Source organism: Bradyrhizobium sp. YCK136 (assembly GCF_044570075.1).
Lineage (GTDB): Bacteria > Pseudomonadota > Alphaproteobacteria > Rhizobiales > Xanthobacteraceae > Bradyrhizobium > Bradyrhizobium diazoefficiens.
The window spans coordinates 2,696,551-2,750,154 of sequence record NZ_CP172424.1 but is presented as its reverse complement, the minus strand read 5'-3'; the positions used below and the strand labels follow the sequence as shown (position 1 = coordinate 2,750,154).

Sequence of the window (53,604 nt, the reverse complement as noted above, 5' to 3'; positions counted from 1 at the left end):
AAGTCCTGGGCTCACGGAGAGCAATCCGCCCTGCCCTTGACCTCTCGCGCCCGACGCTGCCGCGTCCACCGCAAGCCCGGCTCGCGAAACGTGACGACACAAGATCGCCCCTCAAGGATGAGCCGGGATGGGCGACACATACGGCATTTCCGAATTTCGGTAAAGTGGAATATTTTTGCGCAAGTGGATTGACAGCTTCGCAGGTGTTTTGCCCGTCGGGCAAGATCTCGTAGCCCGGATGAGCGAAGCGACATCCGGGGTCTTGCCACGCGCTACAGCGGTCCCGGGTATCGCTGCGCTCACCCGGGCTGCGACGAAACAGCTATGGCGAAAACAGCCGACTAATACGGCTGATATCAGTAGCCCGGGTCGTAATAATAGGGACTGCCGCCGTAATAGCCCGGACCGCCATAGTAAGGACGCCGTCCATAGTAATAGTGGTCCTCATAATAGTCGCGGCGTCGCTGCTCGGCGATCACCCCGCCGATGATGCCCGCCGCGGCGCCCATGAAGGCGAGGCCCGCCGCGTTCGGCCCGCGTCGATAGTAGCGGTGGCGGCGTGCTGCGCTGAAATCAGTGACGTCGGAGGAGGCCTGACCTGCCTTCGCGGACGCCGCCTGTGCCGGCCCCTGGGATGCCGCAGCCGAGGGCGATACCGAGGTTGCGAGCAGCGCCAGGCCTGCGCACGCGGCCAGGACGGTGTTGCGGCCGGCTGCGGAAATCATGAGTCTGCTCATTTTGACCTTCCTCTGCTTTCACTCAAACACATCGATGCAAACCGTCGGTAACGCGCAAAGCACTGAAATGGTTTCGTGATCGCGGCAATCTGCCACGCCTTGAACGATTATAAACCGAACCACCTGATCCAGCTTGCGCCACGCAAGCTGAGCGGATAATGAACAGCCGCGCCGTTTTTCGGTCGCCGTAAGCGTTCACGTGAACCAACGCATCAACCGACGCCGTCGGGATCGATGCCATTTGCAGGGTTCAACGTGACTGACGCGTCTTTTTCCGTAAGAGAAATCAGATGATTGCGGTTCGCAAACTGCCGGCGCGCTATGCGCCGATCGTGATGCCCTTTGTGCTGTCCATCCTCATGACAGCCGTGGTGTCAGTCATTTCGACGCTTCGAAGCCTCGGCGCAACGCCGGCCTTCCTCGCGACCTGGCCCGGCGCCTGGGCGCTGTCATGGCTTGTCGCCTTTCCAACGCTGCTGATGGTGCTGCCACTGGTCCGCCGGATCGTGGCCTGCGTGGTCGCGTCTCCATCGCAATGATCCGGAACAGCGCCTAGCGGTCTTCCGAAAGATCACGCGCAAACACCAACGTGAAGCGCGATGACGATTCATCGCAATCTCATCGCGCTTTACGACAGCGCCCCGAGCACGCCGCGCGTGGCCTTGTCGATCTCCTCGACATAGCGGCGACGGGCGAAATTCTCGGTGAGGAAGCCGACCACCTTGCGGCTGTCGGTGGAATCGACCACCGCCAGCATCTCGGCTTCCGCCTCGTCGAACACCGCCATCGCCGACTTCACGTTCATTTCCGGGATCAGCACGATGTCGATCAGGCGGGCGAGCTCGATCACCTGGATGTCGTCGGCGATGGTGTCGAGGTCGCTGGAGAACAGATCGGGCAGCAGGACGAGGCCGATATATTCGTCCGCATTGTTGACGATGACGACTCCCGGCCGCGAGCCAAGCACGAATTCGCGGCGTACGGCGGCGATCGTCGTGGTCGACGGCACCTTGCCGACGTCGGAGCGCATCAGCCGCTCGACGGTCAGGTTGCGCAGCCAGCCGACGTCGTTGGCGCTGCGGATGGTCTCGCCGCGCAGATGCAGGCGCCAGGTCGAGAAGGAGTGGCCGAACATGAAGCGGACGCAGATCGAGGTCACGATGCAGCCGGCCAGCACCACGGCGGTGACGTCGACATTGCGGGTCATCTCGAGCACGAGGAACGACATCGTCAGGGGACCGCCGACGATTGCGACGCCGAGCGTCGCCATGCCCGTCAGCATCGCCACCAGCGGATCGATCACGAAGTTCGGGCTGATCAGCAACACCGCGGAGAAGAACTTTCCGATCAGGCTGCCGACGAACAGCGAAGCGAAGAACAGGCCGCCGCGGAAGCCCGAGGCGAGCGAGATCAAGCAGGCCGTCACCTTCAGGGCGATGATCAGCGCGATCAGGCCGATCGTCATGTCGTGAAAGAGATCGAGCACCATGGCGCCGTGACCGGCCGCCAGCACCTGCGGCGTGACGATGGCAAAGCCGCCGACGACGAGGCCGCCCATCACCGGACGCAGCCAGACCGGCAGCCAGGCGAACAGGCGCTCGAACATCGGCGAGGAGCGCATCACGGCGATGCCGACGCCGCTGGTGATGAGGGCGAGACCGATCAGTGCCAGGTACTGCTCGACGCCGACGGCGCTGACCTTCGGTATCTCCAGCGAATACGGCGCGCCGCCGAGCCATTGCGCGGTCAGCGCACCTGCGAGCGAGGCCGCCAGGATCGGGGCGGCGCTGCCGACCGAATAGACGCCGACGATCAGCTCGCAGGCGTAGAAGGCGCCGGTGATCGGCGCGCCGAACGCCGCGGCGATCGCGGCGGCCGCACCGCAGCCGACCATCAGGCGCAGATCGTTGCGGCGCAGATTGAAGAACTTGCCGAGCAGCGAGGCGATGCCGGAGCCGATCTGCGTATAGCCGGCCTCGAGGCCGACCGAGGCGCCGCAGCCGTTGGAGATCAGCGTCTGGCTCGACACCACCAGGCTGTCGCGCATCGACAGATTGCCGCCGCGCAGCGCATTGGCCTCGATCGGGTCGACCGCGCTGGAGATCTTCATCCGCCGCCGCGACCATTCCATGATGCCGAGCGCCAATCCGCCGAGCGCAGGCGCGATCAGCGCCGCCCAGGGGCTGACCCTGGCGTTGGCCGACAGGCGGACGTCGACGGGAATGCCGTAGATGACCATATGGGCAATCTGCGCGATCTCGGCCATCAGCGTCACGATGGCGCCGGCCAGCGTGCCGATCACCAGTGCGAGCGGGATCAGGTAGAACTCGTTGCTGCGCAAGAGCGCGCGCAGGCGAACCATGAGGCGGTTCGATCCCTTGCGATCGGCGAGATGTCTGATCCGCACGAACACCTTCTGCCCGCCCTACCCTTCCGACATGCCGTAGCCGGACATGCGCTGGCGCACGCGTTCGATCTCGGCGCTAGAGAGCAGCGGCGGTTTCCCGATCTGGAGGCAGCCGTGATATTGCCGCGCCAGGGTCTCGACCTCGACAGCGAGCCACATCGCCTTGTCCAGCGTCTTGCCGATCGCGATCATGCCGTGATGGTCGAGCAGGCAGGCAAGCCGCCCCTCCAGCGCCCGCACCGCATGTTCGGACAGTTCCTCCGTTCCGAACGTGGCATAGGGCGCGCAGCGGATGCTGTCGCCGCCTGCGGCCGCAATCATGTAGTGCACCGGCGGGATCTCCATGCCCATGATCGCCAGGATGGTGCAATAGGTCGGATGGGCGTGGACCACGGCGTTGACGTCGGGCCGGGCCCTCAGGATGTCGCGGTGGAAGCGCCACTCGCTGGACGGCTTCTGATCGGGCGCGTGCGAGCCGTCCATCGCCATGAACACGATCTGGTCCGGCGTCATGGCCTCATAGGGCACGCTGGTCGGCGTGACCAGCAGCCCGTCCACATGCCGGACGCTGATATTGCCTGATGTGCCCTGGTTGATGCCGAGCGCATTCATGCGGCGGCAGGCGTCGATGATGGCCTGTCTCTTGGCGAGCTCGTCCACGGTCATCGACATCCCGATTTCATCTCGACTTCTTGGCTGGGCGTTTGTCAGACCGGAAGTACGTCAAAGCAATATGGCAGCGCAAGCGAAAGCGACCGGACCGCCTGTCGTCTCGCCGGCCGGTCCGGCGCGGCACGAAATAGACCGTAAAATCAACGGATTAACGGATCGTCGCAATCCTACGGCAGGCTCGCCCGGACGGCCGCGATGCCGTTGATCACGAACTGCACGGAATAGGCGGCGAGCAGCATGCCGAGCACGCGCGAAAGCACGGCATTTCCGGTGCGCCCGAGGGTGCGGGCGATCAGGCTCGCGGACAGAAAGCACAGCATGCAGAGCAGGCACACCGAGAGGACGACCGCGATGATGATCGCGAGCCGCGCCCCGTAGCCGGCATCGCCCGTCAACAGCAATGTGGTCGCAATCGCGCCGGGACCGGCCATCATGGGGATCGCCAGCGGAAACACCGCGACATCGGACGCGTGCTCCGAGGTCGCCTTGTCGGCCTCGCGGGCCTCGCGATGCGGGCGGTCGCCGAAGATCATCTGGTAGGAGACGCCGAACAGCAGCAGCCCGCCGGCGATCTGGAACGCGGGGATGCCGATCCCGAGCTGGCGCAAAAGCCAGTTTCCGACCAGCGCGATCACCACCAGGATCGAGGCTGCGATCAGCGGCGCGCGCAGCGCGATCGTGCGCTTGACCGTGTCGGGCATGCCCCCGGTCGCGGCCAGGAAGGCCGGCGCAAGGCCGACGGGATCGACCACCAGCAGCAGCGTCACGAAGGCGGACAGGGCGAAGTCGAGCATGCGGCTGGGTCTCGCGCGAGGTGGGGCGCAATCCATAACGGCTCGACGCGACCTTCGCGAGGAACATTTGCCCTCGCAGAGTCTTGGTCGCGCGAGGATTGAGGAGGGCCTCGCCTTCCCGTGTCGCCTCAAGAGGAGGATTTATGGCCAAACGAGCAAAGAAACGTGCGAACGCGAAAAAGTCCGCGGCGCGCCGGCCGCGTCAGGCGCCGAAGATGTTGAGCGACCTGTTTCTGGAGACGCTGAAGGACATCTATTACGCCGAGAACAAGATCATCAAGACGCTGCCGAAGATGGCGAAGGCGGCTCACTCCAAGCAGCTCTCCGCGGCCTTCAACAAGCATCTGCGCGAGACGCAGGGCCAGGTCAAACGCCTTGACCAGATCTTCAAGATGCTGGGCAAGCCCGCGCGCGGCAAGCCCTGCGAGGCGATCAACGGCATCACCGACGAGGGCGCCGGGATCATGAAGGATTTCAAGAACGCCCCCGCCCTCGACGCCGGCCTGCTCGCCGCGGCGCAAGCCGTCGAGCACTACGAGATCTCCCGCTACGGCACGCTGCGCACCTGGGCCGAGGAGCTCGGCATGCCGGACGCCGCCAGGCTGCTCCAGGCGACGCTCGATGAGGAAGAGGCGACCGATCACACCCTGACCGAGCTCGCCACCTCCGTGATCAACCTCGAAGCGGAAGAAGAATACCGCGCCGCCGCCTGATCGGCGCGCCCCCGCCCAACTGTTGCCTACGACGCCGCGGAACATCTCCGCGGCGTCGCAGCGACTGATTGCAAGGGCCTCCTCGGGTTCGAGGGGACAGGCATGCTCCAAATGCGCGATGCTGGAATTTTGGGGAACCGTCCCCATATCCTCGTTTTCCAACCGCAGCGCCTTCCCCGAGTTTTGCCATGCAACCCAAAAATCCCCTCGACTGGATGCTGTCCGAAGCCCTGGACTCGCTGACCCGCGCCGAACGGCTGCGGCAGCAGTTCGGCCGCCAGGAAGCCTGCTGGGAGCCGCCGATCGACGTGCTCGAAACCGAGCATGAGCTCCTGATCCTGGTCGCGCTTCCCGGCGTCAATCCCGACAATGTCGAGACGGTGATCCATGACGGCGCGCTCGTCATCTCCGGCCAGCGCACCCTTCCGCCGGAGCTTCGCAACGCCCGCATCCACCGGCTCGAGCTGCCGCAGGGGCGTTTTGAGCGCCGCATTGCATTGCCCCTTGGCCGCTACGCCATCAGCCGCTTCGTGATGGACGGCTGCGTCGCGCTGCGCCTCGCCAAATCCTGAGGTCGATCATGGCCACCGAACAGATGAATACCACCCAGACCAATTCCACCGAGTCCGACGTGAAGATCCCCGACGACGCACTGATCATCATCCCCGTGCGCGAGATGGTGCTGTTTCCCGGCGCCATCGCGCCGATCGCAATCGCGCGGCCGAAGTCCATCGCCGCCGCGCAGCAGGCGCTGCGCGAGCAGCGGCCGGTCGGCATCGTCCTGCAACGCAGCCCGGAGACCGAAGAGCCGGGGCCGGACGATCTCTATCGGGTCGCGACCATCGCCAACATCGTGCGCTACATCACCGCGCCCGACGGCACCCACCACATCGTCTGCCAGGGCGTGCAGCGCGCGCGCATCCTCGACTTCCTGCCGGGGACGCCGTTCCCGGCCGCGCGGATCCAGCAGATTCCGGAGCCGACCACGACCTCGCCGGAGATCGAGGCGCGCGCGCTGAATTTGCAGCGCCAGGCGATCGAGGCGATCGAGCTGCTGCCGCAGGCGCCGCCCGAGCTGGTCGCGATGTTCCACAGCACCACCGCGCCCGGCGCGCTGGCGGACCTGGCGACGTCGTTCATGGACATCAAGCCGCAGGACAAGCAGGAGGTGCTGGAGACCATCGACCTCTCCTTGCGGGTCGAGAAGGTGTCGAGGCACCTGGCCGAGCGGCTGGAGGTGCTGCGCATCTCCAACGAGATCGGCCAGAAGACCCGCGCCAGCTTCGACGAGCGGCAGCGCGAGGCGATCCTGCGCGAGCAGATGGCGACCATCCAGCGCCAGCTCGGCGAAGGCGACGGCAAGGCGGCCGAGGTCGCCGAGCTGAACGCTGCCATCGCCCAGGCCAAGATGCCGCCGGAGGCCGAGGCGCACGCCAAAAAGGAGCTGCGCCGCTACGAGCGCATGCCCGAGGCCGCCGGCGAAGCCGGCATGGTCCGCACCTACCTCGACTGGCTGATCGAGCTGCCCTGGGCGCTGCCCGCGGAGAAGCCGATCGACATCAAGGAGGCGCGCCGCATCCTGGATGCCGATCATTTCGGCCTGGAGAAGATCAAGAGCCGGATCATCGAATATCTGGCGGTGCGCAAGCTCGCCCCGCAGGGCAAGGCGCCGATCCTGTGCTTCGTCGGCCCGCCCGGCGTCGGCAAGACCTCGCTCGGCCAGTCCATCGCACGCGCGATGGATCGCCCTTTCGTGCGCGTCAGCCTCGGCGGCGTGCATGACGAGGCCGAGATCCGCGGTCACCGGCGCACCTATATCGGCGCGCTGCCCGGCAACATCATCCAGGGCATCAAGAAGGCCGGTAGCCGGAATTGCGTCATGATGCTGGACGAGATCGACAAGATGGGCCGTGGCGTGCAGGGTGATCCTTCCGCCGCCATGCTGGAGGTGCTCGACCCCGAGCAGAACGGGACGTTCCGGGACAATTACCTGGGCGTGCCCTTCGACCTGTCGCGCGTTGTCTTCATCGCGACCGCCAACATGCTGGACCAGATTCCGGGTCCGCTGCTGGACCGCATGGAGCTGATCAGCCTCGCCGGTTACACCGAGGACGAGAAGCTGGAGATCGCGAAGCGCTATCTGGTGCGGCGGCAGCTCGAGGCCAACGGCCTGACGGCCGAGCAGGCCGAGATCGAGCCGGACGCGCTGAAGCTGATCGTCAAGGGCTACACCCGAGAGGCCGGCGTGCGTAACCTCGAGCGCGAGATCGGCAAGGTGTTCCGCCATGCTGCGGTGCAAGTCGCCGAAGGCTCGGCTGCGAAGGTCGTGGTGACGGTGAAGGACATCGCCACGGTGCTCGGCCAACCGCGCTTCGAAGGCGAGATCGCGCAGCGCACCAGCATCCCGGGCGTGGCCACCGGCCTTGCCTGGACGCCGGTCGGCGGCGACATCCTGTTCATCGAGGCCTCGCGCGTGCCGGGCCGCGGCGGGATGATCCTGACCGGCCAGCTCGGCGACGTCATGCGCGAGAGCGTGCAGGCGGCGATGACGCTGGTGAAGAGCAGAGCCAGCCAGCTCGGCATCGATCCGCAGCTGTTCGAGAAAAGCGACATCCACGTTCACGTCCCGGCGGGCGCAACCCCGAAGGACGGACCGAGCGCGGGGGTCGCGATGTACACGGCGCTGACGTCACTGCTCACCAATCGCACGGTGCGCAGCGACACCGCGATGACCGGCGAGATCTCGCTGCGCGGCCTGGTGCTGCCGGTCGGCGGCATCAAGGAGAAGGTGGTGGCCGCGGCCGCCGCCGGCTTGAAGCGGGTGATGCTGCCGGCACGCAACAAGCGGGACTACGACGACATCCCGAAGAGCGCGCGGGACAACCTCGAATTCATCTGGCTGGAGCGCGTCGACGAGGCCATCGCCGCAGCGCTCGAGCCGACCGAGGCCAAGGTCGAAGCGGCGGAGTGAATGCGATGAAGAAACTGCTGGAAAGAGCGAAGAAATCGCGCAAGACGCAGCGGCTGCGCCAGTTGCTTGATCGCGCCATCGACGGGGTTCGCGATGCGCTGGCGGGACCCGAGCCGCGGCTTCAGCCGGTCCCGGTCCGGGTCAAGCGCCGCAAAGGCTGAACCCCTCCGTTTCAGCCCTCGCGGTCGTCGAACACAAAAGGCCCCCTCTTTTCGAGGGGGCCTTTGCTTTATCAGGCCACGGCGTCCTTGGCAGCCTTGACCGGGCGGGCGCGGACGATCTTCCGGGCCGGCTTGGCCTTGAACATCATCTCTTCACCCGTGAACGGGTTGGTGCCCTTGCGCGCCTTGGTCGCGGGCTTCTTGATGACCACGAACTTGGCGAAGCCCGGCACCAGGAACAGGCCGTTCTTCTTGAGCTCCTTGTGACCGACGTCGGTCAGCGTCTCCATGACGCTCTTGACGTCGCGCTTGGAAAGCTCGGTGGCGGTCGCAATCTTTTCGATCAACTGCGATTTGGACATTTGGGCTGGCATCGTGTCTCCTCTGATTCGTTGCCGGTTGCATATTAGACCAACCGGCGAAGGCCTAGAGCCTTCTGCACAGTTATGTCGCGATTTTACGGGCTTTTTTGGCCCCCTGTGGCAAAAAACCCTGCTTTTTAGCTACTTCCGGAGCCGGAGGAGCCTCGGGCAGCGGATTTTACCTTGTTTCAAAGGCCCGCACGCAGCCTTGCTAAAGCTGATTCGCTGCTTTCGACAAGCGACGACCGGCCTCTTTGTGCGAGGAGGGGTGCGTTTCACCCTGGAAAATAAGGGTCGGATTGCACCGCAGCCGCTCCCTCTCCCCGTTTTTGCGGGGAGAGATGAGGAGGCGTCGGCTAGACGCGCTCGATAATGATGGCGGGCGCCATGCCGCCGGCGGCACACATGGTGACGAGACCGCGCTTCAGGTCGCGCCGCTCGAGCTCGTCGAGCACGGTGCCGATCAGGATCGAGCCGGTCGCGCCGATGGGATGGCCGAGCGCGATCGAGCCGCCATTGACGTTGACCTTGGCGCGGTCGAGCTTGAGGTCGCGGATGTATTTTTCCGCGACCACCGCGAAGGCCTCGTTGATCTCGAACAGGTCGATGTCGTCGATGGTGAGCCCCGCCTTCGCCAGCACCTTGCGCGTCGCCGGCACCGGCGCGTTCAGCATCAAGGTCGGCGAGTCCCCCATGTTCGCCATCGCCACGACGCGGGCGCGGGCTTTAAGGCCATGCGCCTTGGCGTAGGCGGGCGAGGCCAGGAGGATCGCGGCGGCGCCGTCGACCACGCCGGAGGAGTTGCCGGCATGGTGCACGAAGTCGATGTTCAGATCAGGATATTTTTGCAGGATCAGGCCGCGATAGGTCGTGCCCTTGTCGTCGAGCGCATAGTCGGCAATGGCGGGGAAAGCCGGCTTCAGGCTGCTGAGGCCTTCCATCGTGGTCTGTGGCCGCGGATACTCTTCGTGGTCGAGCGCGAGGCTGCCGTCCTCGCGATGAACGGGCACGAGGCTCTTCTTGAAGTGCCCGTTCGCGATCGCATGCGCGGCGCGCTTCTGGCTCTCCAGCCCGAGCGCATCGACGTCCCGTCGCGTGATGCCTTCCATGGTCGCGATCGCATCGGCGCAGACGCCCTGATGCGACTGCGGATGCCGCGCACGCAGGCGCAGATTGCCGCCATCCATCATCATCGGACCGCCGCCGCGGCGTCCTTCCATCGACATCATCTCGCAGCCGCCGGCGATGACGAGGTCTTCGGCGCCCGCCATGATCGAGGATGCGGCCATGTTGACGCTGGTGATGCCGCTTCCGCAGAAGCGGTCGAGCGTCACCGCGCTGGCGCGCACGTCGTAGCCGGCATCGAGCGCCGACATCCGGCCGAGATCGCCGCTTTGCGTTGCGACCTGCGCGCTGCAGCCCCAGACGATGTCGTCGACGTCGGCAGTATTGATGTCGGTGCGATCGGCGAGCGCGCGCAGCACGGTTGCGCCGAGTTGCTGCGGATGAATGCCCGAGAGCGCTCCCTTGCCGGCCTTGCCGACGCCCCGCGGGGTGCGGCAGGTATCGATGATCAGCGCGTCAGCCATTGGCGTTGTCCTCTTGTTATGAGTGTTGAGAGGCGTTGTGAATCAGGGGGAGAGTTGAGTCAATGCGCGGTGCCTCCCCTTCGCCTCTCCCCGCTTGCGGGGAGAGGCCGGATTTTACGCGCAGCGGAAAATCCGGGTGAGGGGGAGCTTCGGCAAGGACGGTGACAGATGGACTCGCGGAGAGTCCCCCTCACCCGGAATTTGCTGCCGCAAATTCCGGCCTCTCCCCGCACGCGGGGAGAGGCGAAGGCACCGAGACCGCAGCTAAACCCCCGCCGCGTTCCTCGCGATCACGTTGCGGTAGTAGCTCGCGCTGAGCTTTGGCGTGCGGACCTGGGTGTCGAAATTGACGTGATAGAGCCCGAAGCGCTTGCTGAGCCCGAACACCCATTCAAAGTTGTCCATCAGGCTCCAGAGGAAATAGCCGCGCACCGGCACGCCTTCGGCGGTGGCGCGCTGGAGCTGGGCGAGATAGTTGCGCAGGTACATGATGCGGTCGGTGTCGTAGATCTTGCCGTCTGGCGTCACCAAATCGTCACCGGAGGTGCCGTTCTCGCTGATGTAGATCGCATCCGTCTTCCAGATCTTGGCCGCCAGCTTCGGCACCCAGTATATCGTCTCCGGCGCGACGCGGAGCCAGTCCGAGTTCATGTGCGGAAAGGATTTCGGGATCGGCAGCGGCATGAAGCCGGCGCCCTGGTCGGACGGCACCACGTAGTTCTGCGGCGCGTAGATGTTGAGGCCGAGGAAGTCGACCGGCGAGGAGATGATCTTCAGCTCCGCGTCGGTGTATTTCGGCGCATTGGCGCCGGCGTATTTCAGGAAGGCCTCGGTGTAGCTGCCGGTCATGATGACGTTGAGATAGCCCGCGTTCATCTCGCGTAGCGCGATCTCGGCGGCGCGGACATGCTCGGGCGTGTCGATCGCGGGAACGCAGACGTCGATGTTCTCGGCCGGCCCGATCCTGGTGCCGCGGCGGCCATGGGCGCGCACCGCCTGCACCGCGAGCCCATGCGCGAGCGCGCTGTTGTGCCTGACCTGGTTGACCTCTCCTTGCGGCAGCGTCACGCCGGGCGCATCGATGCCGAGCCCATAGCCGAACTGCACGAAGCGGCCGCTCTCGTTCAGCGTGAACACGTTCTTGACGCGGTCGGTCAGACGCTCGGCGACATAGGCGGCATAGTCGCCGAAGATCTTGCAGGTCTCCGTCGAGCGCCAGCCGCCGAAGCGGTCCTGGAGCGATTGCGGCAAGTCCCAATGATAGAGTGTCATCCACGGCTCGATGCCGTTCTTGAGCAGCTCGTCGACCAGGCGATTGTAGAAGTCGAGGCCCCCCGGGGTTCGGCTTGCCGTCGCCGTCGGGAAACACCCGCGGCCATGCGATCGAGAAGCGGTAGGCCTTGCAGCCAAGCTCCTTGATGAGCGCGATATCCTCCTTGTAGCGGTGATAGTGCTCGTTGGCGCGATCCCCGGTCGAGCCGTCCTCGATCTTGCCGGGGATGCGGACGAACCTGTCCCAGATCGAGGCCCCTCGCCCGCCCTCGTTGACGGCGCCCTCGACCTGGTAGGACGAGGTCGCCGTGCCCCAGAGAAAGCCTTCCGGAAAGCCGCTGTCGCGCGAGGCCGCGGCCGCCGGCTTGGCGTCAGCGCCGTCCAGAGGGTTTGCGATTGCCGCCGCGGACAATCCCGCCAGCGCGGCAAACTGGCGACGCGAGACCTTGTCCGACATGTGATGCTGCCCCCGGGATGATGCTGGTGCAGCGGCACAATGACCGGTCGCGGGCGGTTTGAGAAGCGAGCTTTGAGGAAGGTCGGATGCAGAATTGCGCCGCCCGGGCCGCGACATAAGGATGCGGGCGACCCAGCCGGCCGGCGAAGCGCTCCCGCGATCAGCGCGAGCGCTTGGGCAGCTTTGGAAGCTTGCGGGGATTGAACGCAGGGAGCTGTCCGGCTTGTTCAGGTGCCGCCGGCTTCTGTTCCGTCAGAATGAGCGTTCCATGGAGGATCATTCCCGGCACTTGTTGCGCCGTCGCCGTGTAGGTCGCGATCTTGCCGGGGCAGTGTCCCTCGATGTCCAGCGTGAGTTCATCATCGACGCCGAAGACCGTCGCACGTCCATCGGTATGACGTTTCGTCAACACGGTTGCGGTGAAGCGATCGCCGTCGACCTTGCAGGAGCCGTGATACGTCATCAGGCTGTCGCGGCCCCAAATCTGGCCGTCTGCGACATGGACGATACCCGTCCCCTGATCGAGGGGCGTCTTGTACCACGCCGTGTAGGTGCCATCCTTCAGCATGGGAGCCGTCTCCCCTGGTAGTCCCCCGCAAACAATCCGCATGATTAGCGCTAAGAAAGCGTTAATCGCGCGGCCCGTGCCAATCCGGTCGGTCCCTGCGCAGCTCGGCTTCAAGATCCTCGATGATGCTATGAAGCAGACACGCGGCAAGCGGGTCGGTCACTTCCCGTTCCAGATGCCGATAACGCGCGATCCGGGATTCCTGCTCTCTCAACTGGTGCTCTGTCATCAGACGGGCCCTCCGGCAAACCGACGCGCAGACAGCCAAACAGTTTCGTTAAAATTTTCGGATCATTTGCCATGGTTTCCGGTCCGTTAAGAGGGCGTCAGGCTTTACCCGCGCGCGGCATGCGGCAGTCAGAGCCAAAGACGCACGCCGGTCATGTCCCCGCTCCCTCACCTGCCCGGCCGGCCAACGCGCGGCTGACCAAACGGTCGGACGCCCCCATCAGGGCGGCCGCATAGGACGGCTCGCTGGCTGACGGGCTCGGCAGGATGGCCTCCGCCCTGTTGTTGAACATCGCGCCGCTGCGGCCATTGAGGTCGCGCGACACCAATAGCGGGACCAGCCGCGCGGCGTATGTATCCGGCTCGATCATCATGAAGCTGGTCAGCCATTCCACGACGGCGACAAGCGCGCGCGACCCGAGCAGATTGGCGCGGATGTTGGTCCTGACGAAGCCGGGGTTGAGGCCGAAGACATCGACGTCGGGAAAACGCCTGGCGGCCTGAAGGACAAGCACCTCGTTTCCGGACACGGTGTTCGAGTGTGCGGAGAAGCGCCTGTAACCTTGTTCCGAGTTGAGGTCGTCGACATCGGCCTTCTGCTCCGTGCCCGGAAATCCCATGACGAAGATGCGGGGCCTCAGGTCGGTCCTCGTCCGGTCCTTGCCGAGACGCGGTGCGATCTCGTTCAGGATGACGAGGCGGCTCAAATAGCTGACGGCAAGATCGCGTTCGATGCCTTCGGGTGTCACCTCGCGTTTGGGGCCGGCCATGATGCCGGTCGTGAAGACGACGATGTCGATGTTTCCGGCGGGCAGCTCGGCGCCGATCCGCCTCGCATCCCGCATCGAGCTCAAATCGGCCCTCAAGAACGTGATGCGCGGCACCTCCTGATCGCGGAAAGTCTGACCGACGACCAGGACATTCGCGCCCTTCGCCGCAAATTGATGGCTGAGCGCGCGACCGATGCCGCCGGTGCCACCGATCACCGCGACATTCAGTCCGTTGAGCCGGAGGCTTTCGAGCGGCGGCGGAGTGACATTCTGGCTCTTGTCCAATTCCACGCGTTTCATTGCAGGTCTGCCTTCCGCAAGCATTGATGAAGAACAGCGGCCGCACCACGAATGCGGTACAGGACCGATGACTCAGACGGCCGCAATCGCGTCCAATGCGGGATAGTCGGTGTACCCGCGGGCGGTGCCGCCGAAGAACGTCGTGCGATCGGCCTCGTTCAGGAGCGCGCCGGATTTCAGGCGCGCGATGAAATCGGGATTTGCCAGGATCATCTGGCCGTATGCTTCCAGATCGGCCAGTCCCGCAGCGACGTCGGAGCCGATGCGATCGCGCGGACGCCCCGGCCTGTTCACGATCAGCTTGCCGCGCCACAGCCTGCGCAGATCGGCCAGAAGGCGCTCGTCGCCCTGATGCATGATGTGAAGGTAGGCGAGCGAGAGCTTGTCGAGCTCGCCGACCAGATGGCGATACAGATCCGGTCCTTCGGCGCCTTCGTCGATGCCCCACATCGTGATGCCAGGCGACAGGCGGATCGCCGTCCTGTCCGCGCCGATCTCCCCGGCGATGGCGGTGGCCACCTCGATGGCGAAACGTGCGCGATTTTCGATGGAGCCGCCATATGCGTCGGTTCTTGTGTTCGCGCTCGGCGCAATGAACTGCTGCGCCAGATATCCATTGGCGCCATGGATCTCGACGCCGTCAGCCCCCGCCGCGATGGCGTGGCGCGCGACGTCGCGGAAGTCGGCGACGGTCCGGCGCACGTCATCGGTCGCGAGCGACCGCGGCTGCGGGATATCCTGCATGCCCTTCGGCGTGAAGATCGGCGTATCAGGCGCGATCGCGGACGGGGCCACACCCTGCCGGTGATGCGGCATGTTATCTGGATGCGACATGCGTCCGGCATGCATGAGCTGGATGAAGATATGGCCGCCCTTGCCGTGGACGGCGTCCGTAACCTTGCGCCAGCCGGCGACATGTGCGGGCGTGTAGATGCCCGGCGTTGTCATGTAGCCCTGCCCGTCATCGGATGGCTGCGTACCCTCGGTGACGATCAGTCCAACCCCGGCGCGCTGCGCGTAATATTCGGCGGCGAGGCCGCCGGGAACGCCATCGGCATCGGCGCGCGACCGCGTCATAGGCGCCATGACCAAGCGGTTCGAAAGCTCAAGTCCACCGATGCGGACGGGACTGAATAGCGAGTTCATGGCGGGTTCCTTCTCGAAGACGACTGAGAAGGGAGATGGACCCTCCACCGAATGGAATAAATACCGTATAATGGATCAGATTGATCCATATATGGGATAATTACATGGAGCTGTTGAACGACATGGCGCTCTTCGTGGAGGTCGTGAAGGCCAGGAGTTTCCGAGGCGCAGCCGCGACGCTCGACATGCCCAACTCGACCCTGTCGCGACGGATCAGCCTGCTCGAGAAGGAAATCGGGTTGCGCCTGCTGAACCGGACGACGCGCAGGGTCGAATTGACCGAAGCCGGCCAGCTCTATTTCGAGCGCTGCAAGCGCATCGTCGACGAGGCGCGCCTGGCGCACGAGCAACTCGGCGAGATGCTGGCGCGGCCGAGCGGACTGCTGCGCGTCTCACTGCCGGTGGACTTCGCCAACACCTATCTGGCCCCGCTGATCACCGAATTCGCGCAGCACTATCCCGGTATCGATTTCGAATTCGACCTGACGCCGCGGCGCGTCGATCTGGTTTCCGAGCCGTACGATCTGGCGATCCGCATCGGAGAATCCGCGGCGTCCCACATGATCGCACGGCCGCTCGCCCGCCTGCACGGCAATCTCTACGCCTCGCCGCGCTATCTCGAACTCAACGGCGAGCCGCGCGAACCGGCCGATCTTGCACGCCATCAATGTCTCTGTCAGACGAGGGTGAGCACATGGACGCTGCACAACGGAACGCAAACGGTCGAAGCCGAAATTGCCGGCCGTTTCCACCTCAACAGCATTGGCATGCTCCGCCGCCTCGCGACGCTCGACATGGGCATTGCTTTCACGCCGCAGGAAATCGTCGCCGACGAAGTCGCATCCGGCCGGCTGCGCCGCATTCTACCGCAATGGCGGGGCTTGCCCATGACCATCTACGCCGTGACCGAGACCAGACTGCTCCCCGCCAAGACGCAGCGCTTCATCGAGTTTCTGCGCGAACGGCTGAGCCGGGGGTAGATCGTGCCGCTCCAACCTCCCGTCTGCAGATCGCGCGTCGAGTTCACGCTTGCGAAAGATTGAGGCCCAAGCGAATCCACGATGTCACGGTACGTCGCCGGCCTTGCGACTCCCGCCGATGCTGTGCGGCTTGTTGAGGAAGAAATCCCGATTGCCGAGAGCCGCCTCCGCGTATTGATCGATCGCGACCTGGATGGCCTCGATGTGCATCCGGCACCAGCCTTCGTAGCAAGACAGGCGCCGCGCATGATCGAGCGCCTTCAGGAATTCCGGCGGCTCCTGCATGTCGGAGAAGTAGGTCGGCCTCTCCCCCTTCATGCCCGTGCCACCTCTCGCGGCGGGACAAGACGGCGCTTCTCGGCATGGACGCGCGGCGGCGGCGGCCGCCGGCGGGGAATGAAGAGGCTGGCGACGACAATCGGGTCGGTGTCACCAAGGGCGGCTCGCTCCTGGACGAGCCCGCTCATCACCGTGCGCATCTTCATGACCTCGTGGGCCACGAAAGTGCAGTCCTCGTCCCGGTTGATCTGTTCATGCATGATCGCTTCAGCCTCACGCATGCTGACACGTAACGCTCTGATGACTCTACGGATTTCACTGATGCGGTTGTCCATGGCTCGCTCCCTGGCTGGACGGCCAGTATAAGAACAAACAATGAACATTGTGTCAATCGGCCTAAGGTAGAACGGGTCGGTGCCGACACCCCATGACGAGCCTGGCGAAAGGTCGATCCGCCGAACTCAGAATGTCACCCGCATCCCCGCATAGAACGCGCGCGGCCTTGCCGGGCTCAGCGAGCGCGGGTCGGTGAATTCTGCGCCACCATTGGTGAAGTTGGGCAAGGCTTCGCGGTCGAAGAACTGTCCGTAGGTCGCGTAACGCTTGTCGAAGATGTTGTCGACCTTGCCATAGAGCTGGATGTTCTTCGCGACCTGGTACGAGGTGTGGAGATTGAACACCGTGTAGGACGGCAGCTTCGAATACTGGTTGGACTCGTCGCCGACGAAATACTGGCTCGAGACGAACAGCGCATTGCCCCCGACTTTCCAGACGTCGGTGACGTTGTAGTCGATGCCGACCTTGACCCGGTGGCGCGGGATCGCGGGAATCTGGTCGCCGGGCAGGACCTGGATGGTCTCGGTCACGGGATCCCTGAACGGACTTTCGGAGCCGAGCTCGAAAGCGTCGAGATAGCGTGCGTCGACGAACGCATAGCTCGCCTGGAACTGGAGCGTGGGCGATTTGATGTTGACCTCGGCCTCGAGCCCCTGACGCCGCGTCCTGCCGACATTGGTGAAATAGCCGAAGCCGGTGCGCCCCACTGCGGGAACGGCGACGATGTCGTCGTAGTTGGTGGCGCGGAACGCACCGACTTTCCATCCGAGCGTACCGATGTTCAGCTCCTTGGTACCGCGGAAGCCGGCCTCCATGGTCTTGGACACGACCTGATTCAGCGGCGGGTCCGAAACCAGAAACGCCGCGAGCAGGCAGGGCCGGACCGGGTCGGCGCAGCCGAGCTCGAGCGGCGTCGGCACGCGATTGGCCTCGGAATAGCCGGCATAGGCGGTCAGCTCGGGCGTGATCTTGTAGGTGCCGCCGATCACCGGATTGAAGCGGGTGAAGGTGTGATCGCCGTTGAGACTGGTGCCGAGCTGATCCTCCAGCGTGATGCGCGCCACGTTGAAGCGGCCGCCGCCGGTGATGGCGAGCGCATCCGTAACGTTGAACGTGTCCATCGCGTAGAGGCCGTTATACTGATTAACGGTCCGCAGCGAGACCGGACCTGCGACGGTGTCAGGGACGCCTGTCGGTCCCAGGAAGAGGCCGCTGCCGCTGACGACGTAGTTTTCTCCCATCGTGCCGATCTCGGCGGTCGCATTGTAGCGCGTGACACTGGCGTCGTAGCTTGTGCCGATCACGAAGCGGTTGTCGCGCCCGAACAGTTGATCGGTGTTGGTGGCCTGCCCCGACACGCCGAAGCTGGTCGACCGTATCGAGCTGCGGTCGATCTCGCCGAGGATCGTTCCCGGCGCAAAAGGATTGCCGAGCTGCACGCCGTTGGTGCCGTTCGCGGGCGTGGTGTCGTTGCCGAAGCAAAGCAGCGTTGGATCCGCACCGCATTCCTGCACATCGGTCGGGTTGCCGTCGACCAGCTTCTGCTCGTATCTGCGCAGATGCGCGGTGCCTTCCAGCGTCCAGGTCGGCGTCGCATCGACCTTTCCGGTGAAATTGAGATAGCCGACGCGGTTGCTTGTGGTCTGCGGCGTCGTGTAGGTCGCGCCCCAATACTTGTCGAGCAGTTCGGCCGGAACGGTGGCGCTGGCCCCGAAATCGTTCTTGGCGATGCCCATGTTGGCGTGGAATTCGCTGTCGCCGGCCTTGTAGCCGACGTCGCCGTAGAAGCGCCGCACGTCCGATTGGGAGAAATTGCGGAAGCCGTTGTCGTGCAGGCCTTCGAGCGCGGCGTAGACGCCGTAATTCTTGTCGACCTGCTTGCCCCATTGCGCCGAGCCCTGGATGCGGCCGAACGAGCCGCCCATGACGTCGAGCTCGGCCCCCTGATAGGTGAAGCCGTCCTTCATCTGCAGATTGAGGGCCCCGCCGAGCGCGTTGAGGCCGAAGGCGGGATTGTTGGTCACCAGCGTCACCGACCTGATCGCGGCGGTCGGGATCAGGTCCCAGTTGACCGCGTCCGAGAAGGCTTCGTTGATGCGGACGCCGTTCTGGTACACGGCAAGGCCCTGCGGCGTGCCCGTCACTGGCGAGGCAACGAAGCCGCGGAATTCGACATCCGGCTGAAACGGATTGCCGGTGACTTCGGTGATATTTACGCCGGCGATGTTGTCGCGCAGCGCGTCGGTGACGTTGAGCGAGCCGGTCCGCTTGATCTGGTTGGCATCGACGGCGTTGATGGCCGACGGAACCTTGTCGACATCGAGACCCCTGCCGGTGCCCGGCGCGGTCGGGTAGACGTAGATGCGTGTCTTGGGGCTGCTCGACGACGATGCTCCTGCTTGCGCCACCGGCCGCGACGGCACGTTGCGCCTTGTCGTCGCGGGCGGCGGCGCCGTCACCTCGACCGGCGGCAGGTTCTGAACGTTGGTCTCCTCATCCTGCGCAGCCCCGGCAGGGCCCGCAACGACCACCCCCGACAGCAGCCCCGTCGAAACCGAGGCCATCAACAAACGACGCTTGAACCAAAGATGCTTGACCATCCCAGCCTTCCCATCCGTGACCACCGGCTGTTTTGATTTTCGCCGTTTGGTCGAGACGAGTGTATTCGGCAGCAGCTCACGCGCCAGCCACAAAAGATCGGGCAATATCCGCGCCCGTTTTCCCGACCAAATCGGGAATTTTTCCCGATCAGGCCGCCGCTGTCGGCACCAGCGCCTCGACGGTCAGGCCGCCGTCGCCGGAGACGACGTTGAGCGTGCCGCCCAGCGCCAGAATCCGCTCGCGCATGCCGACGAGGCCGAAGCCGAGCTTCTGGCCCGGCTCCATGCCGCGGCCATTGTCGCTAACCCGCACCAGGGCACAGAAGCGGCCATCGCGCGTGAGCTGCTCCGCCGGCTCGATGACGACATTGACCGTGGTCGCGCCGGCATGACGGAACACGTTGGTGAGCGCTTCCTGCACGACGCGGTAGATGGTGAGGTCGGCGGTCTCTCCGGTCGCCCCGAGCCCGGACGCGATCGTGGTCTGGATCGTGACGTCGGGATGCGACTCCCGCCACAGCCGCGACAGCGATTCGAGTGCCTGGCCGAGGCCAAGCTCGGCGAGGCCGACGGGCCGCAGCCGCTCCAGCACGCGGCGGGTGAATTGCTGGAGCGCGTTGATCTGTTCCAGCATGGCGCTGCCGTGTTTTCGCACGGCGTCCGCGCTCGGCGCGCGTCCATCCGCCTGTTTCGCCAGCGCGCTGGCATGCGCGCGCAGCGAAAACAGATACGGGCCGAACTCGTCATGCAGCTCGCGCGCGATCTCCTTGCGCTCCACGTCCTGGAGCGACACCGCGCGCTCGGCGAGCCGCCGCTTGTCCTCGACCGCCTCACCGAGGGTTGCCGCAAGATGGTTGAGCTTGGTGCAGATCGCGGCGAGCTCGGGCGCGCCGCCCGGCGCGACGCGCGCCTCATAGTGCCCGCCCTCTAGCTCGGTCATCGCCTCCGCCAGCGACTGGAGCGGCGCCAGCGCCCGCCCGACCACCGTCATCATCACCAGGAAGAGCGCGAGCGCGATCACCGAGCCGACCTCGAGCTGGGTCACGATGCCGTCCCATATCTCGGCGATCTCGTCGTCCGGATGCGAGGTGATCCGCAGCGAGCCGGGCTTGCCATGGATCGAGACGGGCACGCTGACCGCGGTCTGGTCGGGATGAACCAGGCTGACGAACCAGGCCGGCGGCCCGCGCGTGTCGTCATCGGCGTCGGGCCGGGGCGGCGTCAGCGGGTTCCCGCCGGAATCATGAAGCGCGATGCTGACATGACGCAGCCGGCTGAGATCGCGCGCGATCTGGTTCAGCCTAGCATCCGGATCGGGCGCCTCGTTTAGGTCCGCCACGATCATCTCGATGAACTCGCGCGCGAGCCGGATCACGCTCTGGTCCTCGGCCTGCACCCGCGGCCCCGCCTCCGTGACCTGGCGGCCGATGTTGACGGCGAGCCCCAGCGCCAGCAGAAGCGCCAGCAGCAGGTTGATGCGCGCGCGCAAGGATAGATTTTGCCACATTGGTGTCGCCTGTGCCTCGCGAAGCCCGGCCCGCACCTGTCCGATGACGTTGACAGAGGCGAAGCGCCCGATATCTAATCGAAAGCGTACAGCAATCCCGGCTGGGTTGCATGAGGCGACATGAGACGCGCGTGGCTCTCCTGTCGGTATCATGCGGCGCAAAACAGGCAAGTTCAGTCACAGGGAACGCGCTGTCGCGGGGAACGCCTATGCGCATTCTGATCGTCGACGATCATCCCATTGTTGCCTCCGGCTGCCGTGCCGTGCTGGCCGACGAGGGCGAGATCGAGATCCTGGAGGCCGCCGACGCCGAAGACGGCGAGTGCGTCTTCATTGTCGAGCGCCCCGACCTCTGCGTCATCGACATCAACCTGCCGACCGTCTCCGGCTTCGAGCTGGCGCGCCGCATCCTCGAGCGCGCGCCCGAGGCCCGCATCATCATGTTCAGCATGAACGACGACCCCGCTTTCGCCGCCCGCGCAATCGAATGCGGCGCCAAGGGCTACGTCTCCAAGACCGGCGACCCCGACGATCTCGTCGAGGCGATCCGCACCGTCGGAAGCGGCGGCACTTATCTTCCGAGCGCGATCGCGCGCAGCATCGCCTTCGCCGGGCCGGCACTGGCGCAAAGCCCGCTGTCCAAGCTGAACGCGCGCGAGATGGAGATCCTGCGGCTGCTCAGCGCCGGAAAGAGCCTGTCCGAGATCGCCTTGCTGGTGCAATCGTCCTACAAGACGGTTGCCAACACCTCGTCGATCATGCGCCAGAAGCTCGGGGTCAAGACCTCGGTCGAGCTGGTGCGGCTGGCGATCGACAGCGGCGTCGCCTGACGCGCGGGCAGCCGCCACAAATTCGGTCACACAAGCGTTGCAATGTTGATGTGGTTAAGTGCCACTGGAGTTAGGGCATGACGATTCAAACTGTCTCGACCAATAAATCCTACGGCGGCGTGCAGGGCGTGTACCGCCATGCGAGCCAGGCGACCGGAACCGACATGGTGTTCTCGGTCTACGTTCCCCCGCATGCTGACGGCGCAAAGCTTCCCGTGGTCTGGTATCTGTCGGGTCTCACCTGCACGCATGCCAACGTCACCGAGAAGGGCGAATTCCGCAAGGCCTGTGCCGAGCTCGGCCTGATCTTCGTCGCGCCCGACACCTCACCGCGCGGGCCGGACGTGCCGGGCGATCCCAACAATGCCTATGATTTCGGCCTCGGGGCCGGCTTCTATGTCGACGCGACGCAGGAGCCGTTCGCGCGCAACTACCGCATGTGGAGCTATGTCACCGACGAGCTGCCGAAGCTGGTCGCCGAGAACTTTCCGGTCGATCCCAGGCGGCAGTCGGTGATGGGCCATTCGATGGGCGGCCACGGCGCGCTGACGGTGGCGCTGCGCAACCCGCACCGCTATCGCGCCGCGAGCGCGTTCGCGCCGATCGTGGCGCCGTCGCAGGTGCCCTGGGGCATCAAGGCCCTGACCGGCTATCTCGGGCCCAACAAGGACAACTGGCGCAGCCACGACACCGTGGCGCTGATCGAGGACGGCGCGAAATATTCGGGCTTCCTGGTCGACGTCGGCGATGCCGACAACTTCCTGAAGGAGCAGCTCAAGCCGGAGCTGCTGCAAGCCGCCTGCACGAAAGCGAGCATCCCGCTGACGCTGCGGCGGCAGGCGGGCTACGACCACAGCTATTATTTCATCTCGACGTTCATGGGCGATCATCTCAACTGGCATGCGGAGAGATTGAAGGGGTGAGCTCGCTCTCTCCTCCCCCTCTCCCCGTACTTACGGGGAGAGGGGGAGGAGAGAGGGGCTGCTTCGGCAGAGACGGTGAGAATTGTACTTGTGGAGACTCCCCCTCACCCGGAATTTGCTGGCGCAAATTCCGGCCTCTCCCCGCAAGCGGGGGAGTGGCGAAGATCTCACGGCTTGCCGTAATTCGGCGCCAGCAACCGGTTGCGGATCAGATAGCTCATCGTGCGGGTCCAGGATTCGTCGGTGTTGCCGCGCATGTCGGCGCTCGCCACCGTGATCATGGTGCCGGTCCTCACGTCGCGCAGGTAGATGTTGAGGTTGATGATCAGGTTCGAGACCTTCTGCACCATGCCGGTGATCTCCAGGTCGGCACCCAGCTGCCCGGCAAGCTTGAGGTCGCAGCCGCCGCAGGCCTGCAGCTTGGCGTGACGGGCGGCGTCCCTGACCGGCGCGATGTCGAGCACCTGGAACCGGCCTGAATCAGCCAGCTCCTTCCGCAGCTGCTCGCTGATGTGATCCAGCCGTACCAGCTCGGGCTTGGAGCCGTAGAACTCGCCGGGCAGGCTGGTGTCGATCAGCTCGAAGTCGAACACGGCGAGCTTCGGCGGATCGGCGAGCGCGACTGAGCCCGTCAACAGCAAAGCCGCGAAACATAGCAGCGCTCGCATGATCGTGATTCCGCCGCTTCGCGTCGCGAGGACGAAATGCGGGGTTGCATGCCCTGACAAATCGGTCATGCTTTAACAGAGACAATTCTCCATCGGCGGTCAAGCCGGGGAGAACGCCTGGAGGAAACATGATCCGATGGTTGGTCGGCCTGATCGGCTTAGGTCTTGCTGCGACGAGCGCGTTCGCGGCCGACCCTGTCATGATCGGCGTCGGCTATCTCGGACTCGCCGGCACCAGATCGACGCTGTCGCTGGTCGAGCAGCCCGCGGAGAATGACGGCGTCGCCGGCGCACGCCTCGCCATCGAGGACAACAACACCACCGGAAAATTCCTGGGCCAGCGCTTTGCGCTGGAGGAGCGCCGCATCAGGGAAGGCGAGGACGCGGTGCAGGCCGCGACCGCGCTCGCCAAGAAGAACGGCTTCATCATCGCCGATCTGCCGGCGGATGCGCTGCTGAAAGTGGCCGACGCCCTGCGCGAGCGCGGCACGCTGCTGTTCAACGCCGGGGCGATCGACGAGCGGCTGCGCGAGGCCGATTGCCGCGCCAATGTCATCCACACCGCGCCGACGCGCGCGATGCTGGCAGACGCGCTCGGCCAGTATCTGGTGTGGAAGCAGTGGAAGCGCTGGCTGCTCGTGGTCGGCTCGCATGACGAGGACAAGCTGTTCGCCGATGCGCTGAGGCGCACGGCCACACGATTCGGCGCCAAGATCGTGCAGGAGCGCACCTTTGAAGACGCCGGCGGAGCGCGCCGCACCGACTCGGGCGTGACGCTGATCCAGCGCCAGATGCCGGTGTTCACGCAGCAGGCCCCTAGCTACGATGTGCTGGTCGCCGCCGACGAGAGCGAGGTGTTCGGCGCCTATCTGCCCTACCGCACCTGGGATCCGCGGCCCGTCGCCGGCTCGGCGGGCCTCGTGCCGCGCAGCTGGGACGCCGCGCAGGACCAGTGGGGCGCAATCCAGATGCAGAACCGCTTCATCAAGCTGAACTCGCGGCGGATGACGGCGCTCGACATGCAGGCGTGGACGGCTGTGCGGATGATCGGCGAAGCCACCTCGCGCACCAATTCCGGCGATGTGAAAAAGGTCGCAGATTTCATCAAGGGGCCGGATTTTTCCGTCGCCGCCTTCAAGGGCACGCGGCTGACGCTGCGCGACTGGAATCTCCAGCTGCGCCAGCCGATCCTGCTGGTCGACGGCCGCATGGTGGTATCGGTGTCGCCGCAGGAAGGTTTTCTGCACCAGGTCTCCGAGCTCGATACGCTCGGCTACGACCGTCCGGAGAGCAAATGCAAATTGAAATGAGGACGCAGATGTCGCGCATGTGGCGTGTTGGGCTTCTCTCCGGACTGGCGCTCATGACCGCGCCCGCGCACGCCTACATCGCCTATGTCTCGAACGAGAAGAGCAACACGGTCTCGGTGATCGACACCGACAGCTGGACGGTGACCAAGACCATCAAGGTCGGCCAGCGCCCGCGCGGCATCGACTTCACGCGCGACGGCAAGTTCGTGATGGTCGCGGTCGGCGACGACGACACCATCCAGGTGATCGACGCCAAGACGCAAAGCGTGGTGGACAGCCTGCCCTCCGGCCCCGATCCCGAATTGTTCGCCCAGGATGCCGCCGGCAAGATCCTCTATGTCGCCAACGAGAACGACAACACGGTGACCGTGATCGATCTCGAGAAGCGCGCCCGCCTCGGCGACATCCAGGTCGGCGTCGAGCCCGAGGGCATGACCATCAGCCCCGACGGCAAGACGCTGATCAACACGTCCGAGACGACCAACATGGCGCATTTCATCGACACCGCCTCGCGCCAGATCGTCGCCAACGTGCTGGTCGACGCGCGGCCGCGCTTTGCCGAGTTCAAGCACGACGCTTCTGAATTGTGGGTGTCCTCGGAGATCGGCGGTACGGTCTCGATTATCGATCCCGGGAAGCACGAGGTGATCGGCAAGGTCACGTTCGAGATTCCGGGCCTGCGGAAAGAGGCCATCCAGCCAGTCGGCATCGGCATGACCAGGGACGACAAGACCGCCTTCGTCGCGCTCGGCCCCGCCAACCGTATCGCCGTGGTCGATGTCGCGACGCGGAAGGTGACGAAATACCTGCTGGTCGGGCAGCGGGTCTGGCACATGGCGTTCACGCCGGACGAAAAATACCTGCTCACCACCAACGGCGTGTCGAACGATGTTTCCGTGATCGACGTCGCCGCGCAGAAGGTGATCAAGACCATTCAGGTGGGCGAACTGCCCTGGGGCATCGCGATCGCGCCATGACCAGTCCCGCCTCCATCGCCGAGCCGCGCGACAGCGCGCCGAAGCTAGATCCGGCGGCGGTGCCGGCGCTGTCGATCGACGGCGTCAGCCATGCCTACGGCCCGCGCCGGGCGTTGATGGACGTCTCCTTCAACGTGCAGCCCGCGAGCTTCACCGCATTGCTCGGCCTCAACGGCGCCGGCAAGAGCACGCTGTTCTCGCTCATCACGCGGCTGTTCGGCATCCAGTCCGGCCGCGTCGGCATCTTCGGTCATGACGTCAGCAAGAGCCCCGGCGAGGCGCTGCGGCTGCTCGGCGTCGTGTTCCAGCCGCGCACGCTCGATCTCGACCTGTCGCTGACGCAGAACCTGCTCTATCACGCCGCGCTGCACGGCATCAGCCGCCGCGAGGCGGCCGCGCGCAGCGCCGAGCTGCTCGGCCGCATCGGCCTCTCCGAGCGCGCCGGCAGCAAGGTGCGCGATCTCTCCGGCGGCCAGATGCGGCGGCTGGAGATCGCACGCGCGCTGCTGCACCGGCCGCGCCTGTTGCTGCTGGACGAGCCGACCGTCGGCCTCGACGTCAAGGCGCGCGCCGATATCACCAGCCACGTTCGCCAGCTCGTCACCGAGCAAGGCATCGGCGTGCTCTGGGCCACGCATCTGTTCGACGAGATCATGGCCGGGGACGACCTCGTGGTGCTGCACCAGGGCAAGGTGCTGGCGCAGGGGCCGATGAGCCGCGTCGTCACCGAAGCCGGCGCACAGGACGTCAACACCGCCTTCATGCGCCTGACCGGCGCGCAAGTAGTGCCGGGAGGCGGCGTATGAGCAGCATCACCACGCGCGAGGCACCGCGCGGCTTCTCGTTCCAGGAGTACATGACTTGCCTCACCGGCATCGTCTGGCGCGAGGGGCTGCGCTTCCTGCATCAGCGCGAACGCTTCGTCTCGGCGCTGGTGCGCCCCCTGGTGTGGCTCTTCATCTTCGCGGCCGGCTTCCGCCAGGTGCTCGGCATCTCCATCATCCCGCCCTACGAGACCTACATCCTCTATGAGGTCTATATCGCGCCGGGGCTGATGGCGATGATCCAGCTCTTCAACGGCATGCAGTCCTCGCTCTCGATGGTCTATGACCGCGAGATGGGCAATATGCGCACGCTGCTGGTGAGTCCGCTGCCGCGCGGCTTCCTGCTGTTCTGCAAGCTGCTGGCGGGCACCGCGGTGTCGCTGCTCCAGGTCTATGCGTTCCTCTTGATCGCCTGGTTCTGGGACATCACGCCGCCATCATCCGGCTACCTCACCGTGCTGCCCGCGCTGATCCTGTCCGGATTGATGCTGGGTTCGCTCGGCATGCTGATCTCGTCCGGCATCAAGCAGCTGGAAAACTTCGCCGGCGTGATGAACTTCGTGATCTTCCCGATGTTCTTCGCCTCCTCCGCACTCTACCCGCTCTGGCGGGTGCAGGAGGGCAGCCCTTATCTGTACTATCTCTGTGAGGCCAATCCGTTCACCCACGCGGTCGAGCTGATCCGTTTTGCGCTCTACGGGCAAATCAACTGGATCTCGCTGGCGGTGGTCGCGACCTGCACAATCGTCTTCATGATCGGCGCGATTCTGGCCTATGATCCCTCGCGCGGGCTGGCGCGACGGGGCCCCGCGGGAGGCGAAGGATGAAGGTTCGGACCGTGACCATGGCCGTTCTGGCGCTCGCCGCCGCGAGCACGGCCGCGCGCGCGGCCGATCCGCGCTATCCGGACTGGCCCTGCACCCAGGCGAAAGTGCCGGAGATCTCGCTCGCCGCCGTCTGGGCCGGCCCGGCGCTCGACGATGTCCAGACGAAGTGGAAGGACGATGCCAGGATCAGCGCGCTGGTCTCAAAACTGTCGGCGCGCAAGACGCCGCTGGACGAGGCCGAGAAATCGGTGAAGGAATTCCTGGCCGGCTCCGCCGCTGACAAGACCGCGAACGCAAAGCTCCTCTTCGCCGGCCTGTTCGACACCCTCAACGCCCAGCGCTCGCAGGTCATGAACGGGCTCGAACGGGTCAGCCGCAAGCAGCGCGACGCCGCCGACAAGATCCGCGACGAGACAATTCAGCTCCAGGCACTCCAGGGCGCGACACCGCGCGACGAGGCCAAGGTCGAGGCGCTCAGCAACGAGCTGGTCTGGAAGACCCGCATTTTCGAGGACCGCCACAAGGTGGTGCGGTTCGTCTGCGAGGTTCCGACCGCGATCGACCAGCGCCTGTTCGCGCTCGGCCGTGTGATCCAGCAGGAAATGGAATAGCGTCAACCTCGCTGACGGCTCCGCAGAAGCTCCCGCGATCTCATTGCGACTATTAACCTTTGCCGCGCTATCTGCCGGAACCAAATCGCTCTAGGATGTCTTGTCGATGTGAATCTCGAAATGCCCGGAGGCCTCGATGGGAACCACCAGATTCATCCTCGCAGGCGCTGCGGTCCTCAGCGTGCTCGCATCCAGCGCTTTTGCTGACGACATGACCGGAATGGTCACCAGGATCGACCGTCTCAACGGCACGATCTCGATCCAGCAGACGCAGAAGGGAACGGTCGGCGGGAGCGCAGGCGGCGCCGGCATGCTCCAGGAGTACAAGGCCAAGGATGCCGCGATGCTGGATGCCGTCCATGCCGGCGACAGGGTGAACTACTCTGCGACCGACAATAACGGCACGGGGACGCTGACCAAGCTGCAGAAGCAGTAGGCCTCCATGGCGTCATGGCCGGGCTAGTCCCGGCCATCCGCGCCTCGCCCACAGCGCGAAGAACGTGGATGCCCGGGACATAGGCGAGCGAAGCGACGCCGTCCTTCGGACGGCTATGCCCGGGCATGACGGTTACTATTGATCCGGCCGCGGCTCCGGCTGCCCTTCGTCGGTCGGCAATGCCGCGCGCTCCCAGCCGTCGGTGCCATCAGGATACCAGGCGATGTTGGAATAGCCGTAAGCCAATGCACGCCTGGCGGCGTTCCAGGACATCCAGCAGTCGGCCAGGCAATAGATCACCAGCAGCGCGGCCTTGTCGCCGCGCGACGCTTGCGCGAGGCCACGCTGCAAATAATCGTCCATGGCTGGCGGCAAATTTCCGTAGCCGGTATCCGGCAGCCACAGGCTGCCGGGAATGCTTCTGCGCGGCGCATCGCGCCAGACCGTACCTTGGGGAAGATTTTTCGGCTTCGGCGCGCGCGGCATCACGTCAATGAACGCGCCGCTCTTATCCCGCCAGATCGCCTCCGCTTCGGCTGTGGTGAGCACGCGCGCGCCGGCAAGCGTCGCCGGCACCGGCGCGCGGTAATTGTCGGTGCGGTAGCCCTCAGGCTCGAACGGCTCCTGCTGTTGCGCCAATGCCGGCGCCGCCAGAACGGCGGCGACCAGTGCAGCGGCAACGCGCCGCCTCATGGCGCCTTCTTGGCCGTCTCCGCGCCGAGCGGCCGGTCGCTCTCGTCCAGCAAGGGAACGCCGAAGTCGAGCAGGATCTTGTTGATCTCGCCCTGGTTCTCCTGGATCAGCTTGTTGAGCTGCCGCTTCCAGTTCTGGTCGGCGGGACGCACGCCCATGCCGATGCGATAGACCAGCTTCGGACCGGTGGTTTCCTTCACCAGCGGCGTGACATGGAGCGAGCCGGCTTTCTTGGCATAGAAGCCGGCCATCGGTCCCCACAGCACGCCGGCGTCGATCTTGCCGGCCGAGAGGTCGTCGATCATCGCCTGCGCGGAATTGTCGAAGCGCGTGTCGATCATCAGCGGATAGGGCTTGGCGTCGCCCATCAGGCCTGCGATCGCCATATTGGTTGCCGGCGGCGTGCCGGCGACGATGCCGACGTGCTTGCCCTTGAGCCTGGTATCTTCGAGCGTGTCGACGTCTTCGAGCCCGCTGCCGGCCTTTGCGACCAACGCATAGGTCGTGCGGTAATAGGGATTGGTGCCCTGCACGAGGTCGTCGCCTTGCGGGAAACCCATGATGACGTCGCAGCGATGTGCGCCCAGCGTCATCCGGACGAAGCCTGTCGCCTGCGGGAAGAACACGTAGTCGAGCTTCTTGCCGAGCTTGTCGGCGAACAGCTCGGCGAGCTTGTTCTCGAACCCCTCGCCCTTCTCGTTGGAGAACGGCAGATTGCGCGGATCGGCGCAGACGCGCAGCACCTTCGGGTCGACCAGCTCGAACGAGAGGTCTCCGGTCTCGCTGGTCTGCGCCATGGCGACGCCGCCCAGCGCGCAGGACACAACCAGGCCCCACAGCAAGAACAACCCGCGACGATGTCGTCCGGCCTCCGTCATCGCGCTTCCTCCTCGTTTTGTTTGAATGTTATCCATGCAACGCATGACGCGCCATGTTTTGCCAAACCTTGCGCTGGCTTCCCTTTGTTGCAGTGCAATGCAACAAACCCTTTGAACTGGGGCGGAAAAGTGTCTCACATCGCTTCAATGATCGCTGCCCTGACCCTGCTCGGGATAGCGACGCTAGCACGCACTGATGCAGGCGAATTGCCTGTAAGCGAAGTCGCGCCGGGAATCTTCGTACACTCCGGGACCATTGCCCTGATGACGCGCGAGAACGAGGGCGACATCGCCAATGTCGGCTTCATCGTGGGCACTGACGCGGTCGCCGTGATCGACACCGGCGGCAGCTTGCGCGAGGGCGAGGCGCTGTTGGCGGCCGTGCGGGCCCGCACTGAGAAGCCGATCCGCTACGTCATCAACACCCACGGCCATCCCGACCATGTCTTCGGCAATGCAGCCTTCGTTGCGGAAGGAACCAGCTTCGTCGGCCACAACAGGCTGCCGCAGGCACTGGCGACGCGCGGACCCTACTATCTCGACAATTTCCGTCGCATCATGGGCGGCGAGCTGATCGATCCCGTGAAGATCGTACCGCCCACCCTACTCGTTTCGGACACGATGACGCTCGATCCTGGATCGCGCCGCCTGACCTTGCGGGCCTGGCCGGCCGCGCACAGCGACAATGACCTGACGGTGTTCGACGAGACGACCAAGACGCTGTTCGCGGGCGACCTCGTCTTTCTCCGCCACATTCCGGTCATGGACGGCAGCATTCGCGGCTGGCTTGCCCTGCTTAGGGAGCTTGAAGCGGTTCCGGCAATTCGCATCATTCCCGGTCACGGCCCCGTGAGCGAGTGGCCTGCGGCGCTGGCCGACGAACGACGTTATCTCACGACGATGCTGTCCGACGTCCGCACACTCAACAAGAAGGGCGCGCCGATCCGAACCGCCGCGGACAAGGCCGCTGAATCGGAACGGTCGCACTGGCAACTGTTCGAGGATTACAATGCCCGCAACGCAACCGCAGCATTTTCGGAAATTGAATGGGAGTAGCGGGCGCGCTACGCTATGCAGGGATGAGCTTCGCGGACCCTGACTGCTTCGTCCGCACGGGACCATGACCATGACGGGATGCATACGCCGCCTGCCCCTGATCGCCCTCCTCCTCGGCGTCGCCTTTGCCGCGCCGACGCAGGCCGAAGAGACCTACGATCCCTGGCCGGGCCTGGTGCAGGACATCTTCAGCAACCGTCCAATGAACGACGGCGCCAACGTGATCGGCATCGAGATGCCGTATCGCGCCGAGGACGCGGCCATCGTGCCGGTGACCCTGCGCAGCAAGCTCTCGCCGGGCGATGCCCGCCGTATCCGTTCGATCACGCTGGTCATCGACCGCAATCCGGCGCCAATGGCGGCGAAATTCGAGCTCGGGCCGGATGCCAATGTCGGCGAGATCTCCACGCGCGTGCGCGTCAACAACTACACCGACGTCCACGCGGTGGCCGAGCTCGGCGACGGCCAGCTCTATGTTTCCAAGACCTATGTGAAGGCCTCCGGCGGCTGCTCCGCGCCGGCGGGAAAGAATGTCGAGGAAGCCAAGAACCGGCTCGGCCAGATGCGCTATCGGCAATTCGCTCGCGAGGACGCGCCGGCGAGCCGCGTCCGCGAGGCGCAGATCATGATCGGCCATCCCAACAATTCCGGCCTGCAAATGGACCAGGTCACGCAGCTCTATATTCCCGCCTTCTTCATCAACCAGTTGAAGCTGACGCAGGACGACAGCCCCGTGCTGTCAATGGAAGGCGGCATCTCGATCTCCGAAGATCCCAATCTGCGCTTCACCTATGTCTCCAACGGCGCCAGGCGTTTCCGCGCGGAAGCGAAGGACACGGATGGACATGTGTTCCGCAATGAGTGGGATGTGGAGAAGCCGGGGACTTGATAGTCTCGCCGTCATTCCGGGGCGGTCCGCGGGACCGAACTATGGTGCGCGATCGCGCACCTGAGAATCTCGAGATTCCGGGTTCGATGCTTCGCATCGCCCCGGAATGACGGTGTTAGATCAGAAACACCTCACCTCGGCCTCGGCCTGCGCCCGCCTCAAATCATTCACCGCCGAGTTCGCCTGCTCCGACGTGCGAAACTGGACGCCGAGATTGCCGCGCACCTGGGACATGCTGAGCGCGGTCTCGGCGGTGACGTAGCGCTCGTAGGTGACGATCGAGGCCACCACGTCGATCGAGCAGGAACATTGCTCGATCGCGGCCCGTGTCTCGCCATTGGCCTTCATACAGCCATAGACATATTCCGCGCGCGCCGCCGTCGGATAGTCGTTGGCCTCCTGCGCGCACGCCGTGGACACGGTCGCCGCCAGCACCGCCAATGCGGCGACAATCGGTCGTAGCTGTCCCGCCAGATTCATGAGCGTCCTCCCGCTGGTTGCGATGAAAGCTATGCTATGCGTATTGTCCTGAAAAGCACTCCCTTCGAGGAAACGGCTCACAAGGTGATGAGAGCACTTGGTCGGACATTGGCGCTCGCGGTGACGCTGGCGCTGACACAGGTCGCAAGCGTCCGCGCCGCGGATACCATCCGCCTTGCGGTGCAGAAGACCGGAACATTCTCCTGGGAGCTGGCCGCGATCCGGGCCGGCGGCCTCGACAAGGAAGCCGACCTGTCGCTGGAGGCCACCGAGCTTGCGAGCCCCGAAGCCGGCAAGATCGCGCTGCGTGCGGGCAGCGCCGACATCATCCTCTCGGACTGGCTGTGGGTGTCGCGCGAGCGGGCCCTCGGCGCCAAGCTCACCTTCTACCCCTATTCCAGCGCACTTGGCGCGGTAATGGTGCCCGCGGCCTCGCCGATCAAGACGCTCGCCGACCTCAAGGGCCGCAAGCTCGCCGTCGGCGGCGGCGCGATCGACAAGAGCTGGCTGCTGCTGCAGGCGCGGATGAAGCAGGACGGCATCGACCTGAAGTCCGACGCGACCATCGTCTATGGCGCGCCGCCCTTGATCGCCGCCAAGGCGCTTGACGGCGAAATGGATGCCAGCCTCAATTTCTGGAATTTCTGCGCCCAGCTCGAGGCCAAGGGCTTTCGCCGCCTCGCCGGCATCGAGGACATCCTGCCGAAGTTGGGGGCCAAGGGCGCGGTCTCCGCGGTCGGTTATGTCTTCGACGAGGGCTGGGCCGCAAGCCACCGCGATGCGGTGGCGCGTTTCATTGCGATGACCCGCAAGGCCAAGCAGCTGCTGGTCACCTCCGACGCCGCCTGGGAGAAGATCGCGCCGCTCACCGGCACGAGCGATGCCGTCATGCTCAAGACCTACCGTGACCGTTATCGCGACGGCATTCCGCGCCGGAGCATCGCCGACGAGGAGGCCGATGCGCGCGTGCTCTATCGCGTGCTGGCCGAGACCGGCGGCCGCGACCTGGTCGGGCCGGCGGCCGAGCTCGACCCCGGCACCTTCTATCACGCAGTCCCCGGAGACTGAGGTGCTGCGTCTGCTCTCGTTTTCCCTGTTCCTCGCGACCTGGTGGCTTGCGGCGCTGTTCGTCGGCGGCGCAAAGCTGCCCTCCCCGCCTGCCGTGCTCACCGTCATCATCGCGGAAGCGTCGAGCGGCGCGCTGTTCCTGCATCTTGGCGCCACGCTGGCGCGCGTCGCGCTCGCCTTCGTGCTGGCGATGTCGCTCGGCAGCGCCATCGGCTACCTGATGGGACGGGTGAAGCTCGCCGACCGGCTCGGCGATCCCTGGCTGATCCTGCTGCTCAACCTGCCTGCGCTGGTCGTGATCGTGCTCGCCTATATCTGGGCCGGCCTGACCGAGGCGGCGGCGATCGCCGCGATCGCCATCAACAAGCTGCCGACCGCCATCGTCACCTTGCGCGAGGGCACGCGCGCGCTCGACCGTTCGCTGGACGAGATGGCGAGCGTGTTCGCGATGCCGCGCTGGCGTGCCTTCCGCCATGTCGTGCTGCCGCAGCTTGCGCCCTATATCGCGGCCTCGGCGCGCTCCGGATTGTCGCTGGTGTGGAAGATCGTGCTGGTCGCCGAACTCCTGGGACGGCCGAACGGTGTCGGCTTCGAGATCGGCGTCGCGTTCCAGCTGTTCGACACACCGCGGCTACTCGCCTACTCCCTGACATTCGCCGCCGTCGTGCTCGTGATCGAGACCGTGCTGGTGCAGCCGTTCGAGGCCCGTGCAACAAGGTGGCGGCCCCGTGCGGCTTGAAGTCGATATCACAGGCAAGACGTTCAGGAGTGCCGCGGGCGAAACGCACGAGGTGCTGGCGCCGGTCAAGTTCGCGGTTCAATCCGGCGAGGTCGGCGTGCTGATCGGTCCCTCCGGCTGCGGCAAGAGCACGATGCTGCGTATCATCCTCGGGCTCGACCGCGATTTCCACGGGACCGTCGCGCGTCCGCCGGAAGCGCGGATCGGTATGGTGTTCCAGGAGCCGCGGCTGCTGCCGTGGCGCTCGGTCGAGCAGAATGTGCGGCTTGCGGCTCCAGACATCTCCGAGGCGAAGCTGTCGGAGCTGTTCAGGATCCTGGAACTGGAAGCGCATCGCAGCCACTTTCCCGGCGAATTGTCGCTGGGTCTTGCCCGGCGCGTCGCTCTGGCCCGCGCCTTCGCAGTCGAGCCCGATCTGCTCGTGCTCGACGAACCCCTCGCCTCGCTCGACGACGCGCTCGCGGGGCGCCTGCGCGACGAGATCGCGACGCTGGTCGCAAGCCGCCCCGTGATGACGCTGCTCGTCACCCACAGCCTCGACGATGCGGTCCGCCTCGGCGACCGCCTGTTCTTCCTGTCGCCGCAGCCGGCGCGCATTCTGGCAGAGGTGCCCATCAGCATCCCGCGTGGGGCACGCGGCGACGCAGAGATAGTCACGATCAAGGCGGGCCTCGTGGCGAGGATCCAAGGCGAACATGGCGGCGAACGCGCCGGGCGTGATGCCTCATAGCCAGCCACGCAACGCGCGTGCTAAACAGGGCCGGTAGCGGAGCCTGATGATGAAGCGAATGGTCGCCCTCATGACGCTTGGCCTCGCTCTCGTCGCGACCATGGCGAGCGCGCAGGACATGATGCGTGACGTCGACCTCACGTCACCCGCGATGATCTCCGCGGAAATGAGCCGGCAGGAGGTCGAGGCCATCCTGGCCAAAGCGAGCGCCGGGGCGCCGGCCGATTTCACCGGCAAGCGGTTGTCGGGGCTCGATCTCTCGGGTCTCGACCTTTCCACGGTGATTCTCCGTGCGGCACGCCTCAACAAGACAAAACTCGCCGGTGCCCGTCTTGATCATGCGATCCTCGATCAGGCGTGGCTGCTGGACGCCGATCTCGCGGGCGCGAGCCTGAAGGGCGCCAACCTGTTCGCCTCGCAGATGGCGCGCGCGCGTCTGGACGGCGCGGACCTGACCGGTGCTCGCATCGCGGCCGACCTCACCGGCGCAAGCCTGGTCGGCGCCTCGATTGCGGATGCGCATCTTGGCGCCGATATGCGCAACCAGTCGATGGGACTCATGCGCGCCGTGCTGCGATCCGCCAATCTGGAACGGCTGAACGCGCGCAACGCCGACCTGTCGCGCGTCGATCTTGAATTTGCCTCCCTCAAGGGAGCCGACCTGACCGGTGCGTCGCTCAAAAATGCTCAGCTCGGCGGCGCCGACCTGACCGGAGCTACCGTCACTGACGCCGATTTCGAGGGCGCTGATCTTACCTCAGCGAAGTTGATCGCGCCGATCGGCCTTGACCGCGCCCGGAATTTCGACAAGGCAAAGAACCGCGAGCGCCTGATCAGGGAATAAAGGCGCGCCTTTGGGAGGATCGGTTGATGCGTTGGTTTCTGGCTTTGATCGCCTTGTTGACGTTTGCCGGCGAAACCGCCGCCCAGAGCAAGGGCAAGGGCATCCGGCTCTGGAACCTGACGACGGAGACGATCTCCGGCTTCCAGCTCTCGCCCGCCGGCAAGACCGAGTGGGGACCGAACCAGTGCCTGAACGACAAGGACAAGGAGGTAGACCACGACGAGCGGCTGCGCATCACCGGCGTCGAGCCCGGCCGCTACGACGCCAAGGTCAGCTATCCCAACGCGCGGCAGTGCGTCGTCCGCGACATCGAGATCAAGGCCGACGCGGTGTTCTCGATCGCCGACAAGGATCTGAAGGACTGCACGAAATAGGACGGCCGCGTCACGCCTTGTCGTTCGCGTGCGGATATTCGCAGCGCCACCGTACCGCCTGCCACTTCGGATGGTCGCCAACCCATTGCGCGATATAGGGTGGCGCCGCCATCGCGCATTGCCGCGGCGACCCCGCATAGTTGAACACCAGATGCTGTTCCTCGCAGGTCGCAGGCGACAGCACCGCACACACAGTCACCACCAGGTCGATCGGGTTCATGCCGGAATCCTCACGCAAGGGCGATCAAGGTTTAGCACGAAAGGCTACGTTCCGAGGAGCCGGAAGTTTCAATCCGCCGTGAGGGTTGGCCGGAACAGCCGATCTCTCTGCTGCGCGAGGTCCTAACATGCGAGGCTAGAACTTGAGACCTTGACGCTTCCACATCGTCATGGCCAGGCTTGTCCCGGCCATCCACGCCTTGCTCCGCGGTACAGAGAACGTGGATGCCCGGGACAAGCTCGGGCATGACGACCCTGCATTAGAAATTAACGCCGAACACCAGCCGCGCCTGATGGCGCTCGAAATTGACGAGGTCGAGATTGGCGCCCGATCCGGCCGGGCGGCCCCAGGCCTGCATGCTCCAACTCAGGGTGAGGCGCGAGCGCTCGGAGAGCTGGAAATAGGCGGTCGGGCCGACGAACAGGGCCTGGCCCGAGAATTCGCCGAGGCCGATGCCCTCGTATTGCCGGAAGTAGCGCAGCTCGCCGCCGAGCAACATGTTGGGCCGCACCCGCACGAGGCCGGCGAAGGCCGCGCCGATCGTGGAGCTTTTCTCCGACAGCCCCGCCACATCGAAGCGCGCCCATTCCGGCTGATAAATCAGGTTGAGGGCGCCGATGGCAAAGTTCGGGATCAGCTCGCGATCGAAGGCGAGCGTGAACTCGGTGCCGTACATCCGCCCCTTGGCGCCGCTGGTCTCGTCGATGCGATCGCCGTGGAGCTCGGCGGCAACGGTCAGGCCAAACGGCGCGCGCTCGCGGTCGAGCAGGCGATAGCGCAGGTCGAGCGAGGCGCCCTGGAAATTGAACTGACGGCGATCGTCGATATCGGGGACGCCGGTGATGTCGTGCAGGCTGGCAGTGGCGCCGAGTTCGATACGGAAGTTCGGGAGCGGCACCACCTCGATCTCGACCTCCTGCGCGAGGGCGCGATAGGTGCCGCCGCCCTTGCCGAACCGCCCCGTGGTCTGGCTCTGGAATTCGCGCTCGCCGGGATTTCCGACATCGGTGCCGATCATGAAGCCGAAGATGTGCTCGGTATCAAAGCCCTCCTCGGCGTGCACGCAGGTCGGTGCAAGCGCGAATGTGCAGGCAGCCATGATCCAGAAGGTTTGAGCTCTCGCGCGCATCCCGAACACTACCACGGCTTCGACGGCGTTTGCCATCGAAGCCGCGGCAGGTTCGTCAGCCTTACTTGCGCGAAGCGCAGGCGTACATGTTGATTTCCATGCCGACCGGCACTTCCACGATCTTCGGAGCTTTCCAAGCCATCCGGGGTCTCCCAAGGTATTGAGCGCGACATCGCGCGAGGCAAAACCTAGGGCTGCGTCAGGCGCAGCGCAAGTCTGGAATCGGAGCGCAAACACAGCGAACCGTCGCATATCGCTTGCGAATTTCCCTCTCGGGCAAACCGTCTTCGCTCCCAGTCAAGCGCGGCTGCTTTCACCGCAACAAGCGCAGCAGCGCGCGGCCGGCGCGCGAGTTCAACTCCTTCGCATCCAGCGTGCCGTCCTTGTCCGGATTCGCAGCGTTGAAGCGCTGCTCCACCACAGCGAGATATTCGTCGAGCGTGAGAGTCCCGTCGCGGTCGGGGTCGGGATCGAGCTTGGCGAACAGCGCCGTAGCCGCCTTCTTCACCTCGGCAAGGTCGAGCGTGCCGTCATTGTCGGTATCAAACATCTTGACGGCATTGCCGGAGGCCGACCAGGCCGGACCGGACAGCAATGCAACCGTGAGCGCAAGCGCAACAGAGCGGCGTGACATCATGAAAACCTCCCTCACCAAGAGCTCCGATTCGAGCCGGATCGAAACGACATAAGTCCACAAGCGAGGCCCGGTTCAAGTCTGGAATTGCAAGTATCGCGCCGCACAACTCGCGGAACCCGCCGGCCCGCGCGCGGCGGCCCCGCGCTGGCATTGCCTCATGCCGTGGAATTTTTTCAGCGCCTGCGCACAAGTGAGAGTCGGTCGTCAGGTTGCCGTAAGGTAACTGACATCTGCGTCCAACATATCGGCATGACGCTTACGACTTTCGTATTGACGCGTTTTGCATTCGGGCGGAGTGTTGCTGTCGCAGCGTCAAAAGGCGCGCATATTTGGAGGAACGGATGAAACGCTTTGCGATGGCCGCGAGCCTCGTCATGCTTGCATCAACGTATGCAAACGCCCAGACCACCGAGCAACTGGTCAAGGGTGCGACCGATACATCGAACGTTCTCAACTACGGGATGGGCTACAATCTCCAGCGCTTCTCGACCCTGAACCAGATCAACAAGGACACGGTGAAAAACCTCGTCCCGGTCTGGAACTACTCCTTCAATGACGATCGCAGCGAGGAATCGCAGCCGCTGGTGTACCAGGGCGTGATCTACGTGACCTCGCACAACGCGACCATGGCGGTCGACGCCAAGACCGGCAAGCAGATCTGGAAATCCAAGATCGAGTATCCCGCCGAGACGCCGCGCATCGTCTGCTGCGGCATCATCAACCGCGGCGCCGCGCTCTACGACGGCAAGGTGTTCCGTACCACCCTCGACGCCAACGTGATCGCGCTCGACGCCAAGGACGGCAAGGAGCTTTGGCGGCAGAAGGCGGCCGACATCAAGGAAGGCTATTCGATGACGGTGGCACCGCTGGTCGCCGACGGCGTCGTCATCACCGGCATCTCCGGCGCCGAGTTCGGCACCCGCGGCTTCATCGACGGCTGGGATCCGGCGACGGGCAAGCATCTCTGGCGCACCCATTCGATCCCCTCTCCCGACGAGCCCGGTGGCGACACCTGGAAGCTCGGCGGCGGCTCGACCTGGATCACCGGCTCCTACGATCCCGAGCTGAACACGGTCTATTGGGGCATCGGCAATCCCGGCCCGTTCAACTCGGCGGTGCGCCCCGGCGACAACCTCTACACCTGCTCCGTGCTGGCGATGGATCCCAAGACCGGCAAGATCAAGTGGCACTACCAGTTCTCGCCGAATAATCCGTTCGACTATGACAGCGTGGCCGAGATGGTCCTCGCCGACATGAACGTCGAGGGCAAGCCGACCAAGGTGCTGATGGATGCCAACCGCAACGGCTTCTTCTACGTGCTCGACCGCACCAACGGAAAGCTGCTCGCGGCCAATCCCTACGTGAAGGTGAACTGGGCGACCGGCGTCGACATGAAGACGGGCCGCCCGATCGAGACCGACGTTTCGAAGGACGCCCGCGAGGGCAAGAAGGTCACGGTCTATCCGTCGATCCTCGGCGGCAAGAACTGGGAGCCGATGTCGTTCAATCCGCAGACCGGATTGGCCTACGCCAACACGCTCGCCTTCGGGGGCAAGTACAAGGCCGAACCGGTCACCTTCAAGCAGGGCGAATGGTATCTCGGCATGGACCTCACCGATCCCTGGGAATTCGGCGACGGCGCGCGGGGCCATCTGAAGGCGATCGATCCGATGACCGGCAAGGCGAAGTGGGAGGCGCCCGCCGACATCCCGCGCTTCTCCGGCGTGCTGTCGACCGCGGGCGGCGTCGTGTTCACGGGCGCGCTGACCGGCGAGTTCGAGGCCTTCGATGCCGACACCGGCAAGAAGCTCTGGCAGTTCCAGACCGGCTCCGGCATCGAGGGACAACCGGTGACGTGGCAGCAGGATGGCGTGCAGTACATCGCCGTCACCAGCGGCTATGGCGGCGTCTACTCGCTGTTCTCCGGCGACGAGCGGCTCGCCAAGGTGCCGCCCGGCGGCTCGCTGTGGGTCTTTGCGGTCAAGCAATAGCCCCGGCAAGATGCTGAGAGAAGTGGCTTACAAGACGGCGGCGAAGATCGCCGCCGTCGCGGTGCTGACGGTCGCGCTTGCGGCGACCGCTCGTGCCGCGGATGACGCAACCGGCAATCCCGTGCAGGCGCAGATCGACCATGGCAAGTCGACCTATGCCGAGAAATGCTCGCACTGCCACGGCCCCAATCTGATGAACTCCGGCACCATCACGCCGGACCTGCGCACCTTCCCCGACGACAGGACGCGCTTCGTCACCACCGTGAAGAACGGCAAGAACAACAAGATGCCGCCCTGGGCGGACATCCTCAGCGACGACCAGATCGGGGAGCTCTGGGTCTTCATCTCGAGCCGGAGAAAGCCATGAGGCGCTGGCTCGCCGCCTGGAGCCTCGCCGCGGTCCTCGCGGCCAATGCTGCGCATGCGGCCGATGGTCCGTTGAGCGTCTGTCTCGACGAGGACCGGCCGCCGCTCTCGGTGCATCACAAGGGCAAGGCGGATTCCGGCTTCGATGTGCTGCTGGCGCAGGCGATCGCGGAGCGGATCGGACGACCGCTGAAGATCCAGTGGTTCGAGAGCAGGCTGGATGAGGATTCCAGCCCGCAGCTCGAGGCCAATGCGCTGCTCTCCGACGGACGCTGCTCGCTGGTCGGCGGCTATGCGCTGACGACGGATTCCCTCGTCAAGCCCGGCATGAAGACGGCGCGCCTGCCGGATTTCACCGGTGCCACGCGCGAGGACCGGCGGCGCCGCGTCGCGCTCGGCGAGCTCACCCCGAGCCAGCCTTACGTCTACTCGCCGATGACGGTGGTGCTCGGGCCGAAGGCGAAGGGGCGCAAGATCGCCGACATCGGCGATCTTGCCGGGCTCCGCCTCGCCATCGAGAGCGGCTCGCTCGGCGATGCGATCCTGATGACCTTCGACAAGGGACGCCTGATCGACGGCATCACGCATCTCGTTCCCGGCCGCGACGATCTCCTCGGCGCGCTCGCCAGCGGCGACTATGATGCGACACTGATCGACCTCGGCCGCTTCGATGCCCACCGCGCCGCGCATCCGGATACGGCGATCACCGCGTCCGGCTACTATTATCCGATCGGCGCCAATCGTGGTTATGTCGGGCTTGCCAGTGACCCTGCCCTGATCGACGCCGTCAACAAGGCACTGACCGAGCTCGCAGCTGAAGGCAAGATCGCCGAATTCGGCAGGCAGGCCGGCCTCACCTATTTGCCGCCGCGCGAGCCCGCGATCCTCGGCGATGTCTGGATGAAGATCATTCAGCGGTGATTCTGTTCGTCATTCCGGGGCGCCCGCAGGGCGAGCCCGGAATCCATTTCTCCGCAGAGCATGCGGCCCAATCGATTCCGGGCCTGCGTGCCACGCACGCATCCCGGAATGACGGCGGGTGTGGCTGGCAGCGTCTCACTTCGTATAATGCGGCGGTTCATTCGGCCATTTGGTGAAGTCGTGAGCGCCTTCGCCACAGACCTGCGCGCCACCCTCTCCCGGGAAATCAAGACCGGCGAGCTGCTGCGCGCGCTGATCGTCGGTCCGAACAAGCAGCGCCATACCTTCCAATGCGCCAATCTGTCTCGCCTGCCGACCATGGCAGAGACGGCGTGATGCAGTAGCTTCGGTAAAAATCCGGGAGAGAATCATGTCCGCAAAACTCGATCGCCGCCACTTCGTCGCCGCCGGCACCACCGCACTCGCGATGCCCTTCCTCGCGCGCAGCGCCTCGGCACAAGGCACATCTCAAGGCACATCTCAAGGCACCTGGCCGTCGCGGCAGATTCGCATGATTTGCAGCTACCCGGCCGGCGGACAGACCGACCTGCTCGCGCGCGCCTACGGCGAATTCATCTCCAAGCAGGTCGGCAAGACCGTCGTGATCGAGAACAAGCCCGGCGCCGCCGGCGCGATCGGCACGGCCGAGGTTGCCCGCGCGGAGCCCGACGGCCACACCATCCTGTGCTCGATCTCGACCACCTACATCATGAACCGGGTGGTGATGAAGAATCCCGGCTACGACATGGACAAGGACCTGACACTCGTCAGCGTCATTCCGGGCGCCGGCCTTTTGCTGGTCGCGAACCCCAAGACCGGCGTCAAGACGCTGGAAGATTTCGTCGCGTTCGCGCGCAAGAGTGGCAAGGTGAACTTCGGCACCTACAGCGCGGGCTCGTCCCCGCACATGACGATCAACGAGCTCAACAAGCAATACGGCCTCAACATCGAGCCGGTCCATTACCGCGGCGAAGCCCCGATGTGGACCGGAATGCTGGAAGGCACGCTCGATGCCGCGATGAGCAGTTACACGGCCGCGCAATCGGTCCTGCAAAGCGACCGCGGCACCGTGTTCGCGGTGCATTCGAAGAAGGTCGACGCGATTCCGGCCATCAAGACCCTCCCCGAACAGGGCGCCACGTCGAAATTCTTCACCGTCAGCGGGTTCACCGGCTGGGCGGTGCCGAAGGCAACGCCGCAGCCGGTGGTCGACCGGCTGGCCGAGCTCTGCGTCGCCGCCAACAGCGATCCGAAGGTGAAGGAGGTGCTCGCGACCTTCGTGCTCGAACCCGCGATCGGCTTCAAGGAGACCAATGCGCTGTATCAGCGCGAGCTGCCGATCTGGATCGAGAGCGCGCGGTCGTTGGGCCTCGAGCCGGCTTGAACCTTTGGGCATGGCGCATCGGACACGCTTCCGCGGTGCGGCACGGCATCCGACCAAAGCCTAGGTCGATGTCGGCGACGGCCCCCACTATCATAGGTGGTGCCGGAGAACCTCGGGGTCCGAACGAGAAAGGCCGATCGCATGACGCCAGATGCCATCGCCATAGCCGCCATGATCATCCTGCTCTTTCCGATGGGCTATTTCACGCTGGCCTCGCCCGCCTTCCTGCTGGTGAAGCTCGACATCCGGCCCGTCGCCCTGCTGCTGCGTGGAATGTTCAATGCCCATTTCCTGGTCATGGGCGTTGCCGGAATCATCGGGACGGCGGCTTTCCTCCTCGCCGGACGGCTGCTCTTCGCCGCGGCGGTCGGCCTGCTTGCAGCTGTGGCGATTGGCGGGCGCCGCTGGTTCATGCAGCGGATGGACGACCAGCTCAGCGCGAGTGATGCGGGCGACACCGAGGCTCCGCGGCGGCTACGCCGGCTGCACTGGAGCGGGATGCTGTGTAACGCGGTCCTGCTTGCCGCTCTGCTGGCCAGCATTCCCTACATTGCGACGACGGCATGAGCGCATTGGCCGCTCGCCGGGAGCTCCCCGGCGTGCGCCTAATGCTCGTTCGCGGCCGCGGCGCTCTGCTGCCCCTTGTGGATCGAGGACGGCACCACGCCGAAATATTTCCGGAATACGCGGCTGAAATGCGATGAGCTGGAAAAGCCCCAGGAGAATGCCACGTCGGTGATGGTCTTGCCGGCGTGGGCCTCGAGCTCCTGACGGCAGTTCTGAAGCCGCGCCTGCCAGATGTAATCGCTCACCGTGGTGCCGCGCTCGGAGAACAGCATGTGCAGATAGCGCTTGGAGCAGCCGAGCTCGGCGGAGATCTGGTCGATGCACAGATCCGGATCGCGCAGGTGCTCGCGGATGAAGAACTGCGCGCGCACATACATCGCCTCGGGCCCGACCCGATCGAACATCGTGTCGGCTTCGCGCAGCGGCAGCAGCAAAAGGTCGATCAGCGAATCGGCGACGCCGACCGCGCTATTCGCCGACAGCTTGGCCGCCTCGTCGAATGTCGCGTGGACGAAATCGTGGGCGATCCGCCCCGTGCCCGTCTTCGCCGACAATTTGCAGGCCGGCATCCGCTGCGACGGGAAGCCGCGGTCGCGCAGCAGTGCCTTCGGCACGATCACCACGTCGTGACGCGTGAAGGCGGGGCTGATGATCGAATGCGGGCAGGATACGTCATAGGCGATGATGTCGCCGGGATTGATTTCGATGTGACGGCCTTCCTGCTCGAAATAGGACACGCCGTAGGTCTGGAAGTGGATTTTTATGTACGGGTGTTCGTTGGCCTTGGCGCGCGCCAGCGTGTGCGCGATGCGATGCTGGCTGACCTCGATCTGACACAGCTTCAGGCGCGAGACGGTGGTGTAGTCGATGCGGCCCTCGAGCGAGGACGCCTCCAGCGGATCGACGTCGAAATGCCCACACAGACTGGTCAGCCCGTCGATCCAGCTCTGGATCTGGCGCTTCGGCGTCATTCCCGTCGTCGAGAGCGTGTGAATGGTGTCGGACATTAATCCAGCCACTGGTTTGATTCGGAAATTTCGACGCGAATCGCGACCAGCGCTTCCGGAGCCCTCAGCCGAGATTGCGTGACGTTTACCTCGAATTTGAGCGGTCTTCTGCAACGAGCGCCATCGTTTCATTGCCACCCTTGAAGGTTAATCCTCCGCCTTAGTTGCAGCGCCGTCAAGGGGAACCTGAGCGCAGAGCGCGGTCCCGAAGCGACGCGGAAGCCGCTGAATTCGCTACTGCAAAATCAAAATCTTCGCGTCCGTGCGCTGTCAAGCAAACCGGCTTCCCTCTTGGGCAAGTTTCCCGATGACGAAGTCGTTAGGGATTGCGGCAGGAACAACAAGAACGGGCCGCTCCTGCACGTGGACCCGTGGCTCTCATCAGGAGGAGGAAACACCGCACCATCGTTTCTGGTCCCAATCGTGACCGCCCTGCACGAGCAGACGCCGGACGAGAAGCCCGGTGATTGAGCAACGCTTCGGAAACAATAAACGATACCAACGGAGGAATAACTATGCGCAAGGTGCTACTGGCGACCTATCTTGGCTCCGCGGCGGCTCTCGCCGTCGGCAGCGCTTCAGCCAATGACGAGCTGATCAAGATGTCGCAGAACCCGAAGGACTGGGTGATGCCGGCGGGCGACTATGCCAATACCCGCTATTCCAAGCTGAACCAGATCAACGCACAAAACGTGGGCAAGCTCCAGGTCGCCTGGACCTTCTCGACCGGCGTGCTGCGCGGCCATGAAGGTGGCCCGCTGATCATTGGCAACATGATGTACGTCCATACGCCGTTCCCGAACAAGGTCTACGCTATTGACCTTTCCAACGAGAACAAGATCGTCTGGAAGTACGAGCCGAAGCAGGACCCGAACGTCATCCCGGTGATGTGCTGCGATACGGTCAACCGCGGCCTGTCCTATGGCGACGGCAAGATCATCCTGCATCAGGCCGACACCAACCTCGTCGCGCTCGACGCCAAGACGGGCCAGGTGGCCTGGTCGGCGACGAACGGCGATCCGAGCAAGGGCCAGACCGGCACCTCGGCGGCGCTGGTCGTCAAGGACAAGGTCCTGGTCGGCATCTCCGGCGGCGAATTCGGCGTGCAGTGCCACGTCACCGCCTACGATCTCAAGAGCGGCAAGCAGGTCTGGCGCGCCTTCTCCGAAGGTCCGGACGACCAGATCAAAGTCGATCCGGCCAAGACGACGTCGCTCGGCAAGCCCGTCGGCGCCGACTCCTCGCTGAAGACCTGGCAGGGCGACCAATGGAAGATCGGCGGCGGCTGCACGTGGGGCTGGATGTCCTACGATCCCGCTCTGAACCTCGTCTATTACGGGTCGGGCAATCCTTCGACCTGGAATCCGAAGCAGCGTCCGGGCGACAACAAGTGGTCGATGACCATCTTCGCGCGCGACGCGGACACCGGCATGGCCAAATGGGTCTACCAGATGACGCCCCACGACGAGTGGGACTATGACGGCGTCAACGAGATGATCCTCTCGGATCAGCAGATCAATGGCCAGGCGCGCAAGCTCCTGACGCATTTCGACCGCAACGGCCTTGGCTACACCATGGACCGTGAAAGCGGCGAACTGCTGGTTGCCGAAAAGTACGATCCGAAGGTGAACTGGACCTCCGGCGTCGACATGGACAAGAACTCGCCGACCTATGGCCGTCCGAAGGTGCTCGACGCAGCTTCGACCGACAAGGCGGGCGAGGACCACAACGTGAAGGGCATCTGCCCGGCCGCGCTCGGCACCAAGGACGAGCAGCCGGCAGCCTACTCGCCGGACACGCAGCTGTTCTACGTTCCGACCAACCACGTCTGCATGGACTACGAGCCGTTCAAGGTGAGCTACACCGCGGGCCAGCCCTATGTGGGTGCGACGCTCTCGATGTATCCGCCGCAGGGTGAAAGCCACATGGGCAACTTCATCGCCTGGGACGGCAAGACCGGCAAGATCGTCTGGTCGAACAAGGAGCAGTTCTCGGTCTGGTCGGGTGCGCTCGCAACCGCCGGCGGCGTGGTGTTCTACGGCACGCTCGAAGGCTACCTGAAGGCGGTCGACGCCAAGTCCGGCAAGGAGCTCTACAAGTTCAAGACTCCGTCCGGCATCATCGGCAACGTCACGACCTATGAGAACGGCGGCAAGCAGTACGTCGCAGTGCTCTCGGGCGTCGGCGGATGGGCCGGCATCGGTCTCGCCGCAGGCCTGACCGATCCGACCGCCGGTCTCGGCGCAGTCGGTGGCTACGCGGCCCTCAGCAACTACACGGCACTCGGTGGTACGCTGACCGTGTTCTCGCTGCCGGCGAACTAGCCCTACCTTCGTGTCGCTCCGGCGCGTGGATCAACTCCACGCGCCGGCTCGTCTCCACCGAACGCCTTCGAGGATAATCTCTTGCGTAAAATCTGCTTTGTCATTGCTGCGATCATCTTCGTGACTTCGGGGGGAATAGCCGTTGCGGACGGTCCGGGCGACCCGACCGCCGTCAAGAAGGAAGACGACGGAAAGTGGCTCGATAAGGAAGGAAACCCGACCTACAAGATTTCGGCCGACGGCACCGTGGACTGGTTCACCTATTCCGGATATCGCCGCTATCACTCCGACTGCCACGTCTGCCATGGCCCCGACGGCATGGGATCCACCTACGCACCGGCGTTGAAGGATTCGGTCAAGACCATGAGCTATGGCGACTTCCTCGGCGTCGTCGCCTCCGGTCGCAAGAACATCTCGACCGCGCAGGAGAACGTCATGCCAGCCTTCGGCGACAACCCCAACGTCGCCTGCTACATGGACGATCTCTACGTCTATCTGCGCGCCCGCTCCAACGAGGCGTGGGGCCGGCAGCGTCCCTCCAAGAAGGAGGAGAAGAACGAGACCTACACCAAGGCGGAAGACGCCTGCATGGGCAAGAAATGAACGTTACCAGGACCGATACCACCTCTTGGCGTCCTGCGAGAATTTGAGGAGTTTACGATGAAGACACGTGCCGCCGTTGCTTTCGAAGCCAAGAAACCACTCGAGATCGTCGAAGTCGATCTGGAAGGACCGAAGGCCGGCGAAGTCCTGGTCGAGATCAAGGCGACGGGCATCTGCCATACCGACGCCTACACGCTCGACGGCTTCGACAGCGAAGGAATCTTCCCGTCGATCCTCGGCCATGAGGGCGCCGGAATCATCCGCGAGATCGGCCCCGGCGTGACCTCGGTCAAGCCGGGCGACCACGTCATCCCGCTGTACACGCCGGAATGCCGGCAGTGCAAAAGCTGCCTGAGCCAGAAGACCAATCTCTGCACCGCGATCCGCGCGACGCAGGGCAAGGGTGTGATGCCCGACGGCACCAGCCGCTTCTCCTACAAGGGCAAGCCGATCTACCACTACATGGGCTGCTCGACCTTCTCGAACTTCACCGTGCTGCCCGAGATCGCCGTCGCCAAGATCCGCGAAGACGCGCCGTTCGACAAGAGCTGCTACATCGGCTGCGGCGTCACCACCGGCGTCGGTGCGGTCGTCAACACCGCCAAGGTCGAGCCGGGCGCCAACGTGGTCGTGTTCGGCCTCGGCGGCATCGGACTGAACGTCATCCAGGGCGCCAAGATGGCCGGCGCCGACAAGATCATCGGCGTCGACGTCAATGATTCCAAGGAGGAATGGGGCCGCCGGTTCGGCATGACCCACTTCGTCAACCCGAAGAAGATCACCGGCGACATCGTTCCGCATCTCGTCAACCTCACCGACGGCGGCGCCGACTACACCTTCGACTGCACCGGCAACACCACCGTGATGCGCCAGGCGCTGGAAGCCTGCCATCGCGGCTGGGGCACCTCGATCATCATCGGCGTCGCCGAAGCCGGCAAGGAGATCGCCACCCGCCCGTTCCAGCTCGTCACCGGCCGCAACTGGCGCGGCACGGCCTTCGGCGGCGCGCGCGGCCGCACCGACGTGCCGAAGATCGTCGACTGGTACATGAACGGAAAGATCCAGATCGATCCGATGATCACCCACGTGCTCAAGCTCGAAGAGATCAACAAGGGCTTTGACCTCATGCACGAGGGCAAATCCATCCGTTCCGTCGTCGTTTACTAGCTCACTGCCATCACCCCAAGGAGGATCGTCCCATGACTATTGCACTCCACCCATCGATCGATAACGGCCTCAAACAGGGCAGCGGCAGCTTCGCCGGCGGCACGCTCGCCTGCAAATGCAAGGACCATCAGGTCAAGGTCGGCATCAAGGGCGACGTCGCCCACAACCACGCCTGTGGCTGCACCAAGTGCTGGAAGCCGCAGGGCGCGACATTCTCCGTCGTCGCGGTGGTGCCGCGCCAGAACGTCACCGTGCTCGAGAACGGCGACAAGCTCGAGATCGTCGATGCCTCCGCGGTGATCCAGCGCCACGCCTGCAAGGCCTGCGGCACGCACATGTACGGCCGCATCGAGAACAAGAACCATCCGTTCTACGGCCTCGACTTCATCCATCCCGAACTGTTCCAGGAGCAGGGATCGCAGGCGCCGCAATTCGCCGCCTTCGTCTCCTCGGTGATCGAATCCGGCGTGAAGCCGGAGCAGATGGCCGGCATCCGTTCGCGGCTGAAGGAAATCGGGCTCGAGCCTTATGACTGCCTGTCGCCGGCGCTGATGGACGCGATCGCGACCCACGTGGCGAAAGCCAAAGCAGCCTGACGAACGCGACCTGAACGAGGCGGCCCGAGCAGGGCCGCCAGACCCACGCCACGTCCGCTCGCTGGTTCCGACCAGCACCAGCGAGCCGGACGGAGGTGGCTTCCCACGATCGCGACGAAGCCGCCGCTTCTGCACTCTGCTTCTACGAGGGCCACGCTCCCTCAGTCCTGGTCTCTGAATGACTGCGCAGCGCCGCCCGCTTTCCGATTGAAGTCGGCGGCACCTGCGTTTCTCCCTCCCTCGACTGAGGCATCCTGCTTCGTCCGTACAGTCTTTCTGGCGGACGAAGCTTTTTTGCTGCGGCCTGCTTTGCAATTGCGCAATGCGCGCGGCGCGATGCCGCGCCCTGCTTTTGACAAATCACAGATGCAACCTCTTCACGCCGAGAACAACCGGCTGTGAATGCTGGACCGGCGCGATCCCTGCTACGATCGCGCCGTGACGATGCCGCGCGAAGTTCAATCAAATAAGAACAAAACGGGAGGTATCGAACACATCCAGACATCGCCATTGGCGTTCCTGCCTCCCTCCGGGATTTGCCCGCGCGGGATGACGGCGGAACGCGGCAACGACGCACGAACCGCCGCCGGCGCATGCCGGCGCATTTAATTCATGCTTATGAAGAGCGAGGGACGATCATGATCAAGGTGAAGATCAACGGCCAGGAACAGAGCTGGGACGGCGACCCGAATCTCCCGCTACTCTGGTTCCTGCGCGACGAGGCCGGGCTGACAGGCACCAAGTTCGGCTGTGGCCAGGCCTTGTGCGGCGCCTGCACCGTCATCGTCGACAAGGAGGCGGTGCGCTCCTGCGTCACGTCGATCAACGACGTCGCCGGCCGCGAGGTCACGACGATCGAGGGATTGCATCCGAACGGCGATCACCCGGTTCAAAAAGCCTGGCGCCAGGTCAACGTGCCCCAATGCGGCTTCTGCCAGGCCGGCCAGATCATGCAGGCCGCGGCGCTTCTGATGGACAACCCGAAACCCTCGCACGACCAGATCCGCGAGGCGATGTCCGGCAACATCTGCCGCTGCGGCTGCTACCAGCGCATCGAGAACGCGGTCCATCTCGCATCGACGGGAGTGTGACATGAATTTCATCGACAATCCCCGGAAGCTTCACAGCTTCGAAAAGAACATCCGTGTCGAGAAGGTCTCGCGCCGCAGCATCCTGAAGGGGCTCGGCGTCACCGGCGGCTTCGTGCTTGCCGCGCCCGTGATGTCCCGCCAGGCATTTGCCTATGAGACCGGCGCCGGAAAGATGCCGCATGGCGTCGTGGTCGATCCGCGCGTGTTCGTCGCGGTCGCGCCCGACGGCATCGTCAGCATCGTCGCCCACCGCTCCGAGATGGGCACCGGCGTGCGCACCAGCCTGCCACTGATCGTGGCCGAGGAGATGGAGGCCGACTGGTCCAAGGTCAAGGTGCAGCAGGCCCATGGCGACGAGGTCAAGTTCGGCAACCAGGACACCGACGGCTCGCGCAGCACGCGGCATTACCTCATCCCGATGCGCCAGATCGGCGCCGCCGCCCGCACCATGCTGGAACAGGCCGCCGCCAAGCGCTGGGGCGTTCCGGCAACGGAGGTCAAGGCGGTCAATCACGAGGTCGTCCATAGCGGCAGCGGGCGCAAGCTCGGCTTCGGCGAACTCGCGGCCGACGCCGCCAAGGAATCGGTGCCGAGCGTCGAAGGCCTCAAGCTGAAGGACCCCAAGGACTTCCGCTATCTGACCAAGGGCCAGATCGGCATCGTCGATCTTCACGACATCACCACTGGCAAGGCGCGCTACGGTGCGGACGTGCGCCTTCCCGGCATGAAATATGCCGTGATCGCGCGCCCGCCGGTGACCGGCGGCAAGCTCGCCTCGTTCGATCCGAACGAGGCGTTGAAGGTACCCGGCGTCGAGAAGGTGATGCAGGTGCGCGGCTGGCCGTGGCCGTCGAAGTTCCAGCCGCTCGGCGGCGTCGCGGTGATCGCGCGCAATACCGGCGCGGCGATCAAGGGCCGCGACGCGCTGAAACTGGTCTGGGACGACGGCGCCAACGGCAAATACGACTCCGTCGCCTACCGCAAGGAGCTCGAGGAGGCCTCGCGCAAGCCCGGCCTCGTCGTGCGCAAGGAGGGCGATGCGGACGCCGCCCTGAAGGGCGCCGACAAGGTGATCGTCGGCGAGTACTACGTCCCGCATCTCGCCCATGTCGCCATGGAACCGCCGGTGGCGGTCGCCGACGTCAAAGGCGACAAGGCCGAGATCTGGGCGCCGGTGCAGAGCCCGGGCGGCACCCGCGAGGACGTCGCCAAGACGCTCGGCATTCCGGAAGCGAACGTCACCGTCAACGTCACGCTGCTCGGCGGCGGTTTCGGCCGCAAGTCGAAATGCGACTATGCGCTCGAAGCCGCGCTGCTGTCGAAGGAGCTGGGCGCGCCGGTAAAGGTGCAGTGGACGCGTGAGGACGACATCCACAACGGCTTCCTGCACACCGTCTCGGTCGAGCGGATCGAGGCCGGTCTCGACAAGAGCGGCAAGGTGATCGCCTGGCGCCACCGCAGCGTGGCGCCCAGCATCGCCTCGACCTTTGCGGCCGGCACGGTGCATCAGGCGCCCTTCGAGCTCGGCATGGGCCTCGTCGACATGCCGTTCGAGATCGCCAACATCTCCTGCGAGAACCCGGAGGCTGTGGCGTTCACCCGCATCGGCTGGTTCCGCTCGGTCTCGAACATCCCGCGCGCCTTCGCGGTGCAGTCGATGGTCGGCGAGATCGCGAACGCGACCGGCCGCGACCAGAAGGAGACGCTGCTCGCGCTGATCGGCAGCCCGCGGATCGTCAAGCCCGCGGTGAAGGACATGTGGAACTACGGCGAGCCGCAGGACAGCTACCCGATCGACACCGCGCGCCTGCGCAAGGTGGTCGAGCTGGTGGCCGAGAAGGGCGAATGGGGCCGTCAGGTGCCGAAGGGCCACGGTCTCGGCATCGCAGTACACCGCAGCTTCGTCAGCTACATCGCGACCATCGTCGAGGTGGCCGTCGACGACAAGGGCAAGCTGACGGTGCCGCGGGTCGACACCGCGATCGACTGCGGCACCTACGTCAACCCCGAGCGCATCGCCTCGCAGATCGAGGGCGCGGCGATCATGGGTCTCAGCCTCGCCAAATATGGCGAGATCACCTTCAAGGACGGCAAGGTGCAGCAGAAGAACTTTGACGACTTCCAGGTCGTCAGGATCGACGAATCTCCCATGGTGACCAACGTCCACATCGTGCCGCCCGCGCCGGGCACGCCGCCGAGCGGCGTCGGCGAGCCCGGCGTTCCGCCGTTCGCGCCGGCTCTGATGAATGCCATCTTCGCCGCGACCGGAAAACGCATCCGGAGCTTGCCGATCGGCAAGCAATTGGAGGCGTAAGGAACGCACGCGGCCTCGCGCCGTCTCCATCAACCGATGTGCCCTCTCCCCCTGTGGGAGAGGGCAGCGACGCCGGTTGCTACGATCTCGCTCGGGTGAGGGGTTTGTCTCCGCGGATAGAGACCCCTCATCCGGCGCTTCGCGCCACCTTCTCCCACACAAGGGGAGAAGCGAAGACAGCACTCTCGGCACACACAAAATGCGGCGGCCGTTTCCGTCCGCCGCATTCGCCACCCCCCTTGCTGCTCCGCCTCTTTCGATCCGCCCGCGGAGCTATTTCTTCAGCGCGAACACCCAGATCACGCCGCCCTGCGGCACATTGGCCTCGATGCCGATGTTGTTGGTCACCAGCGCATCCTGGATCCGCTGCGCGTCCACACCCCATCCCGACTGGATCGCGATGTATTGCGTGCCGTCGATCTCATACGACACCGGCATGCCCATGATGCCGGAGTTGGTCTTCTGCTCCCACAACAGCTCGCCGGTCTTGGCGTTGAAGGCGCGGAAGTTGCGGTCGTTGGTGCCGCCGGCAAAGATGAGATCGCCCGCGGTCGCCGTCACCGAGCCGAACAGCTGCGACTTCGGGAAGTTGTGCTGCCACACCTTCTTGCCGGTGACGGGATCCCAGGCCTGGAGCTCGCCAAAATGATCCGCCCCCGGCTTGGTCTTCAGCCCGATGTCTTCCGGCTTGGTGCCGAGCCAGAGCTCGCCCGGCTTGAGTGCGACCTTCTCGCCGGTGAATCCGCCGCAGAAATTCTCGTTGGCGGGCACGTAAACCAAGCCCGTCTTCTGGCTGTAGGCTGCCGACGGCCAGTCCTTGCCGCCCCATAGAGAGGGACAGAACTCCACGCGCTTGCCAATCACCGGCTTGTGCGCGGGATCGACGATTGGCTTGCCGGTTTCGGCATCGATGCCCTTCCAGACGTCGGTGGAGACGAACGGCCAACCTGCCACGTAGTTGATCTTGGTCGGCGTGCGCTCGAGCACCCAGAAGATCGCATCGCGCCCCGGATGGACCAGGCTCTTGATGCTGCGGCCATCGCGTTGCAGGTCGATCAGCATCGGCGCTTCGACCTCGTCCCAGTCCCAGGAATCGTTCTGATGGTACTGGTGATAGGTCTTGATCTTGCCGTTCTTCGGATCGAGCGCGAGCACCGACGAGGTGTAGAGATTGTCGCCGGGATGGGTCTCGCCCGGCCACGGCGCCGCGTTGCCGACGCCCCAATAGATCGTCTTGGTGTCCTTGTCGTAATTGCCGGTCATCCAGGCCGAGCCGCCGCC

Annotated in this window: 58 protein-coding genes and 1 pseudogene (1 of these 59 only partly in view); 34 read left to right on the top strand and 25 right to left on the bottom strand. The window is 64.7% G+C overall.

Annotation, left to right across the window (positions count from 1 at the left end; translation table 11 throughout):
• Positions 1–356 precede the first annotated feature (356 nt).
• Positions 357–737, bottom strand: coding sequence for a hypothetical protein (locus ACFLEY_RS12895; RefSeq protein WP_060908383.1), 381 nt, complete (start codon positions 735–737; stop codon positions 357–359).
• Between the two features lie 290 nt (positions 738–1,027).
• Here ACFLEY_RS12895 and ACFLEY_RS12890 point away from each other — a divergent pair, with 290 nt between their 5' ends.
• Positions 1,028–1,276 carry a DUF2798 domain-containing protein gene (locus tag ACFLEY_RS12890; RefSeq protein ID WP_027546509.1) on the top strand — a complete coding sequence of 83 codons (249 nt, stop codon included), beginning with the start codon at positions 1,028–1,030 and terminating at the stop codon, positions 1,274–1,276.
• A gap of 89 nt (positions 1,277–1,365) precedes the next feature.
• Here ACFLEY_RS12890 and ACFLEY_RS12885 read toward each other — a convergent pair whose 3' ends face one another.
• The 3 genes from ACFLEY_RS12885 to ACFLEY_RS12875 all read right to left on the bottom strand — a co-directional run bounded on the left by ACFLEY_RS12885 (position 1,366) and on the right by ACFLEY_RS12875 (position 4,610).
• Positions 1,366–3,150, bottom strand: coding sequence for a chloride channel protein (locus ACFLEY_RS12885; RefSeq protein ID WP_211433428.1), 1,785 nt, complete (start codon positions 3,148–3,150; stop codon positions 1,366–1,368).
• Positions 3,151–3,162: 12 nt separating this feature from the next.
• On the bottom strand, positions 3,163–3,816 hold the full coding sequence (locus tag ACFLEY_RS12880) for an L-fuculose-phosphate aldolase (protein WP_171901113.1): 654 nt from the start codon (positions 3,814–3,816) through the stop codon (positions 3,163–3,165).
• Between the two features lie 167 nt (positions 3,817–3,983).
• A complete protein-coding gene (locus ACFLEY_RS12875; RefSeq protein WP_060908384.1) occupies positions 3,984–4,610 on the bottom strand; it encodes a MarC family protein in 627 nt (208 codons plus the stop codon).
• A gap of 143 nt (positions 4,611–4,753) precedes the next feature.
• On the opposite strand from ACFLEY_RS12875, the gene ACFLEY_RS12870 reads away from it, so the two are divergent.
• From ACFLEY_RS12870 to ACFLEY_RS12855, 4 genes are all read left to right on the top strand, one after another.
• Positions 4,754–5,323: a ferritin-like domain-containing protein gene (locus ACFLEY_RS12870; RefSeq protein ID WP_097532440.1), complete on the top strand. Its 570-nt coding sequence runs from the start codon at positions 4,754–4,756 to the stop codon at positions 5,321–5,323.
• Positions 5,324–5,511: 188 nt separating this feature from the next.
• Complete coding sequence (locus ACFLEY_RS12865; RefSeq protein WP_011088914.1) at positions 5,512–5,895, top strand: Hsp20/alpha crystallin family protein; 384 nt, start codon at positions 5,512–5,514, stop codon at positions 5,893–5,895.
• 8 nt (positions 5,896–5,903) lie between these two features.
• The gene (gene lon / locus ACFLEY_RS12860) at positions 5,904–8,294 is read left to right on the top strand and encodes an endopeptidase La (protein ID WP_060908386.1); all 2,391 of its coding nucleotides are present in this window, start codon (positions 5,904–5,906) and stop codon (positions 8,292–8,294) included.
• Positions 8,295–8,299: 5 nt separating this feature from the next.
• On the top strand, positions 8,300–8,455 hold the full coding sequence (locus ACFLEY_RS12855) for a hypothetical protein (RefSeq protein WP_166466033.1): 156 nt from the start codon (positions 8,300–8,302) through the stop codon (positions 8,453–8,455).
• 71 nt (positions 8,456–8,526) lie between these two features.
• Here ACFLEY_RS12855 and ACFLEY_RS12850 read toward each other — a convergent pair whose 3' ends face one another.
• The 7 genes and pseudogenes from ACFLEY_RS12850 to ACFLEY_RS12820 form a co-directional block, all read right to left on the bottom strand.
• Complete coding sequence (locus ACFLEY_RS12850; RefSeq protein WP_008139488.1) at positions 8,527–8,829, bottom strand: HU family DNA-binding protein; 303 nt, start codon at positions 8,827–8,829, stop codon at positions 8,527–8,529.
• Between the two features lie 344 nt (positions 8,830–9,173).
• Positions 9,174–10,406, bottom strand: coding sequence for an acetyl-CoA C-acetyltransferase (locus tag ACFLEY_RS12845; protein ID WP_060908387.1), 1,233 nt, complete (start codon positions 10,404–10,406; stop codon positions 9,174–9,176).
• A 264-nt stretch (positions 10,407–10,670) separates the two neighbouring features.
• Positions 10,671–12,135: pseudogene (locus tag ACFLEY_RS12840) on the bottom strand (GH1 family beta-glucosidase).
• Between the two features lie 160 nt (positions 12,136–12,295).
• On the bottom strand, positions 12,296–12,703 hold the full coding sequence (locus ACFLEY_RS12835) for a hypothetical protein (protein ID WP_028174388.1): 408 nt from the start codon (positions 12,701–12,703) through the stop codon (positions 12,296–12,298).
• 61 nt (positions 12,704–12,764) lie between these two features.
• Complete coding sequence (locus tag ACFLEY_RS12830; RefSeq protein WP_165448169.1) at positions 12,765–12,932, bottom strand: hypothetical protein; 168 nt, start codon at positions 12,930–12,932, stop codon at positions 12,765–12,767.
• A gap of 151 nt (positions 12,933–13,083) precedes the next feature.
• On the bottom strand, positions 13,084–14,001 hold the full coding sequence (locus ACFLEY_RS12825) for an SDR family NAD(P)-dependent oxidoreductase (RefSeq protein WP_162494132.1): 918 nt from the start codon (positions 13,999–14,001) through the stop codon (positions 13,084–13,086).
• A 72-nt stretch (positions 14,002–14,073) separates the two neighbouring features.
• Complete coding sequence (locus tag ACFLEY_RS12820; RefSeq protein WP_396604660.1) at positions 14,074–15,147, bottom strand: alkene reductase; 1,074 nt, start codon at positions 15,145–15,147, stop codon at positions 14,074–14,076.
• A gap of 104 nt (positions 15,148–15,251) precedes the next feature.
• On the opposite strand from ACFLEY_RS12820, the gene ACFLEY_RS12815 reads away from it, so the two are divergent.
• Positions 15,252–16,127 carry a LysR family transcriptional regulator gene (locus ACFLEY_RS12815; protein ID WP_060908389.1) on the top strand — a complete coding sequence of 292 codons (876 nt, stop codon included), beginning with the start codon at positions 15,252–15,254 and terminating at the stop codon, positions 16,125–16,127.
• Between the two features lie 84 nt (positions 16,128–16,211).
• On the opposite strand, the gene ACFLEY_RS12810 is transcribed toward ACFLEY_RS12815, so the two are convergent.
• The 4 genes from ACFLEY_RS12810 to ACFLEY_RS12795 all read right to left on the bottom strand — a co-directional run bounded on the left by ACFLEY_RS12810 (position 16,212) and on the right by ACFLEY_RS12795 (position 20,849).
• Positions 16,212–16,445 carry a hypothetical protein gene (locus ACFLEY_RS12810; RefSeq protein WP_060908390.1) on the bottom strand — a complete coding sequence of 78 codons (234 nt, stop codon included), beginning with the start codon at positions 16,443–16,445 and terminating at the stop codon, positions 16,212–16,214.
• Positions 16,442–16,741, bottom strand: coding sequence for a hypothetical protein (locus ACFLEY_RS12805; RefSeq protein WP_060908391.1), 300 nt, complete (start codon positions 16,739–16,741; stop codon positions 16,442–16,444). Before ACFLEY_RS12805 ends, ACFLEY_RS12810 begins: the two co-directional genes overlap by 4 nt.
• 126 nt (positions 16,742–16,867) lie before the next feature.
• The gene (locus tag ACFLEY_RS12800) at positions 16,868–19,342 is read right to left on the bottom strand and encodes a TonB-dependent receptor (RefSeq protein WP_211433429.1); all 2,475 of its coding nucleotides are present in this window, start codon (positions 19,340–19,342) and stop codon (positions 16,868–16,870) included.
• Positions 19,343–19,490: 148 nt separating this feature from the next.
• Complete coding sequence (locus tag ACFLEY_RS12795; RefSeq protein ID WP_060908392.1) at positions 19,491–20,849, bottom strand: histidine kinase; 1,359 nt, start codon at positions 20,847–20,849, stop codon at positions 19,491–19,493.
• 209 nt (positions 20,850–21,058) lie between these two features.
• On the opposite strand from ACFLEY_RS12795, the gene ACFLEY_RS12790 reads away from it, so the two are divergent.
• Complete coding sequence (locus tag ACFLEY_RS12790) at positions 21,059–21,679, top strand: response regulator transcription factor (RefSeq protein WP_060908393.1); 621 nt, start codon at positions 21,059–21,061, stop codon at positions 21,677–21,679.
• 77 nt (positions 21,680–21,756) lie between these two features.
• Positions 21,757–22,602, top strand: a complete 846-nt coding sequence (gene fghA / locus ACFLEY_RS12785; protein ID WP_060908394.1) for an S-formylglutathione hydrolase — start codon at positions 21,757–21,759, stop codon at positions 22,600–22,602.
• Positions 22,603–22,769: 167 nt separating this feature from the next.
• On the opposite strand, the gene ACFLEY_RS12780 is transcribed toward fghA, so the two are convergent.
• Complete coding sequence (locus ACFLEY_RS12780; protein WP_082755320.1) at positions 22,770–23,339, bottom strand: DUF3280 domain-containing protein; 570 nt, start codon at positions 23,337–23,339, stop codon at positions 22,770–22,772.
• A gap of 59 nt (positions 23,340–23,398) precedes the next feature.
• Between ACFLEY_RS12780 and ACFLEY_RS12775 the strand changes: the two genes are divergently transcribed.
• The 6 genes from ACFLEY_RS12775 (at position 23,399) to ACFLEY_RS12750 (ending at position 28,255) form a co-directional block, all read left to right on the top strand.
• Entirely contained in the window at positions 23,399–24,580 is a 1,182-nt protein-coding gene (locus ACFLEY_RS12775) for an ABC transporter substrate-binding protein (protein ID WP_060908395.1), read from the top strand.
• Between the two features lie 8 nt (positions 24,581–24,588).
• Complete coding sequence (locus ACFLEY_RS12770; RefSeq protein ID WP_028174379.1) at positions 24,589–25,557, top strand: YVTN family beta-propeller repeat protein; 969 nt, start codon at positions 24,589–24,591, stop codon at positions 25,555–25,557.
• The gene (locus ACFLEY_RS12765; RefSeq protein ID WP_396604659.1) at positions 25,554–26,363 is read left to right on the top strand and encodes an ABC transporter ATP-binding protein; all 810 of its coding nucleotides are present in this window, start codon (positions 25,554–25,556) and stop codon (positions 26,361–26,363) included. The genes ACFLEY_RS12770 and ACFLEY_RS12765 overlap by 4 nt, the downstream gene beginning before the upstream one ends.
• Complete coding sequence (locus ACFLEY_RS12760; protein WP_028174377.1) at positions 26,360–27,208, top strand: ABC transporter permease; 849 nt, start codon at positions 26,360–26,362, stop codon at positions 27,206–27,208. Before ACFLEY_RS12765 ends, ACFLEY_RS12760 begins: the two co-directional genes overlap by 4 nt.
• A complete protein-coding gene (locus tag ACFLEY_RS12755; protein WP_011088932.1) occupies positions 27,205–27,819 on the top strand; it encodes a hypothetical protein in 615 nt (204 codons plus the stop codon). Before ACFLEY_RS12760 ends, ACFLEY_RS12755 begins: the two co-directional genes overlap by 4 nt.
• 136 nt (positions 27,820–27,955) lie before the next feature.
• Positions 27,956–28,255, top strand: coding sequence for a copper-binding protein (locus ACFLEY_RS12750; protein WP_011088933.1), 300 nt, complete (start codon positions 27,956–27,958; stop codon positions 28,253–28,255).
• 135 nt (positions 28,256–28,390) lie between these two features.
• On the opposite strand, the gene ACFLEY_RS12745 is transcribed toward ACFLEY_RS12750, so the two are convergent.
• Both ACFLEY_RS12745 and ACFLEY_RS12740 read right to left on the bottom strand, forming a co-directional pair.
• Positions 28,391–28,948 (bottom strand): PQQ-dependent catabolism-associated CXXCW motif protein, encoded by a 558-nt coding sequence (locus ACFLEY_RS12745; RefSeq protein WP_060908397.1) that lies wholly within the window; start codon positions 28,946–28,948, stop codon positions 28,391–28,393.
• Positions 28,945–29,826, bottom strand: a complete 882-nt coding sequence (locus ACFLEY_RS12740) for a substrate-binding domain-containing protein (RefSeq protein ID WP_060908398.1) — start codon at positions 29,824–29,826, stop codon at positions 28,945–28,947. Before ACFLEY_RS12740 ends, ACFLEY_RS12745 begins: the two co-directional genes overlap by 4 nt.
• 129 nt (positions 29,827–29,955) lie before the next feature.
• On the opposite strand from ACFLEY_RS12740, the gene ACFLEY_RS12735 reads away from it, so the two are divergent.
• The gene (locus tag ACFLEY_RS12735) at positions 29,956–30,882 is read left to right on the top strand and encodes a quinoprotein relay system zinc metallohydrolase 2 (RefSeq protein WP_060908399.1); all 927 of its coding nucleotides are present in this window, start codon (positions 29,956–29,958) and stop codon (positions 30,880–30,882) included.
• 70 nt (positions 30,883–30,952) lie between these two features.
• Positions 30,953–31,771 (top strand): quinoprotein dehydrogenase-associated SoxYZ-like carrier, encoded by an 819-nt coding sequence (locus ACFLEY_RS12730; RefSeq protein WP_211433430.1) that lies wholly within the window; start codon positions 30,953–30,955, stop codon positions 31,769–31,771.
• Between the two features lie 120 nt (positions 31,772–31,891).
• On the opposite strand, the gene ACFLEY_RS12725 is transcribed toward ACFLEY_RS12730, so the two are convergent.
• On the bottom strand, positions 31,892–32,251 hold the full coding sequence (locus ACFLEY_RS12725) for a hypothetical protein (protein WP_038966733.1): 360 nt from the start codon (positions 32,249–32,251) through the stop codon (positions 31,892–31,894).
• 87 nt (positions 32,252–32,338) lie between these two features.
• Here ACFLEY_RS12725 and ACFLEY_RS12720 point away from each other — a divergent pair, with 87 nt between their 5' ends.
• From ACFLEY_RS12720 to ACFLEY_RS12700, 5 genes are read left to right on the top strand one after another with little or no spacing between them, the layout of a single operon-like run.
• A complete protein-coding gene (locus tag ACFLEY_RS12720; protein ID WP_060912639.1) occupies positions 32,339–33,319 on the top strand; it encodes an ABC transporter substrate-binding protein in 981 nt (326 codons plus the stop codon).
• A 1-nt stretch (position 33,320) separates the two neighbouring features.
• Positions 33,321–34,058, top strand: coding sequence for an ABC transporter permease (locus ACFLEY_RS12715; protein WP_011088940.1), 738 nt, complete (start codon positions 33,321–33,323; stop codon positions 34,056–34,058).
• Positions 34,048–34,788 (top strand): ABC transporter ATP-binding protein, encoded by a 741-nt coding sequence (locus ACFLEY_RS12710; RefSeq protein WP_060908400.1) that lies wholly within the window; start codon positions 34,048–34,050, stop codon positions 34,786–34,788. Before ACFLEY_RS12715 ends, ACFLEY_RS12710 begins: the two co-directional genes overlap by 11 nt.
• A 46-nt stretch (positions 34,789–34,834) precedes the next feature.
• Complete coding sequence (locus tag ACFLEY_RS12705) at positions 34,835–35,632, top strand: pentapeptide repeat-containing protein (protein ID WP_060908401.1); 798 nt, start codon at positions 34,835–34,837, stop codon at positions 35,630–35,632.
• Positions 35,633–35,658: 26 nt separating this feature from the next.
• Positions 35,659–36,006: a hypothetical protein gene (locus tag ACFLEY_RS12700; protein WP_011088943.1), complete on the top strand. Its 348-nt coding sequence runs from the start codon at positions 35,659–35,661 to the stop codon at positions 36,004–36,006.
• 10 nt (positions 36,007–36,016) lie between these two features.
• On the opposite strand, the gene ACFLEY_RS12695 is transcribed toward ACFLEY_RS12700, so the two are convergent.
• From ACFLEY_RS12695 to ACFLEY_RS12680, 4 genes are all read right to left on the bottom strand, one after another.
• Positions 36,017–36,226, bottom strand: a complete 210-nt coding sequence (locus tag ACFLEY_RS12695) for a hypothetical protein (RefSeq protein WP_011088944.1) — start codon at positions 36,224–36,226, stop codon at positions 36,017–36,019.
• A 259-nt stretch (positions 36,227–36,485) separates the two neighbouring features.
• On the bottom strand, positions 36,486–37,391 hold the full coding sequence (locus tag ACFLEY_RS12690) for a hypothetical protein (RefSeq protein ID WP_038966738.1): 906 nt from the start codon (positions 37,389–37,391) through the stop codon (positions 36,486–36,488).
• A gap of 25 nt (positions 37,392–37,416) precedes the next feature.
• Positions 37,417–37,497 (bottom strand): pyrroloquinoline quinone precursor peptide PqqA, encoded by an 81-nt coding sequence (pqqA, locus tag ACFLEY_RS12685; protein ID WP_008562446.1) that lies wholly within the window; start codon positions 37,495–37,497, stop codon positions 37,417–37,419.
• A 171-nt stretch (positions 37,498–37,668) separates the two neighbouring features.
• Positions 37,669–37,992, bottom strand: coding sequence for an EF-hand domain-containing protein (locus ACFLEY_RS12680; protein WP_060912640.1), 324 nt, complete (start codon positions 37,990–37,992; stop codon positions 37,669–37,671).
• A 341-nt stretch (positions 37,993–38,333) separates the two neighbouring features.
• On the opposite strand from ACFLEY_RS12680, the gene ACFLEY_RS12675 reads away from it, so the two are divergent.
• The 6 genes from ACFLEY_RS12675 to ACFLEY_RS12650 all read left to right on the top strand — a co-directional run bounded on the left by ACFLEY_RS12675 (position 38,334) and on the right by ACFLEY_RS12650 (position 43,221).
• On the top strand, positions 38,334–39,983 hold the full coding sequence (locus ACFLEY_RS12675; RefSeq protein ID WP_060908402.1) for a methanol/ethanol family PQQ-dependent dehydrogenase: 1,650 nt from the start codon (positions 38,334–38,336) through the stop codon (positions 39,981–39,983).
• 10 nt (positions 39,984–39,993) lie between these two features.
• Entirely contained in the window at positions 39,994–40,350 is a 357-nt protein-coding gene (locus tag ACFLEY_RS12670; protein WP_060908403.1) for a cytochrome c, read from the top strand.
• Positions 40,347–41,270 carry an ABC transporter substrate-binding protein gene (locus tag ACFLEY_RS12665; RefSeq protein WP_060908404.1) on the top strand — a complete coding sequence of 308 codons (924 nt, stop codon included), beginning with the start codon at positions 40,347–40,349 and terminating at the stop codon, positions 41,268–41,270. The genes ACFLEY_RS12670 and ACFLEY_RS12665 overlap by 4 nt, the downstream gene beginning before the upstream one ends.
• Before the next feature lie 180 nt (positions 41,271–41,450).
• Positions 41,451–41,606: a hypothetical protein gene (locus ACFLEY_RS12660; RefSeq protein ID WP_171901114.1), complete on the top strand. Its 156-nt coding sequence runs from the start codon at positions 41,451–41,453 to the stop codon at positions 41,604–41,606.
• A gap of 34 nt (positions 41,607–41,640) precedes the next feature.
• Complete coding sequence (locus ACFLEY_RS12655) at positions 41,641–42,654, top strand: tripartite tricarboxylate transporter substrate binding protein (RefSeq protein ID WP_211433431.1); 1,014 nt, start codon at positions 41,641–41,643, stop codon at positions 42,652–42,654.
• A gap of 141 nt (positions 42,655–42,795) precedes the next feature.
• The gene (locus tag ACFLEY_RS12650) at positions 42,796–43,221 is read left to right on the top strand and encodes a hypothetical protein (protein WP_028174359.1); all 426 of its coding nucleotides are present in this window, start codon (positions 42,796–42,798) and stop codon (positions 43,219–43,221) included.
• A 38-nt stretch (positions 43,222–43,259) separates the two neighbouring features.
• Here ACFLEY_RS12650 and ACFLEY_RS12645 read toward each other — a convergent pair whose 3' ends face one another.
• Positions 43,260–44,228: a helix-turn-helix domain-containing protein gene (locus ACFLEY_RS12645; RefSeq protein ID WP_028174358.1), complete on the bottom strand. Its 969-nt coding sequence runs from the start codon at positions 44,226–44,228 to the stop codon at positions 43,260–43,262.
• A 515-nt stretch (positions 44,229–44,743) separates the two neighbouring features.
• Between ACFLEY_RS12645 and xoxF5 the strand changes: the two genes are divergently transcribed.
• The 7 genes from xoxF5 (at position 44,744) to ACFLEY_RS12610 (ending at position 52,323) form a co-directional block, all read left to right on the top strand.
• Positions 44,744–46,552, top strand: coding sequence for a lanthanide-dependent methanol dehydrogenase XoxF5 (xoxF5, locus tag ACFLEY_RS12640; protein ID WP_011088953.1), 1,809 nt, complete (start codon positions 44,744–44,746; stop codon positions 46,550–46,552).
• A gap of 81 nt (positions 46,553–46,633) precedes the next feature.
• On the top strand, positions 46,634–47,155 hold the full coding sequence (locus tag ACFLEY_RS12635; protein ID WP_249162777.1) for a c-type cytochrome, methanol metabolism-related: 522 nt from the start codon (positions 46,634–46,636) through the stop codon (positions 47,153–47,155).
• Between the two features lie 57 nt (positions 47,156–47,212).
• A complete protein-coding gene (locus ACFLEY_RS12630) occupies positions 47,213–48,322 on the top strand; it encodes an S-(hydroxymethyl)glutathione dehydrogenase/class III alcohol dehydrogenase (protein ID WP_060908407.1) in 1,110 nt (369 codons plus the stop codon).
• Between the two features lie 32 nt (positions 48,323–48,354).
• Positions 48,355–48,918 carry an S-(hydroxymethyl)glutathione synthase gene (gfa, locus tag ACFLEY_RS12625; protein WP_011088956.1) on the top strand — a complete coding sequence of 188 codons (564 nt, stop codon included), beginning with the start codon at positions 48,355–48,357 and terminating at the stop codon, positions 48,916–48,918.
• 402 nt (positions 48,919–49,320) lie between these two features.
• Complete coding sequence (locus tag ACFLEY_RS12620) at positions 49,321–49,527, top strand: hypothetical protein (RefSeq protein WP_082755328.1); 207 nt, start codon at positions 49,321–49,323, stop codon at positions 49,525–49,527.
• Between the two features lie 29 nt (positions 49,528–49,556).
• The gene (locus ACFLEY_RS12615; protein WP_011088958.1) at positions 49,557–50,009 is read left to right on the top strand and encodes a (2Fe-2S)-binding protein; all 453 of its coding nucleotides are present in this window, start codon (positions 49,557–49,559) and stop codon (positions 50,007–50,009) included.
• Between the two features lies 1 nt (position 50,010).
• Positions 50,011–52,323 (top strand): molybdopterin cofactor-binding domain-containing protein, encoded by a 2,313-nt coding sequence (locus ACFLEY_RS12610; RefSeq protein ID WP_060908408.1) that lies wholly within the window; start codon positions 50,011–50,013, stop codon positions 52,321–52,323.
• Between the two features lie 273 nt (positions 52,324–52,596).
• On the opposite strand, the gene ACFLEY_RS12605 is transcribed toward ACFLEY_RS12610, so the two are convergent.
• On the bottom strand, positions 52,597–53,604 hold the 3' portion of the coding sequence (locus ACFLEY_RS12605) for a methanol/ethanol family PQQ-dependent dehydrogenase (protein WP_060908409.1). 720 nt of this gene lie beyond the right edge of the window; the window shows 1,008 of its 1,728 coding nt (coding positions 721–1,728); the start codon falls outside the window, past its right edge; the stop codon is at positions 52,597–52,599.

What these genes read in the sequence shown, in the direction of transcription:
- ACFLEY_RS12895 (WP_060908383.1), bottom strand. Translation starts at nt 737, where the DNA reads ATGAGCAGACTCATGATTTCCGCAGCCGGCCGCAACACCGTCCTGGCC.
- ACFLEY_RS12890 (WP_027546509.1), top strand. Translation starts at nt 1,028, where the DNA reads ATGATTGCGGTTCGCAAACTGCCGGCGCGCTATGCGCCGATCGTGATG.
- ACFLEY_RS12880 (WP_171901113.1), bottom strand. Translation starts at nt 3,816, where the DNA reads ATGTCGATGACCGTGGACGAGCTCGCCAAGAGACAGGCCATCATCGAC.
- ACFLEY_RS12875 (WP_060908384.1), bottom strand. Translation starts at nt 4,610, where the DNA reads ATGCTCGACTTCGCCCTGTCCGCCTTCGTGACGCTGCTGCTGGTGGTC.
- ACFLEY_RS12870 (WP_097532440.1), top strand. Translation starts at nt 4,754, where the DNA reads ATGGCCAAACGAGCAAAGAAACGTGCGAACGCGAAAAAGTCCGCGGCG.
- ACFLEY_RS12865 (WP_011088914.1), top strand. Translation starts at nt 5,512, where the DNA reads ATGCAACCCAAAAATCCCCTCGACTGGATGCTGTCCGAAGCCCTGGAC.
- lon (WP_060908386.1), top strand. Translation starts at nt 5,904, where the DNA reads ATGGCCACCGAACAGATGAATACCACCCAGACCAATTCCACCGAGTCC.
- ACFLEY_RS12855 (WP_166466033.1), top strand. Translation starts at nt 8,300, where the DNA reads ATGAAGAAACTGCTGGAAAGAGCGAAGAAATCGCGCAAGACGCAGCGG.
- ACFLEY_RS12850 (WP_008139488.1), bottom strand. Translation starts at nt 8,829, where the DNA reads ATGCCAGCCCAAATGTCCAAATCGCAGTTGATCGAAAAGATTGCGACC.
- ACFLEY_RS12845 (WP_060908387.1), bottom strand. Translation starts at nt 10,406, where the DNA reads ATGGCTGACGCGCTGATCATCGATACCTGCCGCACCCCGCGGGGCGTC.
- ACFLEY_RS12835 (WP_028174388.1), bottom strand. Translation starts at nt 12,703, where the DNA reads ATGCTGAAGGATGGCACCTACACGGCGTGGTACAAGACGCCCCTCGAT.
- ACFLEY_RS12830 (WP_165448169.1), bottom strand. Translation starts at nt 12,932, where the DNA reads ATGACAGAGCACCAGTTGAGAGAGCAGGAATCCCGGATCGCGCGTTAT.
- ACFLEY_RS12825 (WP_162494132.1), bottom strand. Translation starts at nt 14,001, where the DNA reads ATGAAACGCGTGGAATTGGACAAGAGCCAGAATGTCACTCCGCCGCCG.
- ACFLEY_RS12820 (WP_396604660.1), bottom strand. Translation starts at nt 15,147, where the DNA reads ATGAACTCGCTATTCAGTCCCGTCCGCATCGGTGGACTTGAGCTTTCG.
- ACFLEY_RS12815 (WP_060908389.1), top strand. Translation starts at nt 15,252, where the DNA reads ATGGAGCTGTTGAACGACATGGCGCTCTTCGTGGAGGTCGTGAAGGCC.
- ACFLEY_RS12810 (WP_060908390.1), bottom strand. Translation starts at nt 16,445, where the DNA reads ATGAAGGGGGAGAGGCCGACCTACTTCTCCGACATGCAGGAGCCGCCG.
- ACFLEY_RS12805 (WP_060908391.1), bottom strand. Translation starts at nt 16,741, where the DNA reads ATGGACAACCGCATCAGTGAAATCCGTAGAGTCATCAGAGCGTTACGT.
- ACFLEY_RS12800 (WP_211433429.1), bottom strand. Translation starts at nt 19,342, where the DNA reads ATGGTCAAGCATCTTTGGTTCAAGCGTCGTTTGTTGATGGCCTCGGTT.
- ACFLEY_RS12795 (WP_060908392.1), bottom strand. Translation starts at nt 20,849, where the DNA reads ATGTGGCAAAATCTATCCTTGCGCGCGCGCATCAACCTGCTGCTGGCG.
- ACFLEY_RS12790 (WP_060908393.1), top strand. Translation starts at nt 21,059, where the DNA reads ATGCGCATTCTGATCGTCGACGATCATCCCATTGTTGCCTCCGGCTGC.
- fghA (WP_060908394.1), top strand. Translation starts at nt 21,757, where the DNA reads ATGACGATTCAAACTGTCTCGACCAATAAATCCTACGGCGGCGTGCAG.
- ACFLEY_RS12780 (WP_082755320.1), bottom strand. Translation starts at nt 23,339, where the DNA reads ATGACCGATTTGTCAGGGCATGCAACCCCGCATTTCGTCCTCGCGACG.
- ACFLEY_RS12775 (WP_060908395.1), top strand. Translation starts at nt 23,399, where the DNA reads ATGATCCGATGGTTGGTCGGCCTGATCGGCTTAGGTCTTGCTGCGACG.
- ACFLEY_RS12770 (WP_028174379.1), top strand. Translation starts at nt 24,589, where the DNA reads ATGTCGCGCATGTGGCGTGTTGGGCTTCTCTCCGGACTGGCGCTCATG.
- ACFLEY_RS12765 (WP_396604659.1), top strand. Translation starts at nt 25,554, where the DNA reads ATGACCAGTCCCGCCTCCATCGCCGAGCCGCGCGACAGCGCGCCGAAG.
- ACFLEY_RS12760 (WP_028174377.1), top strand. Translation starts at nt 26,360, where the DNA reads ATGAGCAGCATCACCACGCGCGAGGCACCGCGCGGCTTCTCGTTCCAG.
- ACFLEY_RS12755 (WP_011088932.1), top strand. Translation starts at nt 27,205, where the DNA reads ATGAAGGTTCGGACCGTGACCATGGCCGTTCTGGCGCTCGCCGCCGCG.
- ACFLEY_RS12750 (WP_011088933.1), top strand. Translation starts at nt 27,956, where the DNA reads ATGGGAACCACCAGATTCATCCTCGCAGGCGCTGCGGTCCTCAGCGTG.
- ACFLEY_RS12745 (WP_060908397.1), bottom strand. Translation starts at nt 28,948, where the DNA reads ATGAGGCGGCGCGTTGCCGCTGCACTGGTCGCCGCCGTTCTGGCGGCG.
- ACFLEY_RS12740 (WP_060908398.1), bottom strand. Translation starts at nt 29,826, where the DNA reads ATGACGGAGGCCGGACGACATCGTCGCGGGTTGTTCTTGCTGTGGGGC.
- ACFLEY_RS12730 (WP_211433430.1), top strand. Translation starts at nt 30,953, where the DNA reads ATGACGGGATGCATACGCCGCCTGCCCCTGATCGCCCTCCTCCTCGGC.
- ACFLEY_RS12725 (WP_038966733.1), bottom strand. Translation starts at nt 32,251, where the DNA reads ATGAATCTGGCGGGACAGCTACGACCGATTGTCGCCGCATTGGCGGTG.
- ACFLEY_RS12720 (WP_060912639.1), top strand. Translation starts at nt 32,339, where the DNA reads ATGAGAGCACTTGGTCGGACATTGGCGCTCGCGGTGACGCTGGCGCTG.
- ACFLEY_RS12705 (WP_060908401.1), top strand. Translation starts at nt 34,835, where the DNA reads ATGATGAAGCGAATGGTCGCCCTCATGACGCTTGGCCTCGCTCTCGTC.
- ACFLEY_RS12700 (WP_011088943.1), top strand. Translation starts at nt 35,659, where the DNA reads ATGCGTTGGTTTCTGGCTTTGATCGCCTTGTTGACGTTTGCCGGCGAA.
- ACFLEY_RS12695 (WP_011088944.1), bottom strand. Translation starts at nt 36,226, where the DNA reads ATGAACCCGATCGACCTGGTGGTGACTGTGTGTGCGGTGCTGTCGCCT.
- ACFLEY_RS12690 (WP_038966738.1), bottom strand. Translation starts at nt 37,391, where the DNA reads ATGGCAAACGCCGTCGAAGCCGTGGTAGTGTTCGGGATGCGCGCGAGA.
- pqqA (WP_008562446.1), bottom strand. Translation starts at nt 37,497, where the DNA reads ATGGCTTGGAAAGCTCCGAAGATCGTGGAAGTGCCGGTCGGCATGGAA.
- ACFLEY_RS12680 (WP_060912640.1), bottom strand. Translation starts at nt 37,992, where the DNA reads ATGATGTCACGCCGCTCTGTTGCGCTTGCGCTCACGGTTGCATTGCTG.
- ACFLEY_RS12675 (WP_060908402.1), top strand. Translation starts at nt 38,334, where the DNA reads ATGAAACGCTTTGCGATGGCCGCGAGCCTCGTCATGCTTGCATCAACG.
- ACFLEY_RS12670 (WP_060908403.1), top strand. Translation starts at nt 39,994, where the DNA reads ATGCTGAGAGAAGTGGCTTACAAGACGGCGGCGAAGATCGCCGCCGTC.
- ACFLEY_RS12665 (WP_060908404.1), top strand. Translation starts at nt 40,347, where the DNA reads ATGAGGCGCTGGCTCGCCGCCTGGAGCCTCGCCGCGGTCCTCGCGGCC.
- ACFLEY_RS12655 (WP_211433431.1), top strand. Translation starts at nt 41,641, where the DNA reads ATGTCCGCAAAACTCGATCGCCGCCACTTCGTCGCCGCCGGCACCACC.
- ACFLEY_RS12650 (WP_028174359.1), top strand. Translation starts at nt 42,796, where the DNA reads ATGACGCCAGATGCCATCGCCATAGCCGCCATGATCATCCTGCTCTTT.
- ACFLEY_RS12645 (WP_028174358.1), bottom strand. Translation starts at nt 44,228, where the DNA reads ATGTCCGACACCATTCACACGCTCTCGACGACGGGAATGACGCCGAAG.
- xoxF5 (WP_011088953.1), top strand. Translation starts at nt 44,744, where the DNA reads ATGCGCAAGGTGCTACTGGCGACCTATCTTGGCTCCGCGGCGGCTCTC.
- ACFLEY_RS12630 (WP_060908407.1), top strand. Translation starts at nt 47,213, where the DNA reads ATGAAGACACGTGCCGCCGTTGCTTTCGAAGCCAAGAAACCACTCGAG.
- gfa (WP_011088956.1), top strand. Translation starts at nt 48,355, where the DNA reads ATGACTATTGCACTCCACCCATCGATCGATAACGGCCTCAAACAGGGC.
- ACFLEY_RS12620 (WP_082755328.1), top strand. Translation starts at nt 49,321, where the DNA reads ATGCTGGACCGGCGCGATCCCTGCTACGATCGCGCCGTGACGATGCCG.
- ACFLEY_RS12615 (WP_011088958.1), top strand. Translation starts at nt 49,557, where the DNA reads ATGATCAAGGTGAAGATCAACGGCCAGGAACAGAGCTGGGACGGCGAC.
- ACFLEY_RS12610 (WP_060908408.1), top strand. Translation starts at nt 50,011, where the DNA reads ATGAATTTCATCGACAATCCCCGGAAGCTTCACAGCTTCGAAAAGAAC.